The 57,671-nt window shown below is 63.8% G+C and carries 48 protein-coding genes, 2 tRNA genes and 1 pseudogene (1 of these 51 running past the window's edge); 25 read left to right on the top strand and 26 right to left on the bottom strand.

Annotated features, from left to right (window positions below):
- A protein-coding gene (gene ybaL / locus A8G00_RS04695; protein ID WP_025551612.1) for a YbaL family putative K(+) efflux transporter crosses the window boundary here: on the top strand, window positions 1–33 show its 3' portion. Its footprint begins 1,614 nt before the window's first position; the window shows 33 of its 1,647 coding nt (coding positions 1,615–1,647); its start codon lies off the left edge, out of view; it ends in the stop codon at window positions 31–33.
- Between the two features lie 145 nt (window positions 34–178).
- Here the strand turns inward: ybaL and A8G00_RS04690 are convergent, their stop codons facing one another.
- The 14 genes from A8G00_RS04690 to A8G00_RS04630 form a co-directional block, all read right to left on the bottom strand.
- Window positions 179–1,720: a cryptochrome/photolyase family protein gene (locus A8G00_RS04690; RefSeq protein ID WP_103000186.1), complete on the bottom strand. Its 1,542-nt coding sequence runs from the start codon at window positions 1,718–1,720 to the stop codon at window positions 179–181.
- Window positions 1,721–1,760: 40 nt separating this feature from the next.
- Window positions 1,761–3,509: a DEAD/DEAH box helicase gene (locus tag A8G00_RS04685; protein ID WP_025550852.1), complete on the bottom strand. Its 1,749-nt coding sequence runs from the start codon at window positions 3,507–3,509 to the stop codon at window positions 1,761–1,763.
- A 361-nt stretch (window positions 3,510–3,870) separates the two neighbouring features.
- Window positions 3,871–4,569: a 50S ribosomal protein L1 gene (rplA, locus tag A8G00_RS04680; protein WP_044661677.1), complete on the bottom strand. Its 699-nt coding sequence runs from the start codon at window positions 4,567–4,569 to the stop codon at window positions 3,871–3,873.
- A gap of 4 nt (window positions 4,570–4,573) precedes the next feature.
- Window positions 4,574–5,005, bottom strand: coding sequence for a 50S ribosomal protein L11 (rplK, locus tag A8G00_RS04675; protein WP_044661678.1), 432 nt, complete (start codon window positions 5,003–5,005; stop codon window positions 4,574–4,576).
- A gap of 187 nt (window positions 5,006–5,192) precedes the next feature.
- Window positions 5,193–5,729: a transcription termination/antitermination protein NusG gene (gene nusG, locus A8G00_RS04670; protein ID WP_007683610.1), complete on the bottom strand. Its 537-nt coding sequence runs from the start codon at window positions 5,727–5,729 to the stop codon at window positions 5,193–5,195.
- A 29-nt stretch (window positions 5,730–5,758) separates the two neighbouring features.
- A complete protein-coding gene (secE, locus tag A8G00_RS04665) occupies window positions 5,759–5,965 on the bottom strand; it encodes a preprotein translocase subunit SecE (protein ID WP_025550848.1) in 207 nt (68 codons plus the stop codon).
- 170 nt (window positions 5,966–6,135) lie between these two features.
- Window positions 6,136–6,211 (bottom strand) — tRNA-Trp (locus tag A8G00_RS04660).
- A gap of 170 nt (window positions 6,212–6,381) precedes the next feature.
- On the bottom strand, window positions 6,382–7,605 hold the full coding sequence (locus A8G00_RS04655; protein WP_103000185.1) for a dihydroorotase family protein: 1,224 nt from the start codon (window positions 7,603–7,605) through the stop codon (window positions 6,382–6,384).
- Complete coding sequence (locus A8G00_RS25020; RefSeq protein WP_172451774.1) at window positions 7,602–7,778, bottom strand: hypothetical protein; 177 nt, start codon at window positions 7,776–7,778, stop codon at window positions 7,602–7,604. Before A8G00_RS25020 ends, A8G00_RS04655 begins: the two co-directional genes overlap by 4 nt.
- Window positions 7,775–8,785 carry an aspartate carbamoyltransferase catalytic subunit gene (locus A8G00_RS04650; protein ID WP_025550847.1) on the bottom strand — a complete coding sequence of 337 codons (1,011 nt, stop codon included), beginning with the start codon at window positions 8,783–8,785 and terminating at the stop codon, window positions 7,775–7,777. Before A8G00_RS04650 ends, A8G00_RS25020 begins: the two co-directional genes overlap by 4 nt.
- 64 nt (window positions 8,786–8,849) lie before the next feature.
- Entirely contained in the window at window positions 8,850–10,460 is a 1,611-nt protein-coding gene (locus A8G00_RS04645) for an NAD(P)/FAD-dependent oxidoreductase (RefSeq protein ID WP_103000212.1), read from the bottom strand.
- Window positions 10,457–11,614 (bottom strand): aromatic ring-hydroxylating dioxygenase subunit alpha, encoded by a 1,158-nt coding sequence (locus tag A8G00_RS04640; RefSeq protein ID WP_103000184.1) that lies wholly within the window; start codon window positions 11,612–11,614, stop codon window positions 10,457–10,459. Before A8G00_RS04640 ends, A8G00_RS04645 begins: the two co-directional genes overlap by 4 nt.
- Window positions 11,615–11,698: 84 nt before the next feature.
- Complete coding sequence (locus A8G00_RS04635) at window positions 11,699–12,214, bottom strand: phosphoribosyltransferase (protein WP_048577145.1); 516 nt, start codon at window positions 12,212–12,214, stop codon at window positions 11,699–11,701.
- A gap of 4 nt (window positions 12,215–12,218) precedes the next feature.
- A complete protein-coding gene (locus tag A8G00_RS04630) occupies window positions 12,219–13,208 on the bottom strand; it encodes a bile acid:sodium symporter family protein (RefSeq protein ID WP_061936797.1) in 990 nt (329 codons plus the stop codon).
- Window positions 13,209–13,346: 138 nt separating this feature from the next.
- Between A8G00_RS04630 and A8G00_RS04625 the strand changes: the two genes are divergently transcribed.
- On the top strand, window positions 13,347–14,102 hold the full coding sequence (locus A8G00_RS04625) for an enoyl-CoA hydratase-related protein (RefSeq protein WP_025550838.1): 756 nt from the start codon (window positions 13,347–13,349) through the stop codon (window positions 14,100–14,102).
- Window positions 14,103–14,256: 154 nt separating this feature from the next.
- On the opposite strand, the gene A8G00_RS04620 is transcribed toward A8G00_RS04625, so the two are convergent.
- The 3 genes from A8G00_RS04620 to A8G00_RS04610 all read right to left on the bottom strand — a co-directional run bounded on the left by A8G00_RS04620 (window position 14,257) and on the right by A8G00_RS04610 (window position 16,159).
- Window positions 14,257–15,141 carry a DMT family transporter gene (locus tag A8G00_RS04620; protein ID WP_103000183.1) on the bottom strand — a complete coding sequence of 295 codons (885 nt, stop codon included), beginning with the start codon at window positions 15,139–15,141 and terminating at the stop codon, window positions 14,257–14,259.
- Window positions 15,142–15,248: 107 nt separating this feature from the next.
- Complete coding sequence (locus tag A8G00_RS04615; protein ID WP_103000182.1) at window positions 15,249–15,563, bottom strand: hypothetical protein; 315 nt, start codon at window positions 15,561–15,563, stop codon at window positions 15,249–15,251.
- A 74-nt stretch (window positions 15,564–15,637) separates the two neighbouring features.
- On the bottom strand, window positions 15,638–16,159 hold the full coding sequence (locus tag A8G00_RS04610; protein ID WP_025550834.1) for a MarR family winged helix-turn-helix transcriptional regulator: 522 nt from the start codon (window positions 16,157–16,159) through the stop codon (window positions 15,638–15,640).
- Window positions 16,160–16,287: 128 nt separating this feature from the next.
- Between A8G00_RS04610 and A8G00_RS04605 the strand changes: the two genes are divergently transcribed.
- From A8G00_RS04605 to A8G00_RS25545, 3 genes and pseudogenes are all read left to right on the top strand, one after another.
- Window positions 16,288–16,362 (top strand) — tRNA-Gln (locus A8G00_RS04605).
- Between the two features lie 210 nt (window positions 16,363–16,572).
- Window positions 16,573–16,770 (top strand): annotated as a pseudogene (locus tag A8G00_RS25835) (integrase arm-type DNA-binding domain-containing protein); the annotation flags it as partial.
- A 59-nt stretch (window positions 16,771–16,829) separates the two neighbouring features.
- Entirely contained in the window at window positions 16,830–17,141 is a 312-nt protein-coding gene (locus A8G00_RS25545) for a hypothetical protein (RefSeq protein ID WP_253257920.1), read from the top strand.
- Window positions 17,142–17,820: 679 nt separating this feature from the next.
- On the opposite strand, the gene A8G00_RS04595 is transcribed toward A8G00_RS25545, so the two are convergent.
- From A8G00_RS04595 to cofH, 7 genes are all read right to left on the bottom strand, one after another.
- Window positions 17,821–18,453: a VOC family protein gene (locus tag A8G00_RS04595; protein ID WP_103000180.1), complete on the bottom strand. Its 633-nt coding sequence runs from the start codon at window positions 18,451–18,453 to the stop codon at window positions 17,821–17,823.
- Window positions 18,454–18,527: 74 nt separating this feature from the next.
- Window positions 18,528–19,112: a hypothetical protein gene (locus A8G00_RS04590; protein ID WP_103000179.1), complete on the bottom strand. Its 585-nt coding sequence runs from the start codon at window positions 19,110–19,112 to the stop codon at window positions 18,528–18,530.
- 110 nt (window positions 19,113–19,222) lie between these two features.
- Window positions 19,223–20,014: a hypothetical protein gene (locus A8G00_RS04585; protein WP_103000178.1), complete on the bottom strand. Its 792-nt coding sequence runs from the start codon at window positions 20,012–20,014 to the stop codon at window positions 19,223–19,225.
- A gap of 56 nt (window positions 20,015–20,070) precedes the next feature.
- Window positions 20,071–21,492, bottom strand: coding sequence for a hypothetical protein (locus A8G00_RS04580; protein ID WP_103000177.1), 1,422 nt, complete (start codon window positions 21,490–21,492; stop codon window positions 20,071–20,073).
- 106 nt (window positions 21,493–21,598) lie between these two features.
- Window positions 21,599–23,227 carry an MFS transporter gene (locus A8G00_RS04575; RefSeq protein WP_103000176.1) on the bottom strand — a complete coding sequence of 543 codons (1,629 nt, stop codon included), beginning with the start codon at window positions 23,225–23,227 and terminating at the stop codon, window positions 21,599–21,601.
- Between the two features lie 86 nt (window positions 23,228–23,313).
- On the bottom strand, window positions 23,314–23,991 hold the full coding sequence (gene npdG / locus A8G00_RS04570; protein ID WP_103000175.1) for an NADPH-dependent F420 reductase: 678 nt from the start codon (window positions 23,989–23,991) through the stop codon (window positions 23,314–23,316).
- Entirely contained in the window at window positions 23,988–26,429 is a 2,442-nt protein-coding gene (gene cofH / locus A8G00_RS04565) for a 5-amino-6-(D-ribitylamino)uracil--L-tyrosine 4-hydroxyphenyl transferase CofH (RefSeq protein ID WP_103000174.1), read from the bottom strand. Before cofH ends, npdG begins: the two co-directional genes overlap by 4 nt.
- A gap of 242 nt (window positions 26,430–26,671) precedes the next feature.
- Between cofH and A8G00_RS04560 the strand changes: the two genes are divergently transcribed.
- Entirely contained in the window at window positions 26,672–27,439 is a 768-nt protein-coding gene (locus A8G00_RS04560; RefSeq protein ID WP_103000173.1) for an SDR family NAD(P)-dependent oxidoreductase, read from the top strand.
- 62 nt (window positions 27,440–27,501) lie between these two features.
- Here A8G00_RS04560 and A8G00_RS04555 read toward each other — a convergent pair whose 3' ends face one another.
- Window positions 27,502–28,587 carry a LacI family DNA-binding transcriptional regulator gene (locus A8G00_RS04555; protein ID WP_216365597.1) on the bottom strand — a complete coding sequence of 362 codons (1,086 nt, stop codon included), beginning with the start codon at window positions 28,585–28,587 and terminating at the stop codon, window positions 27,502–27,504.
- Window positions 28,588–29,018: 431 nt separating this feature from the next.
- On the opposite strand from A8G00_RS04555, the gene A8G00_RS04550 reads away from it, so the two are divergent.
- The 4 genes from A8G00_RS04550 to A8G00_RS04535 all read left to right on the top strand — a co-directional run bounded on the left by A8G00_RS04550 (window position 29,019) and on the right by A8G00_RS04535 (window position 34,479).
- Window positions 29,019–31,049 carry a TonB-dependent receptor gene (locus A8G00_RS04550; protein WP_172451782.1) on the top strand — a complete coding sequence of 677 codons (2,031 nt, stop codon included), beginning with the start codon at window positions 29,019–29,021 and terminating at the stop codon, window positions 31,047–31,049.
- 105 nt (window positions 31,050–31,154) lie between these two features.
- Entirely contained in the window at window positions 31,155–31,658 is a 504-nt protein-coding gene (locus A8G00_RS04545) for a hypothetical protein (RefSeq protein WP_103000170.1), read from the top strand.
- Window positions 31,659–31,897: 239 nt separating this feature from the next.
- A complete protein-coding gene (locus A8G00_RS04540) occupies window positions 31,898–34,024 on the top strand; it encodes a PQQ-dependent dehydrogenase, methanol/ethanol family (protein WP_172451780.1) in 2,127 nt (708 codons plus the stop codon).
- 44 nt (window positions 34,025–34,068) lie between these two features.
- Window positions 34,069–34,479 (top strand): nuclear transport factor 2 family protein, encoded by a 411-nt coding sequence (locus A8G00_RS04535; protein WP_025547189.1) that lies wholly within the window; start codon window positions 34,069–34,071, stop codon window positions 34,477–34,479.
- 59 nt (window positions 34,480–34,538) lie between these two features.
- Here the strand turns inward: A8G00_RS04535 and A8G00_RS04530 are convergent, their stop codons facing one another.
- Complete coding sequence (locus A8G00_RS04530) at window positions 34,539–35,291, bottom strand: SDR family NAD(P)-dependent oxidoreductase (protein ID WP_025547191.1); 753 nt, start codon at window positions 35,289–35,291, stop codon at window positions 34,539–34,541.
- Between the two features lie 505 nt (window positions 35,292–35,796).
- Between A8G00_RS04530 and A8G00_RS04525 the strand changes: the two genes are divergently transcribed.
- From A8G00_RS04525 to A8G00_RS04450, 15 genes are all read left to right on the top strand, one after another.
- Window positions 35,797–37,842: a hydantoinase/oxoprolinase family protein gene (locus A8G00_RS04525; protein ID WP_103000168.1), complete on the top strand. Its 2,046-nt coding sequence runs from the start codon at window positions 35,797–35,799 to the stop codon at window positions 37,840–37,842.
- A gap of 5 nt (window positions 37,843–37,847) precedes the next feature.
- Entirely contained in the window at window positions 37,848–39,581 is a 1,734-nt protein-coding gene (locus A8G00_RS04520; protein WP_103000167.1) for a hydantoinase B/oxoprolinase family protein, read from the top strand.
- 14 nt (window positions 39,582–39,595) lie between these two features.
- A complete protein-coding gene (locus A8G00_RS04515; protein ID WP_172451779.1) occupies window positions 39,596–40,747 on the top strand; it encodes a CaiB/BaiF CoA-transferase family protein in 1,152 nt (383 codons plus the stop codon).
- Window positions 40,737–41,546, top strand: coding sequence for an enoyl-CoA hydratase/isomerase family protein (locus A8G00_RS04510; RefSeq protein WP_025547197.1), 810 nt, complete (start codon window positions 40,737–40,739; stop codon window positions 41,544–41,546). The genes A8G00_RS04515 and A8G00_RS04510 overlap by 11 nt, the downstream gene beginning before the upstream one ends.
- 5 nt (window positions 41,547–41,551) lie before the next feature.
- The gene (locus tag A8G00_RS04505; protein WP_025547199.1) at window positions 41,552–42,490 is read left to right on the top strand and encodes a hydroxymethylglutaryl-CoA lyase; all 939 of its coding nucleotides are present in this window, start codon (window positions 41,552–41,554) and stop codon (window positions 42,488–42,490) included.
- 85 nt (window positions 42,491–42,575) lie between these two features.
- Window positions 42,576–43,028 carry a nuclear transport factor 2 family protein gene (locus A8G00_RS04500; protein ID WP_025547200.1) on the top strand — a complete coding sequence of 151 codons (453 nt, stop codon included), beginning with the start codon at window positions 42,576–42,578 and terminating at the stop codon, window positions 43,026–43,028.
- A 50-nt stretch (window positions 43,029–43,078) separates the two neighbouring features.
- Window positions 43,079–43,756, top strand: a complete 678-nt coding sequence (locus A8G00_RS04495) for a nitroreductase (protein ID WP_099186187.1) — start codon at window positions 43,079–43,081, stop codon at window positions 43,754–43,756.
- Between the two features lie 412 nt (window positions 43,757–44,168).
- On the top strand, window positions 44,169–46,529 hold the full coding sequence (locus A8G00_RS04490; RefSeq protein ID WP_103000165.1) for a TonB-dependent receptor: 2,361 nt from the start codon (window positions 44,169–44,171) through the stop codon (window positions 46,527–46,529).
- 125 nt (window positions 46,530–46,654) lie between these two features.
- Window positions 46,655–48,274: an MFS transporter gene (locus A8G00_RS04485; protein WP_146032563.1), complete on the top strand. Its 1,620-nt coding sequence runs from the start codon at window positions 46,655–46,657 to the stop codon at window positions 48,272–48,274.
- Window positions 48,271–49,797 (top strand): class I adenylate-forming enzyme family protein, encoded by a 1,527-nt coding sequence (locus A8G00_RS04480; RefSeq protein ID WP_172451776.1) that lies wholly within the window; start codon window positions 48,271–48,273, stop codon window positions 49,795–49,797. Before A8G00_RS04485 ends, A8G00_RS04480 begins: the two co-directional genes overlap by 4 nt.
- A gap of 30 nt (window positions 49,798–49,827) precedes the next feature.
- A complete protein-coding gene (locus A8G00_RS04470; protein WP_103000162.1) occupies window positions 49,828–50,616 on the top strand; it encodes an SDR family NAD(P)-dependent oxidoreductase in 789 nt (262 codons plus the stop codon).
- A 155-nt stretch (window positions 50,617–50,771) separates the two neighbouring features.
- Window positions 50,772–51,680 (top strand): TIGR03620 family F420-dependent LLM class oxidoreductase, encoded by a 909-nt coding sequence (locus A8G00_RS04465; protein ID WP_025547208.1) that lies wholly within the window; start codon window positions 50,772–50,774, stop codon window positions 51,678–51,680.
- 133 nt (window positions 51,681–51,813) lie between these two features.
- Entirely contained in the window at window positions 51,814–53,421 is a 1,608-nt protein-coding gene (locus A8G00_RS04460) for a long-chain fatty acid--CoA ligase (RefSeq protein ID WP_025547209.1), read from the top strand.
- Window positions 53,422–54,687: 1,266 nt separating this feature from the next.
- Window positions 54,688–56,127, top strand: a complete 1,440-nt coding sequence (locus tag A8G00_RS04455; protein ID WP_146032561.1) for a transferrin-binding protein-like solute binding protein — start codon at window positions 54,688–54,690, stop codon at window positions 56,125–56,127.
- Complete coding sequence (locus A8G00_RS04450) at window positions 56,124–57,437, top strand: surface lipoprotein assembly modifier (RefSeq protein ID WP_103000160.1); 1,314 nt, start codon at window positions 56,124–56,126, stop codon at window positions 57,435–57,437. The genes A8G00_RS04455 and A8G00_RS04450 overlap by 4 nt, the downstream gene beginning before the upstream one ends.
- The last annotated feature ends 234 nt before the right edge of the window (window positions 57,438–57,671 follow it).

The following is a 57,671-nucleotide window of genomic DNA, read 5'->3' as shown; positions in this document are numbered from 1 at the left end:
GCGCGGATGCTGTCGCTCTGCGGAGCGGGTTAGGGTGTTGTCAAACGGAGCTTGGTCGATCGATGCGAAGGCATTCTAGAGCATCGTGCGCAAAAGTGGGAACCGGTTTTGCGCTTAAAAGGATGCGACAACAAAAGCTTGGAGCGCGCGGCCTGCGTAGGATTTAACGCAGCGCGCTCTAACCGTTGCCCAATCCGTCGAGGAACCGTGCCGCCTGTTTCCTGAGGGCGGCGCGGTCCTCCACGCTCATCCGGTTCCAGTTGCGATAGGGCATGGCGAGGCGCGGATTGCGCGCCAGCTTCCGCTCGTTGCGGGCCAGAAAGTCCCAGTAGAGCGCGTTGAAGGGGCAGGCGTCCTCGCCAAGGCGCTGCTTCACGTCATAGCGGCACCGGCCGCAATAATCCGACATGCGGTTGATATAGGCGCCGCCCGCCGCATAGGGTTTCGACCCCAGCAGGCCGCCGTCCGCGAACAGCGCCATGCCGATGGTGTTGGGCATTTCCACCCATTCATAGGCGTCGGCATAGACCTCCAGATACCAGACATGCACCTGCACGGGGTCGATCCCGGCGAGCAGGGCGAAATTGCCGGTGATCATCAGTCGCTGGATATGATGGGCGTAGGCGTGGTCGATGGTCTGGCCGACCGCCCGGGCCATGCAGTGCATGTCGGTCTTGCCCGTCCAGTAGAAGCCGGGCAGGTCGCGCGTCGCATCCAGCGCGTTGCGGCGGCCATAGCCGGGGCCTTCGTGCCAATAGACCCCGCGCACATATTCGCGCCAGCCGATGACCTGACGGATGAAGCCCTCCGCCGCGTTGAGCGGGACCCTGCCGGCGCGGTATCGCCCCTCCACCGCCCGGCAGAGCGACAGCGGGTCGAGCAGTCCGGCGTTGATATAGGGCGACAGGACCGAGTGCCAGAGGAATGGCTCATCGGTCAGCATCGCGTCCTGATAGTCCCCGAAGCGGGGCAGGGCGTGATCGAGGAAATGGTCCTGCTGGCGTTGCGCATCCTCATGCGTGACGGCGAAGTGGAAATGGTCGAGCGAGCCGATATGATCTGAAAAACGCGCCGCGACCAGCGCCAGCACGTCCCGCGTGATCGGGTCGGGGCGGAAGCGGAGCGGCTGCGGCATCAACAGGTCGCGCCGGGGCGGCGGTTTCCGGTTTTCCGCGTCGAAATTCCACTGGCCGCCTTCGGGTTCGCCCTCTTCCGTCAGCAACAGCCCGGTCCTGCGGCGCATGTCGCGGTAGAAAAATTCCATCCTGAGCTGCTGGCGCGCCGCCGCCCAGGCATCGAATTCGGCATGGGAGCAGAGGAAGCGGTCATCCTCATGGATGGTGACGGGGATGCCGAAGCGGCCTTCCCATTCCTCCAGCATCGCGCGGACGCGCCATTCGCCGCCTTCCGTGACGTGGATGGCGGAGGGACGGTGGCGTTCGATGGCGCGGGCGACCTCCCCGGTGAAGCTGCCGCTGTTTTCCGGCTGGTCGAGCTTCACATAGTCGACCGTCCATCCGAGCGCCCTCAACCGATCGGCATGATGACGCATGGCGGAGAGGATGAAGGCGATCTTGGCCTTGTGATGGCGGACATAGGTGGTTTCGTCCGCCACCTCCATCATCAGCAGGATGCTGTTTGCCGGGTCGGCGTTCCGGAGCGACGCGATGCCGGGCGTCAGCTGGTCGCCGAGGATCGGGATGAGGAGGGGGGCAGCCATGGCTTTTCAATGCATGAAGGGCTGCCCGGCTCCCGCCCGGTCAACCGCGGGGCTTGCGGGGGCCAGCCTTGCGCGGGCCGCCCTTGAACGGCCGCGCGCCATAGGCGGGCCTGGGGCCGTGCCCTTCATTGGGGCGACCCTTGCCGCGCGGGCCGCCGTCGCGCCGGTTTTCGCGCGCCATTTCGCGGGGCTTGCCCTCGATCTGCTCGATCGCGACTTCGGCGCCCTCGTCGCTGGCCTGGCCGGTGCGCTTTACCGCGCCGACGAACTTCGCCGCGATGGCGGAGGGGATTTCGAACATCGTTTCATTGGCGGCGATGCGGATCGCGCCGATCTCCTGCCGCGACACATGGCCGCGGCGGCAGATGAGCGGCAATATCCAGCGCGGATCGGCATTCTGGTTGCGGCCGATGTCCATGCGGAACCAGACCGTATCCTCAAACCCCGGACGCGGTCCGTCGCGGCGGGCGGGCGCTTCGCTGGCGTCCAGCAGCTCCTCCGGCGCGGGAAGGGCGGCGCGGGCGCTCTTCACCAGCATGGCGGCGATTTCCTTGGGCGATTTTTCGGCCAGCAGTTCGGCGCCCAGCGCCCAGTCCTGCTCGTCCAGCTCGGCGCGTTCCATCAGCTTCTCGCGCAGGCGGGCATTGTCCTGTTCCTGGATCGCTTCCCGGCTGGGCGGGGTGCCCCATTCGACGGGAATCTTCGCGCCGCGCAGCATGGATTCGACCCGGCGGCGGCGCGGATAGGGGACGATCAGCACGGCCGTCCCCTTCTTGCCGGCGCGGCCGGTGCGGCCGGAGCGGTGCTGCATCGTTTCCGCGTCGCGCGGGATTTCGACATGGACGACGAGGCTGAGATTGGGGAGGTCGATGCCGCGCGCCGCGACGTCGGTCGCGACGCAGACGCGGGCGCGGCGGTCGCGCAGGGCCTGCAGCGCGTGGTTGCGCTCATTCTGGCTGTGCTCGCCCGACAGCGCCACCGCCGCGAAGCCGCGCTCCGTCAGGCTGGCGTGGAGGTGGCGGACATTGTCGCGGGTGGCGCAGAAGAGGATCGCCGTTTCCGCCTCATGATAGCGGAGCAGGTTGACCACCGCATTTTCGATGTCGGCGGGGGCGACGGTGACGGCCTGATAGCTGATGTCGCCATGGCCGCGCTCGTCGCTGACGGTGGAGATGCGCAGCGCGTCCTTCTGGTAGCGCCTGGCCAGCGCCACGATCGGCTTGGGCATGGTGGCGGAGAAAAGGAGCGTCCGGCGGCCCTCGGGCGCGCCGTCGAGGATTTCTTCCAGATCCTCGCGGAAGCCCATGTCGAGCATTTCGTCGGCTTCATCGAGCACCACCGTCCTGATCGCCGACAGGTCGAGCGCGCCGCGTTCGAGATGGTCGCGCAGGCGGCCCGGCGTGCCGACGACGATGTGCGCGCCGTGGGAAAGCGCGCGGCGTTCCTTGGCGGCGTCCATGCCGCCGACGCAGGTGGTGATGCGGGCGCGCGCCTCGCCATAGAGCCATTCCAGTTCGCGCGCGACCTGAAGCGCCAGTTCGCGGGTCGGCGCGATGGCGAGGGCCAGCGGCTGGGCGGCGACGGGCAGGCGGTTCTGTTCGCCCAGCAGTTCGGCGGCCATGGCGAGGCCGAAGGCGACCGTCTTGCCCGATCCGGTCTGCGCCGAGACGATGAGGTCGCGGCCTTCGGCTTGCGCCTGGGTGACTTCGGCCTGGACCGGGGTCAGGCTTTCATAGCCCTTTCGCGTCAGCGCGTCGGACAGGAGGGTGGGGAGATGTTCGAAAGACATTATATTTTCCATCGGTAAAGCGACCCGCCATTCCCGACGGATACGAAGGTGACCTCAATGCGCTCCGGGGGGTTTTTGGAGCCGGGGTGCAAGGTCATGCACCCCGAAGTTCACACCGTTGCCGGGCGAGTCCGCCTAAGGTCACGGTGTCTGGTGATCGCGTTATAACATGCATGCCTGTCCTCCGTTCGCCCTGAGCTTGTCGAAGGGGCTTTTTTCTTTCCTTCAGGAAAAGAAGAGGGCTTCGACAGGCTCAGCCCGAACGGGTGAGAGGGCGTTTTATGGTGCCAAGTCTCTAAAAAGCGAAAGCCTCCTTCCCCGCATGGAGGAAGGAGGCTCCCCTATCTGTTTGTGCGTCGGATCAGGCCGAAGCGACTTCCGCCACGTCGACCTTCACGCCCGGGCCCATCGAGGACGACAGGGCGATCTTGCGGACGTACTTGCCCTTCGAACCCGACGGCTTCGCCTTGACGATGGCGTCGACGAAGGCGTCGAAATTCCTGCGCAGGTCTTCGGCCGAGAAGCTCGCCTTGCCGAGGCCGGCATGGATGATGCCCGCCTTTTCGACGCGGAATTCGATCTGGCCGCCCTTGGCGGCCTTGACCGCTTCGGCGACGTTCGGGGTGACGGTGCCCAGCTTCGGGTTCGGCATCAGGCCCTTGGGGCCCAGAACCTTGCCCAGGCGACCGACCAGACCCATCATGTCGGGGGTGGCGATCACGCGCTGGAAGTCGATATTGCCCGCCTGGATCGATTCCAGCAGGTCTTCGGCGCCCACCACGTCGGCGCCGGCGGCGGTCGCGGCTTCAGCCTTGTCGCCACGGGCGAACACGGCGACGCGGACGTCCTTGCCGGTGCCGGCGGGCAGGGTGACGACGCCACGGACCATCTGGTCGGCGTGACGCGGATCGACGCCCAGGTTGATCGCGATTTCGACGCTTTCGTCGAACTTGGCGGTCGCATGGGTCTTGATCAGGCCCAGCGCCTCATCGACGCCGTGCAGCTTTTCGCGGTCAACGGCAGCGGCCAGGGCCTTCGCCTTCTTCGTCAGCTTTGCCATGGTCTTAGCCCTCCACCACTTCGAGGCCCATCGCGCGGGCGGAGCCTTCGATGATCTTCGTCGCTGCGTCGATGTCGTTCGCGTTCAGGTCGGCCATCTTGGCCTGCGCGATTTCGGCGAGCTGCGAGCGCTTGATCTGTCCGGCGGAAACCTTGCCCGGCTCCTTCGAGCCCGACTTCAGGTTGACGGCCTTCTTGATCAGGTAGGTGGCGGGCGGCTGCTTCGTGACGAAGCTGAACGAACGGTCCGCATAGACGGTGATGATGGTCGGCAGCGGGGTGCCCTTTTCCATCTTTTCCGTCGAGGCGTTGAACGCCTTGCAGAATTCCATGATGTTCACACCGCGCTGACCCAGCGCCGGACCGATCGGCGGCGAGGGGTTGGCGGCTCCAGCGGGCACCTGGAGCTTGATATAGCCCGTAATCTTCTTGGCCATTGTCACTCACTCTGTTGCTGGGCGTGCCCGAAGGCGCGCCCGGTTCAAGTTTAGCGGTATTGACGGATCACCGGAGCGATCCTCCCGCACTTTCCCTTGTCGTCATGCCAGCGGAAGCTGGCATCTCAGGCCGCAAGGGAACGGCCTGGGGCACGAGATCCCAGCTTTCGCTGGGATGACGTGAAAATCACTTCGACAGTTCGACCTGTTCGAAGTCCAGTTCGACCGGGGTGGCGCGGCCGAAGATCGACACCGACACCTTGACCCGGTTCTTTTCGAAATCCAGTTCCTCGACCGTGCCGTTGAAGCTGGCGAAGGGGCCGTCCAGCACCTTGACGCTGTCGCCGATCTCGTAATCGACGTTGATCTTGTGCTTGGGCGCGGCTTCGGCGGCCTTCTGCGCGCCGAAATAGCGGGCGGCCTCCGCCTCGCTGATGGCCTGCGGCTTGCCGCTGGACCCCAGGAAACCCGTCACCTTCGGCGTGTTCTTGACGAGATGGTAGATGTCGTCGTTCATCGCCAGCTTGGCGAGGACATAGCCGGGCATGAACTTGCGCTCGACCTGCACCTTCTTGCCGCGCTTCACCTCCGTCACGGTCTCGGTGGGGACTTCCACCTGTTCGACCAGCTGGGAGAGGCCCATGCGCTCGGCTTCGGACAGGATCGATTCCTTGACCTTGTTCTCGAAGCCCGAATAGGCGTGGATGATGTACCAGCGCGCCATGTTATCCTGTCAAACTCCCAGTTTCGTCGTCAGGCCTGTCCGGCGGCGAACGCCAGCAGCCACTGGACGATCGCGCCGAAGAAGGTGTCGATGCCGAAGAAGAACAGGCCCAGCAGCGAGGTCATGATGACCACCATCACGCCGGTCATGATCGTTTCGCGGCCCGTGGGCCACACGATCTTCGACGCTTCGGTCTTCACCTGATTGACGAATTCGCCCGGAGAAACCTTCGCCATCGCCCGCACCAAATCCTTCCAACAAACACCAAAGCGCGAAGCAACAGTCCGCCCTCCCGATCCCGCCCTGTTCGGCGTCCGGGGGTGCGGCCGCGCTCCGCGACCCATGCTTCGTCAAGCACAGCTAGCCGCGAACCCCCGATATTTCAAGGTTTCGCGGCCAGTTCGCTTGGCAGGAGTGGAGGGACTCGAACCCCCGGCATTCGGTTTTGGAGACCGACGCTCTACCAACTGAGCTACACTCCTGCACTGGCCGGGGCCAGCGAAGGAGGGCGCTTTAGCGTGGCCCGCCGGGGAGAGCAAGCGGGAAAACCGAGGGCATGTTCCGAATGGATGGAATCGGAACATGCCCTCGGTTTTCCCCTGCCTGCCGTGATTTCCGAGCCTTGGAATGGGCCATTTCACTGGAGATCGCCCTAGAGGAAATTCCCGCCCTTCATGATCCTGCGCACGCGGCCCTGCACGGGCATGCGGTCGAACGGCGTGTTTCCGGCCTGGGCGGCCATCTTCCCCGAATCCACGATCCACGGCGCGTCCGGGTCGATGAAGATCAGGTCGGCGGCGCTGCCCGCCGCGAAGCTGCCGCCGTTGACGCCCAAGATCCTTGCCGGATTGGCGCTGAGCAGGGTCATCAGCCGGTTGAGCGTCACATGCCCGTCCCGCACCAGGTTGAGCGACAGGGCGAGCAGCGTTTCCGCGCCGGCCATGCCGGGGGCGGCGTCCGCGAAGGGCAGGCGCTTGTCCTCCGGCCCGCGGGGATCGTGGCTGGACGTGATGACGTCGACGGTGCCGTCCGCGACCGCTTCGATCGCGGCCTTCCGGTCGTCCTCCGACCGCAGCGGCGGGGAGAGGCGCGCGAAGGTGCGGAAATCCGTCACCGCATTGTCGGAGAGGAAGAGATAGGCCGGGCTGATGCCGCAGGTGATCCTGAGGCCATCCGCCCTGGCCGCGCGGATCAGGTCGAAACCCGCCCGGGTCGTCACCAGCCGGAAATGGATCGCGCCGCCGGTCACCCGCGCCAGCATGATGTCGCGGGCGATGGCCATCGCTTCGGCGCAGGCGGGCGCGTGGGGCAGGCCGAGCCGCGTCGCCGTTTCGCCGCTGGTCGCCACGGCCTTGCCCGCAAGGCCGCTATCCTCCGCATGGGTGATGACGGTGAGGCCAAGGCCCGAGGCATAGGACAGCACGCGCATCATCACGCCGGAATCGGCGATCCACTGGCGTCCGGTGCCGACCGCCTTCGCCCCTGCGGCCTGCATCATGCCGATCTCCGCCAGCTCGGCCCCCTTCAGGCCGCGGGTGGCCGCCGCGATGGGGTGGACCCAGAAGTCGGGCTTGCCCGCCCGCGTCGCCTGGCGGATGAGGCCGGCATCGTCCAGCGGGGAGGATTGATCGGGCATCAGCGCGGCGCGGGTGATGCCGCCGAAGTGGAAGGCCGGCTTGTCGGTGGCGAAAACGCCGAGGTCGACGAGGCCGGGCGCGACGACGAGGCCCGCCGCGTCGATGGTTTCGGCGCCGGCCGGTATCGCGACGTCGCCTGCCGCCGTGATGCGGTCATCCTCGATCAGGATGACGCCGGTGGCGAGGTCATTGCCTGCGGGGTCGGCCAGCTTTCCGTTGATGATGGCGAGTGTGGTCATTTCGGATCTGCCTTGGCGCCGATGCCTTCATTCCCTCTGCCCAGCGTGTCGGGACGGGGTGGGAGATGGGTTCCCGCCTTCGCGGGAATGACGGGGAAGGGGGCGGGGATGACTGAGGAGCGGGCGGACGTGGCGAAGGAACGGGCGGGGATGACGAGAGAGGGGCTCGTCATGCCCAACCCTCCACGCCGCGCGCGCCTCTGGTCAGCACGTCCAGGCAGGCCATGCGGATGGCGACGCCCATTTCCACCTGTTCCGTGATGGCGGAGCGTTGCGGGTGATCGGCGACGACGCTGGCGATCTCCACGCCCCGGTTCATCGGGCCGGGGTGCATCACCAGCGCGTCGGGTCTGGCGATGGCCAGCCGTTCCGGCGTCAGTCCGTAGAGCATGTGATATTCGCGCGGGGAGGGGATGAAGGCGCCGTCCATCCGTTCATTCTGGAGCCGCAGCATCATGACGACGTCCGCGCCCTCCAGCCCTTCGTCCATGCGGGTGTAGGGCGTCGCGCCCAGCATCTCGACCTCCGGCGGCATCAGCGTCGGCGGGGCGACGGCGCGGACCTGCGCGCCGAGGGCCGCGAGGCAGAGCATGTTCGAGCGCGCCACCCGGCTGTGCAGCACGTCGCCGCAGATCGCGACGATCAGCCCTTCGAACCCGCCCTTGCGCCGGCGGATGGTGAGGGCGTCGAGCAGGGCCTGGGTCGGATGCTGGTGCCAGCCGTCGCCCGCGTTCAGCACCGGGCAGTCGACCTTGTCCGCGATCAGCGCGACCGCGCCGGAGCTGGCGTGGCGGATGACGATCACATCGGCGGCCATGGCGTTGAGCGTCATGGCGGTGTCGATCAGCGTTTCGCCCTTCTTCACGCTGGACTGGCCGGCATGCATGTTGACGACGTCGGCGCCCAGGCGCTTGCCCGCGATCTCGAAGGACAGCAGCGTGCGCGTGCTGTTTTCGAAAAAGGCGTTGATCTGGGTCATGCCGGCCAGCCGGTCGTCATGCTTGCGCGCGCCGCCCCGGTTGCTCCTGGCCCAATGTTCCGCCTCATCGAGGAGGAAGCGGATTTCCCATGGCTTGAGGTCCGCGATGGAGAGCAGATGCCGATGCGGGAACAGCGCCCGGCCGGTCAGGTCGCCCCCTTCAAGATCGGACTGGGTGGAGGAAACGGGGATGTCGGGCATGAGCCGACGCTTTAGGCGAGGGTGGGGAAGAGGGCAAGTATGCTCCCCTTCCTGCGAGGCAGGTTCAGCCCCGTCCGAGCCAGCGGCCCAGCAGCGTGCCGTCCTTCATCACCTCCCGCGCGGCATTGTGGCCGGGCGCGCCGGTCACGCCGCCGCCCGGATGGGTGCCCGCGCCGCACATGTAGAGGCCCTTCAGGGGTCCGCGATAGGCGCCGTGGCCCAGGACCGGGCGCGCCGCCCAGAGCTGGTCCAGGGTCATGTTGCCATGCATGATGTCGCCGCCGACCAGCCCGAATTTCCGTTCGAGGTCGAGCGGGGAGAGAATGTCCCGCGCGATCACCGATCGGGCGAAGCCGGGCGCATGGGCGTCGACCGTGGCGACGATGCGATCCGCCGCCGCCTCCCGCTCATCGTCCCAACGGCGTCCGTCGGGCAGGACCGGCGCGAATTGCTGGCAGAAGAGGCTGGCCACATGGCAGCCGGCCGGGGCGAGGCTTTCGTCCACGGTCGAGGGGATCAGCATCTCCACGATCGGCTCGCGCGACCAGCCTTCGCGCTTCGCGTCCATATAGGCGCGGTCCATATAGTCGAGCGTGGGCGCGATGATGATGCCCGACTGGTGATGTTCGCCCATGCCGGGCAGGCAGGTGAAGTCGGGCAGGGACGACAGCGCGACATTCATGCGGAAGGTGCCCGACGCCGTTTTGAACCCGCGGATGCGCCTCAGGAAATCCGGCGGCAGGTCGGCGGGGTCCATCAGCCGCTCGTAGAGCAGTTTCGGTCCGACATTGGCGATGACGGCCCTGCCCATCACCTCCTCGCCGCTTTCCAGCCGGACGCCCACGGCGCGCCTGCCGTCGACCAGCACGGATGCGACCGGCGCCTCCAGGCTGATTTCCACGCCCAGGCCACGCACCACCTGCGCCATGATCCGGGTGATCGTGCCCATGCCGCCGACGCTGTGGCCCCAGGCGCCCTTCTTCCCGTTCACCTCCCCGAAGACATGGTGCAGCAGCACATAGGCGCTGCCCGGCGCGTCGGGGGAGGCATAGTTGCCCACGATCGCGTCGAAGCCGAAGGCGGCCTTCACCGCCTCGCTCTCGAACCAGCCGTCGAGGAAGCCGCGTGCCGAGCGGGTGAACAGTTCCAGCACGTCGCGCTGCTGTTCCAGCGTCAGGCTGCCCATCCGCCGTCCCTGCCGGAGCGCGGCGGCGATCATCGCCAGCCCGTCGCCCGCATTGGGCGGCGCCTTCAGCGTCATGTCGCGCAGCAGGTCCGCCACCACCTCCAGCGCGTCATAATAAGCGGGGAGGGTGGCGGCGTCTTTCTGGCTGAACTTCGCGAATTCCGCCTGCGTCCGCTCCAGCCCGCCGCCCAGCTTCAGATAGCGGCCGTCCGGCTGGGGGAAGAAATTGCTGATCGGCCGTTCGAGCACGCGATAGCCATGTTCGGCCAGCCGCATGTCGCTTATCACCTTGGGGTGGAGCAGGCTGACCGTGTAGCTTGCCACCGAATTGCGGAAGCCGGGGTGGAACTCCTCCGTCACGGCGGCGCCGCCCACGATGGCGCGCCGTTCCAGTATCCGCACCCGGTAGCCGGCCCGCGCCAGATAGAAGGCGCAGACCAGCCCGTTATGCCCGCCGCCGATGATGACCGCGTCATAGGCCCCGGTCATGCCGCCCGGCTCCATCCCGGGGCCGGGGCGCGATGCAGCCGCGCCTGCGGAATGATCCGCCGCATCCGCGCGCAGAAATGGCGGAGCGCCACCTCCTGCGTCGACAGGGGGCCGACGGTGAAGCTGTCCGAGGAAAGGCCCGCCTGCACCCGGTCCAGCAGGGCGCTGTCCTCCGCATTCACCCGCCGGTTGATCCGCCAGTTGAGGTAGCGGGCGGCCTTCATTTCCCGCCGCTCGTCAGGAATCGCATAGGGAACCTCCCGGATCAGCGATCGGGTGGGGGACAGCGGCAGCCACTGCATGAAGTCCACCTGGTCGGGATATATGTCGAAGGCGATATTGGGCCACAGCCTGAAATAGGTCCAAAGCCGCTGCCGCTCATCCCCCAGATGCGGTATGCGCGGCAGGAAATGCTGATAGGCCCGCTCGGACGGGTTGGAGGAGGGCTGGCGGAGGATCGGCCCGCACATCCGGTCGGCATGGGCGCCGGCTTCCACCCGATAGCCATCCCCCATCAGGCGCCGCAGTCCGGGATGCGCGACCGAAATATGCAGCCCGTCCGAATAATTGTCCCCGATGATCTTCCAGTTCACCGCGCGGGGCCGCAGCGTCATGCGCCCCATGGCCCTCAAGTCCGCGAAGCGATAGGCCGCGATCTCCTGACCATGGGGCGCCATCATCTCCGCGACGCGGGGGCCGCCGTCATCCTCCAGCCTGACGAAGAGAAAGCCGTGGAAATCCTCGACCTCCACGGCGTGGAGCCCATGGCGGGCGGGGTCGAAGTCGTAGCCGGCCTTCAGCGGCACCCCGGTCAGGCGGCCCAGGTCGTCATAGGTCCAGCCATGATAGGGGCAGGTGAGCTTCCTGGCGCAGCCCGCGGCGGCGTCCACGATCCGCGCGCCGCGATGGCGGCAGACATTGGCGAAGGCGCGGATGACGCCGTCCCCGCCCCGGATCAGGATGACGCTTTCCCCGATATAGTCCAGCGTGCGGAAATCGCCGGGAGCGGGAATGTCGCTTTCATGCGCCACGATCTGCCAGGAGGGGCGGAATATCCGGCGCAGCTCCAGCTCGAAAAATTCGGGATCGCGATAGGTCCATGCCGGCAGGTTCCATGCCGCGTCCGGGTCCGCCAGTTGCCCGCCTTCCTCCACTATCCCGCGCCCCACCCCAGCCGATAGATTTTACGTATGTATAACAACCTCGTTTTTCCGGCAATGGCGGCGGTCGGACCTGTCCTAAGCCGTTCTTTCCGGCACCTCGCCCCAGTCGGCCAATATGCTGTCCCGGCTGGCCACCGCCTCCCACGGAAAGACGAACCAGTCCTTCGTCGCGTCCCGGTCGATCGTTTCCGCGCGATAGTCCACCGTGGCGGCGGACCGGATATTGTCGATCAGGACCGCGAAGCGCACCCCTGCGGCGGGAGCGGCCGCCAGGGCATTGCGGACGGCATTGATCGTCCGTCCGCTGTCGTTGATGTCGTCGACGAACAGCAGCGTTTCGCCTGTCGCCACGCGCTGCGCCAGGCCGGCCAGCAGCGCCTCTCCGAAATCGGGCAGCTTCGCCGACAGGTCGACCGACAGCATGGCGAGGCCGGTCGCATGGCTGAGATAGGTGGCGGGCACCAGGCCGCCGCGTCCGATGCCCACCAGATAATCGGGCCGCCATTGCGACGCCGCCAGGGCGCGGGCCAGCGCATCGATCTGGGCCAGGAACGCATCCATGGTGACGGGGGTCAGGATCGGCTGGCCCATCGCGTCAGCCCGCCGCCGCCAGACGGGTTTCGGCATCCGCCGCCGCGCCGTAGCGGCGGGCGAGGAAGGCGCAGGCCATCAACTGTATCTGGTGGAACAGCATGACCGGCAGCAGGATCGGCCCCACCGCACTGGCGGGGAACAGCACCCCGGCGATGGGCACGCCCGACGCCAGGCTTTTCTTCGATCCGCAGAATTGCAGCACGATCGCGTCCTCCCGCGACAGGCCGAGCAGCCGTCCCAGCAGGAAGGTGAAGACCAGCACGACGACCAGCATGGCGATGCAGATCGCCGCCAGCAGCAGCAATTCGCCGCGCGACACCTTCTGCCACAATCCTTCCACCACCGCCGCGCTGAAGGCGGAATAGACCACCAGCAGGATCGATCCGCGATCCACCCGCCCCAGCATCGCCCTGTGTCGGCTGACGAAGCCGCCGATCCATGGCCGGGACAGGTGGCCGATGACGAAGGGCAGCAGCAGTTGCAGCACGATGTCCTCGACCGAAGAGAGCGAGATCAGGCCGCCCGTCCCGTTTTTTTCCATCGTCAGCGCGACCAGCAGCGGCGTCAGGACGATGCCCAGCAGGTTGGAGAAGGATGCGCTGACCACCGCCGCCGCGACATTGCCCCGCGCAATGGCGGTGAAGGCGATCGAGGATTGTACCGTGGAGGGCAGCAGCGTCAGGAACAGCAGCCCCGCCCGCATCGAAGGCGGGATCGCCGCCGCCTGCTGAGTCGCCAGGCCGATCAGGGGAAAGACCGCGAAGGTCGTTCCCAGGGTCGCCAGATGCAGTTTCCAGGCCCGGGCGCCATTCCAGATCGCCTCCCGCGACAGCTTGGCGCCGTGCAGGAAGAAAAGCAGGACGATGCCCGCATCGGCCGCCGCCCCGGCCAGGCCGGCGGCTTCTCCGCGGGCGGGCAGCAGGGAGGCGAGCGCCACCGTGCCGATCAGCAGCAGCAGGAAGGGGTCCAGTATCTCGCGCAGGCGTTGCATGGGTCGCCTTTAGGCAGGATGGACGGAAAAGGATAGACGCGCTCGTGCCGATGCGCCAACAGTCGCGACGAACCAAGAGGCCCGCGACACCGGTGACATCCGTGACAAGGGCGGAAGAACAGCAAGGAGACTCCGGTCGTGAGCGAAGGGATAGCCATTGTCGAAAATCAGGGCGTCGTCGAAATCCACATCGACCGGCCGGAAAAGAAGAATGCGCTGACCGCCGACATGTACCGCACCATGACCGCCGCGCTGGCCGACGCATCCGCGCGGGACGGGATCGGCGCCGTGCTGTTCGCGGGCAAGGGCGACGCCTTCTGCGCGGGGAACGACCTTAAGGATTTCATGTCCGGTCCGCAGGGCGGGGAGGCGGCCTTCGCCTTCATCCGCGCCATCGCCGCCTTCGACAAGCCGGTGGTCGCCGCCGTGCAGGGTCTGGCCGTGGGGGTGGGGACGACCATGCTGTTCCATTGCGACCTGGTCTATGCGAGCCCCGACGTGCGGTTCATCATGCCCTTCGTCAATCTGGGGATCGTGCCGGAGGCGGGCTCGAGCCTGCTGGCGCCGGCCATATTGGGCTATGCCAAGGCGGCGTCGATGCTGCTTCTGGGCGAGCCGATGGATGCGCAGACCGCCGACCATGCGGGTTTCGTCACGGCGATCGTCCCGGCAGACGCGCTGCTGGACCATGCCCGGCAGAAGGCGGCGTTGCTGATGACCAAGCCGCCCCAGGCGCTTGCCGCGACGCGCCGGCTGATGAAGGGCGATCCGGCGGCGCTGAACCAGCGGATCGAGGAGGAGGCGCGCCTGTTCCAGCAGACGATGCAATCCGCCGAGGCGCAGGAGGCGTTCGCCGCCTTCTTCGAGAAGCGCGCGCCGGTGTTCCGCCGCTAGAGCGCGCTGCGTTAAATCCTGCGCTGGCCGCGCGCGCATCGTGCGCAAAACCGGTTCCCGCTTTTGCGCACGATGCTCTTAGCGTCCCGCCGCTGCGGAGGATTCCGCTATGGCTGCATCGGATCGGCTGCGGGTCGGCTGCTCCCGGCGCGCTCTAAGGCGTGCCGAAGCGGATTTCGCTGACGATGACGGCGGCGACCACCAGCGCGCCGCCCAGCAGGGCGCTGGCGGGCAGGCGGTCGCCCGCGATCCAGCCGATCAGGCCCGCCCAGACGGGCTCTCCGGCATAGATCAGCGTTGCACGGGTGGCCGACACGCTGCGCTGCGCCCAGTTCATCACGAGCTGGATCAGCGCCGTCATCAGGCCCAGCCCGCAGGCCGACAGCATGACGATCCAGTTGATGGGCGGGGCGGCCTCTCCGGCCGGAACCATGCAGGCGAAGGCGAGCAGGGACGTCACCGCCAACTGGATGAACGTCACCCGCGCCACATCGACGCGGCCCGCCCAGAGGCTGATGAAGATGATCTCCAGCGCGATGGCGAGCGTGCTGATGAGCGTCAGCGCCTCCCCCCGGCCGAGCGACAGCCCGTCCCGCGGCGCGGCGATCAGCAGCAGGCCGGCGAAGGCCAGCGCCACGCCGATCCAGCTTGCGAGGCGCGGCCGCCTGCGCAGGACGATCCATTGCAGGATGGGGACCAGCGGCACATAGGCCGCCGTGATGAAGGCGGAGGTGCTGCTGGGGATCGTCCGCAGGCCCCAGGTCTGGAGCGTATAGCCGGTGAAGATGCCGCAGCCGATCATCGTCCCCGCCAGCCATTCCCGCCGCGTGACGCCGCGCAAGACCGGCAGGGCGAGGGGGAGGGCGATCAGCGCGGCGGTGCCGAAGCGCAGTCCGACGAAGAACAGCGGTCCGCTGTGCCGCATCGCCTGATGCACGATCAGGAAGGTGCCGCCCCACAGCAGGGTGATGCCGATCAGCGCCAGTTCCGGGCGCCCGATCATCAGCCGGGAGGGGGTTTCGGGTGCGGCGCCGTGCATGCCGTCGCTGGTGCTGCGGATGGCCGCTCAGGTCAAGCGCCGCTCCCGTCCGGTCGGCAGGGCGCGGCGTTTTTTCCGATCCCTTTCCCCAGTTCTTTTCCGTGCCGTCAGTCGTTGCGGATGTCGTTGCCCGCGCGTTCCATCGCCGCGCCGACATCCCGCTTCGCTTCGCGCGCCTCCCGCTCCGCATCGCGGGAGGCATTGTCCATGGCCGCGCCGAGGCGGCCGGAACCTTCGTCTATCGCATTGCCCGCCTCGTCCAGGCCGCGGTCGATCCTGTCACCCGCCCGGTCGACCGTATTGCCGACGTCGCTGCCGATCGCGGAGCCGGCATTTTCCAGATTGTCGGCTGCCTTTTCCGAACAGGCCGATGCGCCGAGGACGGTCAGCGCCGACATGGCGGTCAGGAATGATGTGCGCATGGGTTCACCCTTATCTTGCCTTCAACAAAGAGCAGATAAGCGCCCCTGCGGCGATAAGGTTGCGCAACGATCCTTCACCGGCCGCGCAGGCCGAACACCATGGACCGGTCCTGATCGGGAATCAGCCCCTCCAGCACGCGCCAGAAGCCGGTGACGGAGCCCTGCCCCGCCTGGGCGTAGGCGGCGGCCATCTTTTCCCGCAGGGCGCGGAACAGCTCCGCTTCCAGCGCGACGCCGGCCGGGCTCAGCCGCAGCAATTTCTGCCGCCGGTCGCTGGCGCCCTGCCGGGTTTCGATATAACCCTGCTCGATCAGGTCGTTGAGCACGCGGCCCAGCGACTGCTTGGTGATGGCGAGCAGGCGCAGCAGGTCCTTGACGGTCAGGTCGGGCTGGCGCGAGATGAAATAGAGGGCGCGGTGATGCGCCCGGCCCAGCCCCTGCGCGGCGAGCCCTTCGTCGATCGAGCGGGTCAGCGCGGAATAGCCGAAATAGAGCATCTCTATGCCGCGCCGGATCTCATCCTCGCGCAGGAAAAGCGGTGAAGCGGGCGCGATCTGGGATGTCGGGACGGGGGATGGGGAATGGGGCGCGGACATGCCGGTCGGTTCCAGGCTGAGAGGAAAGGGCGCGCGCATATTGGCGGTTCCGGAAAATAATGACTAGGCTTTCCTTTCGCGCAACAGGCGCTATATGGCGGTCCGCGCCGGCGATGTCCGGGCGATGCTGGGGCGTAGCCAAGCGGTAAGGCAGCGGTTTTTGGTACCGCCATGCGCAGGTTCGAATCCTGCCGCCCCAGCCAGCTGAATCCTCTAGATTTGGCCCGTTTCCCATGACTTGTGTCAGAATCATCGTAGAAGAGAGTTGGCCCGGTTCGCCTCATTTGGGCCGGATTTGACTCCTCTTTTATCGCGCTTTCATCGAGGGAGGGGCCGACCAGGATATCGGGCTATGACTCGCATGCCTACGCTTACCCCCTCGCTGATCGATGGATTGGTGAAGGGTTCCCTCAATGCCCCCCCTGACGCCCGGGCTTTCGGTCCAACTACTGCTGAGCGGCAGGAAGACATGGAATATATGCGCTGGATACCCCCGAAGCGCCTTTCTGAGGCGAACGCTCGATTCTTATCCGGCGTTTGCCATCGCGGCTGCACGGAAGTGGGCAGGGGAACTCAATGTCGCGATTGAAAGTGGTATTGATCCGCGCGATGCTTGGCGGGAGGCGGAGCGGCTTGCCACGATGGCGGTCAAGCTGGCCCATGATCTCGCATGGAAGCCGTCCAGAAGGGTCGAATTTCACGGTCCAAACGAAAGAACAAGCCGCGGACCATATCGGGCAGGATCACCATATTCGCCCGTTATGTCGAACCCAAGTTGGCCAAGGCCATTCATGATGTGACGAAGGACGATCTGATTGCCCTGGGGGAAGCGAAGGGGAAGACAGCGCAGGCTCGTGCGAACCGACCCGGCCGAACTGAAGGGGTTTTTGGATGGGCGGCATCTTTGCGCGACAAGGAAGTCGGTTTGGCGGTCGATCATGCTAGGGGCCTCAGCGACCTGCGCTTTCCTGAGACGCCATGAGTCCGCAAGCTCAGCCTGGAGGAACTCGAATGCGCAAAGTCGGCCACTGTGATCATGCGGTCATTTTGCTAGGGCGCTCTCCTCTCCAGCCGATCTCAATCGCTTGCCCAGCGTCGTCCTGAGGCCGGCGTCGCGCGATTATCATTGGCATCTCGAACATGCCGGGGGTGAAACGGCAAGCGTCACGCATGCGCCCCGGCTCGTGAACGACGACATGGCGACGCTGCGTTACGCGGTTCTGGCAGGGGGGTGGTGCAATTGCCGACCATTCCCGAAGGCGGTCAGTCATCCAGGCTTGAGCAGCCGGCCTGACAGCGGAATAGCTGCCGGTCGGCCGCCGACCAAAACGCGGTTATCCATGCCGCGCCGTCTGAGCGAGTCAGTCGCCTACTTTCTGTGGATCGCCAATAACGGCGGTGCCCATGCCGAAAGAGCTGGAAGCGGAGTTGATTTTCCTTATCATGCCGTGACTATAGAGGCTCAGCTCTTCGAGCGGCTTCCGTACCTTGGGAAGAAAGCCGAGAGCCCAATGTCCGTAATGCGGGCAGTCGATGCGGCACATTCGGTAACGCAATGGCCGCCGGCCTCCAGTTCTGGTTCGGAGACATTCATCAACACTCCCTGAGACTTGCGCGTAGTCCTGGCACTCGACTTCGCCACCGGATCGTGCAAAGACGAGCTAAGGTTCTAATCCCAGAACCTTACCCATTTCCGCCATGTCCATGATCTCGATCACGGCCGGAGTCGTGCCGTCCCATTCCTCGTTCAATTGCTGAATGCGGTCGAAGGCGGGCACCATCGATGGATGGCGGACCTCGCTGATCTCATATTGTGGAAATCCGCCGCCGGGCAGGGAGAAATAAGCGATTCGGAACGGCGTGTCCTTCATCCGCCCCTCATGAACTACCTCCAGCCCGTTGCCGCAGAGATGCGCATAAGCCGCGTCATATTCCTCCGGTGAGGCGAATTGCGGCGAGACATGCTGCATGCCTTCCTGCCCGGCTGCGATATAGTCCAGAAAACCGCTGGGGGCATCGTTGAGCTGTTGGATGAGCTCGAACTGGATGGCTCCCGAATAGCCGAGCGCGAGGTCCACGACGGGGGGCTTCGACAAGCGGCCGCGATAGCGATAGTCATCGTCCAGGGCGAGGTTCCGGAAAACCACGAACGGGCCGACGCCGGTCAATTCGCTCCAATAGCGCATGGCGGAGTCGATGTCGCGGACGATGACGCCGATCTGCCGGATCGGGGCGGACAGCTTGTTGAGCGCCCTGACCCCGTTCGGCCATTCGGGCGCGGTGCTTCCAGTCATTATTGCATACTCCTATCGCGGTTTTCGACGTCGGGCAGCCATTGGCGGCCGCTCGGCCCGTCGGTTGCGCCGGTTCAACCCGGCTCGGGAACCTTGTCGATCAGCGGCATGAGAATCCGATTGCACTCTTCGATGGTGATCACCTCGTCCGGCGGGCAGATGCGGTAGCTGGCGCCGCCGACCCAGATATTCTCGCCCGTCAGCTTGCAATCCTCATTATAGTCCCAGACCATGATCCGGTCGGTCGTCTGGATGACCATCTCGTCAAGCTGATGGGCTTCGATCGGAGCGCCGAAATGGATCGCGATCGCGGCCGGCATGAAGATATGGAAGGTGACCCTGGTGGAGAAACCCGTATCGTCGACGCGAAGCAGTTCATTTTCGAACATCATGACGCAGATATTGGTCTTGACCATCGAACCGTAGAGAGCTTCGACCCGGTCCCGGCCGCTATAGGGAATGGGCGCGCCGCCGACATACATCAGATAATCGGGGTTCTCGACCGTCAGGTCTTCCGCAAGTATCTCCTCATACCGCCCGCAGACCTCCAAAATGGCGTGGCGGCGGTAATTGATCAATATCTTGCGATGCCGGGGATTGGTGACTTTCCTCAGCAGATCGTCGGCCGCCTTGGTCAACAAGCGAATGTCATATTTCATGTCCGTCTCCTGAAATGCGATTTAAACCGTGAATCGTTTCATCATATCCGCTTCGCGGGCCGATGTCAGCTTGCCATTGGGGGATGCGGGGCTGGCGGGGACTGCCGATGTCATCCTTTCGGCACGATGTCGTGGAGGCGCCAATCCGGGCGTTCGAGCGTGACGATGCTGATCAGGTCCCGATAGGGCTCGACCCCATGCGCGAGCCTGCGTTTGTCCGGGTTCCATTCCAGCAGCGAAAGCGCGGCGGCGCGGAAAATGCTCAACCGCGTGACATCGATCTCGAAGAAGCGTTCCCATATGAATTGCTGCGGCTCCCGGCTCGAAAGGTTCCGGAGAATATCCTCCGGCACATGCAATGTCCGGCTCGACCGGATGCGGAGCACGCCCTCGGTACGCGCTAGGCCCTCCAGGACATGATCGGTGAACCATCGGTCCGCCGCTTCTCCCCCCGTGGGGAAGCGGATCAGCCCGATCCAGCGGAACGCCGCCGGTTCCTCGGTCGCGGAAGGATGATTGTCGATCCTGATCTGGGGAATGGCGGGTACCCAGGATTGGGCGATCGGATGGGGACCATCCATGCTCCCCGACCAGCCGCCATGATAGGGGTCTTCAAGAGGGGTGTCGCTTTCCACGTCCTGCCCATTCCACCAGGTCAGCACGAGCGGGCGGTCCATGATCTCGAAGTCATTGAACCAGAGTTCGGTCCAGCGATAATTATAATGACCGAGCGGGCTGAAGTCCTCCCGCTCCGGGATCGCCCGCCAACTCTGATAGCGGCGGAGCCATGGCCCCATAGCTTCCACGGCTTCAGGCGCATGATGACGCCAATACCATCGTTCCCAGCGCGGCAAGGCGTCGAGGGAATTGAGGTTCATCATATAGACGTTCCGGATCATCATGGCCTCTTTCGATTTTCTCTTCGACGTTGCGACGCAGGCAAGGGCGCTTCAGCCGGTCATGACAGGGTCGAGGTGAACGCGCCCAGTTTCGCAAACGCCTCCAGCATCGGCGCGCTGCTGATCTTGTCATTCCCGCCCTGATCCGCTTCGAGGCGGGCGATCGTCGCAAGGGTGTAAGGGCCTTCCCGCCCGCAAGCGCATCCGCCATCGAAGTCGATCGTGACAAGATCTCCGGAGAGCGTGGCCGGCCAGAAACTTGTTGCCAGCAGGTCGTAGACGAGCAGCCTGCCCGTCTGTCTGCCCTTGCGCGGCCTGGCCTCTCCGGTTCGGGGGTCGAGCACCATGTTGATCCCCCAGGGCAGGGGATGAAAATGGCCCTGGGAGCAACCTATCCCGCCCGATGTGGTCTCGCTCATCCCATAATTGTCCCTGATGGGATAAGGGAATATTTCGCGAAGCGTTTCCTGCCATCCATCGGGGAAGTCGAAGCCTTTGGTGCCGCCGGCGGTTATGATGACGCTGTCGGGCGACCATTCCGCCTTAATGCCGCGTTCCTTGCAGATCGCCGCCAGCTCGTGGAGCTTCTGGAGGAAGCTGAAGATGAGGACGCGCTTTCCCCTCTGTCCGACGATCGCTTCGTCGATGAAGGCGTTGGTCATGGCGTCCATGTTCCGCAGCCGTTCGTTGACCTGATGAGCGATCTGCTTTTCCGCGTCGGAGAGGATGATCTCCTCCCCCATGGCTTCGGCGCGGCGAAGCCGGCTGGCGAGACTCAATTCGTCGGCGGTCACGCGGCCCTTGGCAAAAGTCTTCACCAGATGCTCTTGGCCAGCATAGACGGTGCGTCGTAGCAACTCTATGAAATAGCTGTAGGATTGCCGACCGCTGTCCGCAGGCCATGGCATCAGGAGCGTGACGTCGCCATCGCGAATGTCCATACCGGGTTCGTCGCGATAGGGTTCGAACGACCGGACGAGCAAAGCGAGCTGGGCCGCGTCTTCCGGCAGGCCTCTTGGCAGGATCGATATTTTGCCGGTCGTTCCGGACGAGGATATGGGGCGCATCGGCGTCGCCTCCTCGATGCGGCGAAGCCAGGATTCCAGGGACGCGCATTCGGAAACGTCGATATGCGAAAGGGCGAAAGCGGTCAGCGCGTCGAGCCAGGCGGTCAGGCGGTCATAGCGCCCTTCTTCGACATCTTGCGCGGAATAGGATTTATAGACCGTGTGAGGCAGGCCAAGCCTGGCCAGGTCGGAAAGATCGTTGATCTGCGTGATCCCGGCTTCGGAAGCGAGCCGATCGAGCAGGGCGATCCTGGGCCGCAATTCCTGAAAGCGGCGTTGCAGGAGCGAGAGTTGAATCGCCTCCAATTCTTCCCCGCCGATGGCGAAGAGGTCGGCGGTCGGCATTTCCAGGAAATATTCCGGTGCTTCGGACAATAATTTCGCCTGTTCTGCGAGGCGCTCTCCATGCTGCATGATTATTGCCTTTTCGTTTTTTGGACTGCCAAGCATCCCCGCCAGCGTTACCTTGCGCTGTTGAATCGACAATAGCAGCAGCTCTCCAGCGGTGCAATGAAACGATTCATATTTGAGGGCGGGATTTCACGCGCGCGCCGGCATCTTCCGCATGCCCCGCTCTGGCGGCCTTCGAGCTTTCGGCTGCGGGAACCTGGCGACGGGCGATCCAGAGCAGTGCTAAGGCCGCGAGCGAAGCGGGCAGGCTAGCGAGGATGCCGATGGACAAGCTGCCTTGGGCGGCCGACACCTTGCCGACGAGATAGGGGCCGAACGCCGATCCGATGAAGGTGCTCATCAGGGACAGGATGGCCGCCGCCGTGCCGCGCATGCGGGGCATGACAAGCTCCTGGATGGTGGCGGCGCCCGCGGGCAGCCACATGATGCCGAAGAACACGACCGGGACGTTCAACAGGAAGAAGACCGTTGGATTCCGGGTGATGCACATGCCGATCACGAAGGGGATCGGGATGATGACGGAGGCCAGGCCGACATGAATCCGGCCTGCCGGGCTTCGGCGCAGCATCAGGTCCGCCAGTCGCCCGCCCGATATGACGCCCAGCATGCCGAATATGGTCGTGGTGAGGCCCAGCACGGTGCCGACGGTCGCTTTATCCAGGGCCATGGAGCGAAGGGCGAGCGGCGCGGTCCAGAAGCCGAGATTGATGGTCAGCATGGAAGCGAGGCTGAAGCCCAATGTCGCGCACATGAAGGCGGGCGTGCGCCAGGTCAGGGCATGGGCCGCCGGATCGCGGGTCCGCAAGATCTGCGCGGAGGAAAAGATGGCGTAGGACACCAGGCCGAGCGCAAGCCATTGCAGCACGTCGCCCGTCGCATGAATGAGCGTCCAGCTCAGCAAGATGGCAAAAGCCGCGAAGAGGATGTTATGGCCGAATATGCGCGGCCCGCAGCGCGCCGTCTGATACAGGGTGAAGGGCGGGATCACGCTCGCGACATCGTCGAAGAAGCTTGACCAGAGGCCCGGCGCACTTGGCCTTTCGATCCCGTCGGCCAGCCCCCGCAAGGGTTCGCGCAGCGTCGCGACGACCACCGCCAGCGCCATGCCCGGAATCGCCAATATCAGGAAGGCCGCCTGCCAGCCCTCTAGGCCGAATGGTCCCACTTTGCCGAAGGTCTCCGTCCAGCGGACCACCACGAAGGCGCCGGCGGTGAAGGCCAGGCCCTGACCGAGATAAAGGCCCGCGCCATATATGCCCAAGGCCATCCCGCGACGCGTGCGGGAGAACCAGTCGGACAGCAGCGAGTAGGAGATCGGCGCCGCTGCGGCCTCTCCGATGCCCACGCCGATCCGCGCCACGACAAGCTGCCCGACATTCGCCGCCAGCCCGGAAAAGGCGGTCATGGCCGACCACAGGACCAGGCATACGGACATCAGGCGAATGCGCCTGCACTGATCGGCCAGGCGGCCCAGCGGATAACCGAACAGGGCGTAGAACACGCCGAACGCCGTGCCGTGCAGGAAACCGAGCTGGGCGTCGGTGAGCTGAAAATGCCGCTTAACGTCTTCGGCCAGGATCGAGAGGATCGTGCGATCCATCCAGGCGACGGAATATACGCCCAGAAGGACGAAAAGAACGAAATGGGCATAACGGCCATCCGCCAGATAGGGGGAAGCGGCCGGCCCGGAATGGCCTTTGCCGGAGATATGGCGCGGGCCGCTGACGGTCTCTCCCATTTTATTCGTCCTTTATCCGAACGGCGTCAGCCTGTTCACTTTGACACGGAGGCCGTCCGGTCGGGGACCGGCACGGTGGAGAGCCTTCAATCCACCAGTTGCGCGATCGAGCCGGTGATGCAAATCCCCGCGCCATCGGCGGCGTAATTTTTGTTGATGAAGATCATCACGGAGGTGAGCGCTTCGGCGGCCGCCGAATTTGCGAGCGGCCCCGCATGAAGACCGCGCAGCCCGGCCGCTTCTGCAAGCGCCACGACGCGCGCCCGCGCCGCCTTCTGATCCCCGAATATGAGTACGTCGCAATCGACGTTTTCGTCGGTGGCGAGCTTGTGGGCCGCGACATTGTGAAAGGCCGACACCAACTGCGCGTCGTCGCCCAGCATGCGTTGCGCGACTAGAGCGGCGCAGCCTTCGGGCGGGAGCTGCACCCGGGCGACCTTCGGCGGCATGAGGGGAACGGTCGTGTCCACGACCAGCTTGCCCGCGACCATCGGCCGTATGTCCTCCAATATCGCGGCCTGGAAGGCGAAAGGCACGGTGACGACGATGATGTCGGCCTGCCTTGCCGCCTCCCCATTGCTGGCTCCCCGCATCGCCGGAGAAGCCAGTTCCCCGTTCAGTCGGGAGGCTTCGGCTTCGGCTTTCGCCGCGTCGCGCGATCCGATGATTACCGGATAGCCGGCCTTGGCCCACTGCCGCGCGAGCGCCCAGCCCAGATTGCCCGTGCCGCCTACGACCGCAATGGTCGGCTTGTCTGTCGTCATAGTGAATTCCCGCAGGTCATGAGTTGGGAGGAGAGAGGGCTTTTCCGGTTGCGCGCCGCGCCATGGGGCGGTGTCAGCACCACCGGAGCGAGGGGGGCGGCGGCGAAGGCCTTTGCGCGCCGTTCCTCGCTTGCATCGGCATAGAGGGTGGTGCGAAGCCGGGGTCGGCGTCCGATCGAGCCGATCGCCGCTTCCATCTCGGGCGGCGAGAATTCCTGTCCATGCTGCGCGCCCGCGGCCCTTGAGATGCTCTCATTCATCAAGGTGCCGCCAAAGTCGTTGGCGCCCGCCCGGAGGCAGTGCAGCGCGCCTTCCAGTCCCATCTTCACCCACGACACCTGAATATTGGGCACCAGCGGATGAAGGACGAGCCGGCCGATCGCATGCATCAACACCGCCTCCCGGAACGTGGGGCCTTGGCGGGAGCGGCCCCGCAGGGCCATGGGCGCTTCCTTCGATACGAAGGGCAGAGGCACGAACTCCGTCAGTCCGCCGGTGCGCTGCTGAAGACGGCGCAGGGCAAGGATATGGCGCGCCCAATGCTCGTACCGGTCGACATGGCCGAACATGATGGTGGAGGTGGTGCGCAAACCCACCCGATGCGCGGTTTCGACGATGTCCAGCCATGAAGCGGTGGACAATTTGTCGGGACAGATCTGAGCGCGCACCTCATCGTCCAGGATCTCGGCGGCGGTGCCCGGCAGGCTCGACAGGCCGGCATCCTGCAATCTTTCGAGAAATACCGCGGGGGAAATGCCAAGCGTTCCGGCGCCGTGATGGATTTCGAGCGGGGAGAAGGCGTGGATGTGGATGCCCGGCGCCGCGTCGCGGGCGGCGCGGCAAATGTCGAGATAGGTCTGTCCCGTATAATGCGGATGGATGCCGCCCTGCATGCAGACCTCGGTCGCGCCCCGGTTCCATGCTTCGGCGGTGCGCCGGGCGATCTCGTCCAGGTCGAGATTATAGGCGGGTCCGCCTAGCGCATCGTGGCGGCTGCCTTTCGAAAAGGCGCAGAAATGACAATGATAGCCGCAGATATTGGTATAGTTGATGTTGCGCGTCACGACGTAGGAGATCGCGTCGCCGGTGGTCTTTGCGCGCAGCCTGTCCGCCGCGTCGCAGATGCTCGCCAGATCATCGTCGCGGGCGGTGAACAGCCGGGCGACGTCATCCTCAGCCAGTTCGTCGCCCGCCATGGCTCGCTCGGTCAGAGAGAGGATCGAGGGGTGGGCGGACCGATGGCGCAAGGATGGCGCGGGAGGCGCAGGATGTCCGGCATCACCGACCGTCCAGCGGTCTTCCCGGGCAAAGCCGCCGCCATCGCTCCTGGCCAAGATGGCGGGCGTCAATGCCGGGTCGATCCACCGGTTCAGGTCGCGCAGGAAGTCGGGATAGAGAGGCAGGCGCGGAACCAGCGTCGCGCCTGCAGCGGCCGTATGATCGCGCAGTTTGGCGATATGGGGCCAGGGCGCCTCGGGATTGACATGGTCGATCGTGACGGGAGAGATGCCGCCCCAATCGTCGATCCCGGCGTCGAGCAGAAGCGGGTAATCGGACGCCGACAGGTTCGGCGGCGCCTGGATGTGCATTTGCGGCCCGAACATGATGCGGGCGGCGGCCAGCGTCCACAGCAGATCTTCCAGGTCCGGCTCTTGGGCCGTCGCCATCCTGGTCCCCGGCTTGGCGCGGAAGCTCTGGACGATGATCTCCTGGATATGGCCATGCCGCCGGTGCAATTCGCGGATCGCGCCCAGCGTTTCCAGCCGTTCGGCACGCGTCTCTCCGATGCCGATCAGTATGCCTGTGGTGAAGGGAATCCGCAGCTCGCCGGCAAGGGCGATGGTCGTCAGCCGGTTCGCAGGCGCCTTGTCCGGCGATCCATGATGCGGGCCGCCGGGCTGGCACAGTCGTTCCGATGTGCTTTCCAGCATCAGGCCCTGGGAAACGGACGTGGTTCTGAGCAACGCCATCTCGTCGCGGGAGAGGGTTCCGGGATTGGCATGCGGCAGCAGTCCTGTCTCTTCGAGGACGAGTCGCATGGCTTCGGCAAGATAGGATATGGTCGTTTCGTGGCCCAGTTCCGACAAGGCGTGGCGTGCCGCCGCATATCGCAGTTCCGGCTTTTCGCCCAGAGTGAACAGGGCTTCGGTGCAGCCGGCGTCGCGACCGGCGCGGGCGATCCGCAAAATCGCCTCGCGGTCCAGGAAGGCGGGCTCGCCGCGCCGGGGCGGCCTGGCAAAAGTGCAATAATGGCAGACGTCCCGGCAGAGATGCGTGAGCGGGATGAACACTTTCGGGGAGAAGGTGCGTATCCGGCCGTGACCCCCGTCGCGAATCCGGCGCGCCTGCGCCATCAAGGCGGGAAGCTCGCTGGAGAGCAGCCGATCGCCGGGATAAGAAGCCGCGCTATCCGGGGCCGGATCGGGTTCAACTGACATGTGCATCTTCCTGTCGCATCCCATCTGAAGAGGGCATCGATTCCCGATTGTCGGGCGCAAGGGCTGGCGCCCCGTTCTTCAGCAGCGGGAGACCGTCATCTAGTAGATGAAACGATTCATTGCAAGATGGCGCGTGCGATGCTAGCCATGATGCGCGGGAATTTGAACGCCGCCTTTGTTTGAGCGCGTTTATCCCAGATCATTCAGGCACGCCCCGATGCGCGCAAGAAAAGGAGATCGGAATGTATCTTGAAAGGTTTCGCCTGGACGGGCGCCGGGCTTTGGTGACGGGTGGAGGGCGCGGGATCGGCGCGGAGATTGCGCGGGCGCTGGCGGAGGCGGGCGCGGAAGTCGTGATCGTCGACATCGATGGCGAAACCGCCGAGCAAACGGCGTCGGCCCTGGTCGCGGCCGGGCGGCTCGCGCATCATCGGCAGGCCGATCTGACTCAGGCCGATCGGGTGGAGGCATTGGCCGAGGATGTCGGCCCGATCGATATTCTGGTCAACAATGCGGGCATCGTGCTTGTCATGGACCCGCTCGAAACCACGGCGGTGGCATGGAAGCGCACGATGGAGGTGAATGTCGATGCCGTCTTCTACTGTTCGCAGGCTTTTGGGCGCCGCATGGTTGAAAGGGGGGCGGGATCGATCGTCAATATCGGCTCGCTGGCCGGTTTCGGTGGCCTGCGCCCGCAAAATCCGCTGCCCTATTGCACCAGCAAGGGGGCGGTGCACACCCTCACCAAATCGCTGGCGATCGCCTTTGCACCCCATAATGTGCGGGTGAATGCGGTCGCTCCAAGCTATATCGCCGCGCCGATGACCGATCCGGCGGAAATCGGCGGAGAGGTTCGCGCCTGGGCCGAGGTCTGGATGGACATGACGCCGATGGGGCGGTTCGGAAAGCAGGAGGAAGTGGCTGCGGCGGTCCTGTTCCTGGCGAGCGACGCGGCAAGCTATTGCACCGGCGCCATAGTGCCGGTCGACGGCGGATATGGGTCCGTGTGACGGTCTGCGGGCAGGCGGCGACCGTTTAGGCCGCCGCCGGACGCGGTTTGTCCTCTCACGTTTTAAACCGCCGCCGCCGCGTCTTTTTTCGGCTTTGCGGCTTTGCGTTTGGACTTGGCGGGTTCCGCCGCTCGCGGCGCGCCGATCGAAGGGCGGGCGATATAATGTGTCGGCACGATCACATGCCGGGCCTCGCTTTCGGCGGTGCCGTTGATCCTGTCGAGCAAAAGGGTGGCCGCCAATCGGCCGACCTTGGCATAATCCCAATCGATCATGGCGATCGGGGGTGAATGCAGCTCCGCCAGGTCCGAATTGGCGGCGCCGATCACCGAAATATCCTCGGGAATGCGCAGGCCCCGGTCGTGCACGGCCCGGAGCACGCCCGAAAGCATGTCCATGCCGCCCGCCAATATGGCGGTGGGGGGCTCGGGCCGTTGCAGCATGTCGGTGGCGACGTCGTAGGCCGCGCTGGCGAGGAAGCTTTTCGAGGAGAGCAGGCTGGGATCGGGCGACAGGCCCATTTCCGCGAACGCCTCCTGATAGCCCTGCAGACGCTCGCGCGCCAGATAGAGGTGCTGATCGCCCGTGATGAGCGCGATGCGCCTGTGGCCCAGCTCCAGCAGGCTCTTGGTCGCCTGAAAAACGCCTGCACGATGGTCGACGATGACGGCGTCGAAAGATGCTTCGTTGCGATCGAACAGCACGATCGGCACGTTCAGTTCCAGTAGAAAATCCCGGAATTCCCCGACGATTGGCGTGTAGTTGCCGAATATGATCCCGTCGATCCGGCGCCGGGACAGGCTGGAAAGAAGGGTGCGCTCGCGTTCCTCGCGGCCTTCGGTGTTGGAGATGAGGAGCGAGAAGCCCGCCGCGTCCAACGTGTCGTGCGCGGCGCTGATGAACGCCATCAGCGGCGGGATGGTGAGATCGCGCAAGATGCAGCCGATCGTGCGAGTCGATCCCACGCGCATGCTCTGGGCGATCGCGTCGGGTTTGAAGCCGAGCTGGTCGATGGCCTCCAGCACTTTCTTGCGGATCGCCGGCTTGACGGAATTATGGTTGTTGAGGACGCGGGAAACGGTTCCAAGCGATACCTCCGCCAATGCGGCGACATGCCTGATCGTGGGTCTTGTATCCTGTTTCGCCACCTTATTCTTACCCGCATCTTCCCGGCATGTCGGCCCGATGGATAAGGGGCCCGCCGTTTATCGATCATGTGCCTGTCCCCTACGACATAGGGCGAAACCGGGATCGATGCAAACATCAGAAGCATCCCTTCCCGATTCCCCTGGCGGCGGAGCAATCGATATTCGCTCTTATATGAAACGTTTCATTGACAAGTTCGATTCGAACGGTATAGGTGCGCGAAACGGCTTCGCCATGCCTGAGCCATGCTCGGCTGCGGAAAATCGACAATGAAGAGGGGGAGGACGCGAATATGCGGTCACAGGCACTATATTCCGGTCGGACGGGCTCGCGCTCAAGCAGCGTGCGGTCCCGGCTGTTGCATGGCTCCTTGCTGGCGCTCTCCGCCGCATCGGCGCCTGCTGCCGCAAATGCCCAGTCAGCGACGTCGAGCGTGCGCGAGGCCAACCAATCGACGGCGCAGTTGGAAGAGATTGTGGTCACCGCCCAGCATCGCAGCGAGCGTCTTCAGGACGTGCCGATCGCCGTGACATCCCTATCGGCGGCAGCTCTTTCGCAGCAAGGCGTGTCTAGCACTTCCGATCTCGCCCAGGCGACGCCAAGCCTGATCTTCAACAGTCAGGTCGGTGCCGCCAGCCCCTATATCCGGGGCGTCGGATCGGACCTCTTCGATCCCACATCGGAAGCCGCGGTCGCGATCTATGTCGACGATGTCTATATGGCGGCGCCGCTCGCCAATCTCTTTTCCCTGAAGGGCGTCAAGCAGATCGACGTGCTCAACGGGCCTCAGGGCACACTGTTCGGCCGCAATGCGACGGGCGGCGTCATCCAGGTCCAGACGCTGGAGCCGACGCAAGAGCCCCATCTGGATTTCGCCGTGACATATGGCAATTACGACTATGTCAGCGCTTCGGTCTACGCCTCGACCGGTCTGAGCGATGCGGTATCGACCAGCATTTCGGCCTTGTATGAGGATCAGGGCCAAGGATATGGCCGCAATTTCTTCGACGGGTCGGAGATTAACAAGCAGGCGATCGGCAATATATCGGTCCGCAACAAATGGAAATTCGATCTGTCCGACGCGACGATCGTCCATGTCTCGGCCGACTATTCCGACATCGCCAATACGATCAGTTATCAGCGAATATCTGGGTCTTCTTCCTCCCTTCCGGGTGCTTCCGAACCGATCGGTTATCCGGGAAAGTTCAATGCGAACATCAATCAACCCGATTCTCTCTCCGTCAAGTCAGGCGGCGTCTCGCTGAAAGTCGATCATGATTTCGGCTGGGGCAATCTCACCAGCATTTCCGCCTATCGGAAATTGCGTAGCGTTTACGGGCTGGATCAGGATCAAACGGACTTGCCCGTCATCGACATCCTCTGGAATACGCGCTTCCGCAATTTTTCGCAGGAACTGAGGATCGCCGGCCAGGGCGATGCGGCCCTGAGCTGGATGGTTGGCGCATTCTATTATAATGCGCGGGGCTCCTATGACGATTTCGCGGTCAACGGCACGGTCTATGTGCCTTTCGACCAGCAGCGGACGGAATCCCTGGCCGGTTTCGCTCAGGCGACCGTTGAAGTCCTGCCCGGCCTGAAACTGACGGGTGGAGCGCGCTATACCTGGGAAAAGCAGAGATTCTTCTTTCCGGCGGGTGGATTGACCGATAGCCAAAGCGTGAAGAAGCCGACTTTCAGGGTCGCGCTTGATTATAAATTCACGCCGGACATTCTGGGCTATGTCTCCTTCAATACGGGCTTCAAGAGTGGCGGATATAATCTGCTTCAGCCCGGCGGAAAATTCGATCCGGAGAAACTGACATCCTATGAATCTGGCCTGAAAACTGAATTGTTCAATCGCAAGCTTCGCTTGAACATTAACGGCTTCTATTATGACTATACGAATCAGCAGGTGAACGTTTCCGAATTTGGCGGGAATGTCGTCGATAACGCTGCCGGGTCGAGGATAAAGGGCTTTGAGGCGAATTTCGACTATGTTCCCGCTGCAAGACTGAAGCTCAGCGGGGCCCTGTCGATCATGGACGGTCATTATACGGATTATTTCAACTATCAGCCGAGGGACGCCAACGGCAACAATATTGGCGGCCCCATCAACGCAAAGGGCGAGACGACGGCTCGCACGCCGAAGTTCGTCGGCAATATGTCGGCTAGATACAGTCTGCCCACCCAAATCGGGGAGGTCGTTACCAGTCTGGGCGTTCAGTATAATGACGGCTATTATTGGGTGGCGGACAAGCGGCTGCGCCAACATTCCTACACGTTGGTCAACGGCAGCATTTCCTGGACGCCCGGCGATGGCCCGCTGGACATCAGGCTGTGGGGCAAGAATCTGCTCGACAAATATTATTTCGTCATTGCGGGGCCTTCCGCCACGCCCGTTGGCGACAATCAGGTCCCGGCCGCGCCCAGAACGTTCGGCGCCACGCTGTCCTACCGTTATTGATCATATGAAACGTTTCATTGACGCGATGCCGGACGAAGGGTAAATATGGTCCAAGGTCGGCGGAATGCCGATGGCTTGCACCCCAATGGAGAGAGGCGAGAGAGGATGGACGAAGGCAATATAGTGTCCACGGAGAATATGGACATCGAAGAGAAGCTGCGGATCGAGAAGAACACGCGCAAATGGGTCAAGCATTTCATCGATAATGTCGAAGGGCAGACTTACGAGGAAGTCCTGGATAAGATGACGCCCGACAGCTATTTCGTGCTGCTAGGAAACACGCCCGTTTCGGGCAAGTTCAGCAAGGAAGAATGTTTCACCAAGATGGCCCCGCAATATGAGCGCTATCTTGTTCGGCCTACCATCAAATTCTCGCACATCATGGTCGATGGCGACATGGCGCTGTTGCGCGCGGTGGGGCAGGGCGGCAAGGCCCGCTACGGCAGCTATTCGCAGCCTTACTACGGCTATTGGTTCCGCGCCGTGGAAGAAGGCTATGCCGAGATCATCGAATGGAACGATCCGATCGAAATGGCGACCAAAATGTATGGCGCCGCGGTGGTGCCGCCGGAGGATGATCGGGACGTCTGGACCATGGCGGGCGCCTGAACGCGGCCTACCGTCCGGGGTAGAGGCGTTTGCCCGGCCGGCAATGCCCATTCCGCCCGCATCCGCCGGCGCCTTGCCGCCGGAGTTCTTGCTCAGGCGTCGGTGACGGCGAAGGCGCTGCAATCCATCGAACGGGCCGGCGTGCCGCTGAAGGCATGCCGGCGCGCCACATGCTTCGCCGCGTCGGTTCGGCTTGCGCATGCGGCCTATGCTTCAGTCATTGGGGAAGGGGGATATTGATGCCGTGCCCGGCCGTTCGTCGAAAGAGCCGATGGGGCGGCTTTCTGCTCCTTGCCCCCCTGCTGGCCTTGTCGGCCTGCAACCGCTCGTCTGGCGCGCCGACCCAGGGGCGCGATGCCGACTGGGTCGGCTATGGCAATGGGCATGACGAGCAGCGTTTCGTGCCTGTCGCGCAGATCGACGACAAGAATGTCGGCCAGCTTGGACTCGTCTGGTCGCTTGATCTGGATGAGCAATCGGCGCTGGCGGCGACCCCGATCGAGGTGGGCGGGACGCTCTATTTCAGCGGCGCCTTCGGCCATATATATGCCGTCGATGCGCGGACAGGACGACTGCTGTGGACCTATGATCCGCAGGCCAATGAGGCGGCGCCGCGCGATATTCGGCGCGCATGGGCGACCAATCGCGGCGTGGCCTATGCGGACGGCAGGATTTTCGTAGCGACCCGCGATTGCAGGATGGTGGCGGTCGATGCGCGGACCGGCAAGCTCGTCTGGCAGAGCAGCTTCCTGGTTCCCGGCAGCAATTCGACCAGCACCGGCGCGCCGCGGGCCTTCAAGGGCAAGGTGATCATCGGCAACAGCGGATCGGAATTCGGAAGCCGGGGCTATGTGACCGCATTCGATGCGAAGACGGGCAAGCTCGCATGGCGCTTCTTCACCGTGCCCGGAGACCCCGCGAAGGGGTTTGAAAATGATGCGATGGCCATGGCCGCGAAAAGCTGGTCGGGGGAATGGTGGAAATATGGGGGCGGCGGCACGCCGTGGAACGCCATCACCTTTGACGAAAGCTTCAATCAGATACTGATCGGCACCGGCAATGGCGGCCCCTGGAACAACAAGTTCCGATCGAATGATCCCAAGGGCCAGGACAATCTGTTCCTGGCGTCGGTCGTCGCCGTCGATGCGGATAGCGGGGCATATAAATGGCACTATCAATATAATCCCAACGAGGTTTGGGATTATAAGGCGACCGCCGACATCATCCTGGCCGACATCGCCGTGCAGGGCAAGACGCGCAAGGTGATGATGCAGGCGCCGACCAACGGTTTCTTCTATGTCATAGATCGCGCCGACGGAAAGCTGATTTCGGCCGGGAAGATCGGAAAGGTGACTTGGGCCGACCATATCGATCTGGCCACCGGCCGGCCGGTCGAGCGGCCCGGCATTCGCGGCGAAAAGGGGGCCGCGATCATCTATCCGGACAATTACGGCGCGCATAATTGGCAGGCCATGTCCTATAATCCCCGGACCGGCCTGGCCTATATTCCCTATATGCAGTCGGGCATGAAATATGGCCCTGCGCTGACCAGGGCGGAGGCCGTGGACGTCGATCCGAACGAAAAGCGGATCAGCTTCCGCATTGGCGCCGCCATTGAGCCCATGAAAGATCCCGGCGATCGGCTGGATGGTAAAGGGTCGCTGCTGGCCTGGGATCCGGTCGCGCAAAAGGTGCGATGGCGCGTGGATTATCCGACTTCGCTCAACGCCGGTACGTTGACGACTGCAGGCAATCTCGTTTTCCAGGGCACGAATACGGGAAAATTATACGCCTATTCCGCGACGACTGGGGAAAGACTGTGGAGCTTTGATACCAAGCTGGGCATTATCGCTCCGCCCATCAGCTATTCGGTGGACGGTCGCCAATATCTGTCTATCCTCGTGGGCTATGGCGCCATGGGCGGCATGGGTGGTCCGGGCCATGATCAGGGCTGGAAATATGGGCTTCAGCCGAGGCGGCTGCTGAGCTTCGCCCTGGGCGGAAAGGCGAACCTGCCTGCGACGCCGCCCCCGGATTTCGTGGTGCATAAGCTGGACGATCCGCGCCTTGCGCTCGACCCGAAACGGGTTCGGACCGGGGCGAAAGTCTACGCCATGCTGACATGCGGCATGTGTCACGGCGCCGCCGCGATCGCTTCGGGCAACGCGCCGGATTTGCGGGAGTCGGGCGTGGCGCTGGACCGGTCAGCATTCAAGGAGATTCTGAAAGGCGGAGCGCTCGTCTCGCGGGGAATGCCTCTGTTCGACGACCTTTCGGACCGGGAGATAGAGGATCTCTACCAATATATCCGCGCCCGCGCGCGTGCGCGGGACACGGAGCAAGCCGAGGTGAGAGGGGGGCTCTGAGATTGCACGGCAACGGCTTTCGGGGCGAACAAGGAGATGGCGATATGTGTGAAGCGACGCGTGAACTGGTCCGCCAATTCGCGGATCATCTTGAGTCCGGACGGCCTGAGCAGGCCTTCCGCATGCTCAATGCGGACGGGCGCTACATCCTGACGGGCACGACGCCCGCGTCGGGCGTTTATGAGGGGGTGGACGATCTTTTCACCCGCCTGGCGCCGCACCTTTCGCGCTTCACGGGCGCGCCGGACATCAAGGTCTCGGACGTGCTGGTGGATGGCGACAAGGCGTTTCTGCGCGCGTCCGGGCGCGCGGCGGCCGCCTATGGAACATATGATCAGCCCTATTACGGCTTTTTCCTGCACGCCAAGGGCGATGGCTTTGCGGAAATAGTCGAGTTTCTCGACACGGTGCAGATCGAGGTCGCGCTTTTCGGCAAGAAGCTGGTGTCGGCATAGAGGATGGAGCAGGCGCAGGCGGATATGCCGCCTGCGCGCTTTGCCAAGGGCCGCCCCGGCTAAATCTGGGCGCGCCCGCCATCGACGAAAAGCTCCGAGCCGGTGACGTAGCTCGAATCGTCGGAGGCGAGGAAGAGGGCCACTTTCGCCACTTCCTCCGGCTCCCCGACGCGGCCAAGCGGCACCAGGCTGGCCATGCGGTCCAGCAGGGCCTGTTGCTGATCGGCGTCGGGGCCTGCCAGTCCGACCAGGGCAGGGGTGCGAATGGGACCGGGGCTGAGCGTATTGACCCGGATATGCCGGTCCTTCAGGTCCAATATCCAGTTGCGGGCGAAATTTCTGACGGCCGCCTTGCTGGCGCTGTAGACGCTGAACGACTCATTGCCCATGCTCCCCGCCGTCGATCCCACCAGGATGACGGACGCGCCCTCCACCAGCAGGGGCAAGGCGGCCTGGACGGTGAAGAACACGCCTTTGACATTGCGGTCGAAAACATCGTCGAAATGCCCTTCGGTCACGTCCGCGAGGGGGATGATTGCGCCGCCGCCGGCATTGGCGAACAGCACGTCGATCCGCCGCTTGTCCGCCGCGATCGTCCTGAACAATCTTTCCAGATCGTCCTTCCGGGCCGAGTCGGCCTGGATGCCGGCAACATTCCCGCCGATTTGCGCCACCGCGGCATCCAGTTCGGCCTTGCGGCGGCCGGTAATATAGACATAGGCGCCCGCCTCGACGAAGGCTTGCGCGGTGGCAAGGCCAATGCCGCTGCTTCCTCCCGTGACGACCGCAACCTTTCCGGCCAATTTGCTCATGCCTTCTTCTCCGTTCGCGGCGGTCAAAGCCGCCATTAATGGGCTGCGCGACAAGAAAGGTCCGGCGCCGATCTCCGCAGATGGGTGACGGAACGTCTCCGCGATTGGATCGTCTGCAAGTGAGGGAGAAATATCCGGTCCCGCGCCGGGCGCATTCCCTGGACCACGGGATATAGGCATGCATGGCATAGTGTCAATGAAACGATTCATATTAAAATGCTCCGCATCCGCTTCCCGTCGGCTTCGGCGCGAGCGATAGGGTGCTTCTCCCAGAATAACGGCGGCCGAAGGGCATGCGGGAGCCGGGCTTCATGCAAACGCCACAATAAATATGAAACGTTTCATTGACAGTCGCCATGGGGTGCGGTAGGGGCAGGAGCAGCGCGGATAGCGGGAAGATTCCAATGGGCTTCTTGCCGCGGGGCGGCGGAGACAGCGGTTAGGTGTAAGATGGTCTCGTCCGATCGGCGCAAAAAGAAATTCGAATTCAACTGAGGATGTTGGCATGAGGCGAGTGGGTATCGATGTTGGCGGAACCTTCACGGACGTCGTTCTCATCGACGATGAGTTGGACCGTCACTGGTCGGTGAAGGTCCCAACCACGCCCGCCGACCGCGTCATAGGGGCGATCGAGGGTTTTAAGGCGATCCTGGAGATCAGCGCCTATAAGAGCGAGGACATCGATTTCGTCGGTCATGGCACGACCATGGCGACCAACATGGTGGTCGAGCATAAGGGGGCCAGGACCGCCCTGGTGACGACCAAGGGGTTCCGCGACATATTGGAGATCCGCCGGGTGTCGCGGCATGATCGCGCCGATCTGTACGATCTTCAGTTCGAGGCGCCCCGCGAACTGGTCAAACGGCGCTGGCGGCTGGAGGTCGACGAACGCATCGACGCCAAAGGCAATATCGCCAAGCCGTTGGACGAGGAGGAGGTGAAGGCGCTGGCCGACCAGCTCGCCGGATCGGACATCGAGGCTGTCGCCGTGTGCCTGCTTCACTCCTACACCAATCCCGCGCATGAACTGCGCGTGGCGGAGATATTGCGAGAGAGGCTGCCGGATCGCTTCATCACCACCTCCCACGAGGTCAATCCGGAACTGATGGAATATGAGCGCACCAGCACCGTCGTTATGAACGCGATGCTGGGTCCGGTGTGCAGCCGCTATATCCGCACCTTCAAGGGCGCGCTACGCGAACTCGGCTTCGGCGGCGAGCTGCTGTTCATGCAGTCGAACGGCGGCCTGGCCCATCCCGACTTCGTGGAGGCGCGGCCGGTCGTGCTGCTCGAATCCGGGCCTGCGGGCGGCGTGAGCGCGACCACCCGCGTGACGGAGCGGCTTGGCCTTTCGAACTCGATCCTGGGCGACATGGGGGGCACGACCTTCGACGTGTCGCTGATCCGCGACAGCAAGCCGGAGCTTCGCACTTCGGGCCTGCTTCATTCCTATACCGTTCGGTCTCCGACGATCGATATCGACTCGGTCGGCGCCGGCGGCGGGTCCATCGCCTGGATCGATGTGGGCGGCGGCGTGCGCATCGGCCCCGAAAGCGCGGCGGCGGACCCAGGCCCGGCCTGCTATGGGCGCGGCGGCACGCGGCCGACCGTGACCGACTGCAACCTCGTGCTTGGCTATATCGATCCGGACAGCTTCCTGAACGGCACTTTCCCGCTGGATGTCGAGGCGGCGCGGCGGGCGATCGAAAAGCATCTTGCCGAACCTCTCGGCACCTCCGTCCTGGAGGCGGCGCGGACCGTCCGGGCGGTGGCCAACGCCTTGATGGCGCAGGCGATGCGGCTGATGACGGTCGAGCGGGGCTATGATCCGCGGGACTTCGTCTATGTCTGCTATGGCGGCGCCGGCCCTGTCCACGCCATCGACCTCGCCAGCGAGCTGGAGATCAGGAAGGTCGTCGTGCCTGCGTTGCCGGGTCTGTTCAGCGCCTTCGGCATGACCGTCGCGGATCAGTCGATCGATAGGCAGACCTCAATCGAGAGCGAACTGGCCGCGCTTGATCCCGAAGCACTGGCGGCGATGTTCGCCTCGCTCGAGGATGAGGTGCGGGCCGACCTGTCATCCTATGTCAGCGGCGGCGCCGACATCCGGGTGACGCGGCGGGTCGATTGCCGATATGCGGGTCAGCCGGAGGCGATGACGGTCGACATCGGGGAAGGCGCGGTGGACGTGGCGGGCATCCGCGCCGCTTTCGAGGCCGCGCATATGCGGCAGTGGAATTTCATCAAGCCGGATCAGCCGATCATCTGCGTCAACATCCGGGCGCGCGCCGAAGCGGAGACGGGTTGGCGCGGAACCATAAGGTCGAACGACGGGACATCCGATCTCGAACCGCTGCAGACTTCGCGCGTGCGCCGCCTCTATCTGGGCGGGGAGATGATCGACGTTCCCGTCTTCAAGCGCGGCAGGCTTCGCGACGGCGACCGGGTGCACGGCCCGGCCGTGATCGAGGAAGCGAGCAGTTGCCTCGTCGTCGACACCGGGCACGTGGCTTACCTCGATGCCTTCAGCAACCTCATTGTAGAGCTCTGACAGCGATGGATACCATAACCTACGAAATCATCCGCAGCAGCCTGTATGCGATCGCGCGCGAGATGAAGATCGCCATGACCCGCACGGCGGGAAGCCCCATCATCCATTCCGGCGGGGACGCATCGGCCGCGATCTTCGACGATGAGATGCAACTGGTCGCGCAGGGCAATGACATACCCACGATGCTCGGCGCGGCGGTCATCTCGACCAAGGCCACCGTCCAGGCGATCGGCGCGGACAATCTGCGGCCCGGCGACGTCATCATCAGCAACGACGTCTATCTGGGGGGCGGCAATCATCACCCGGACGTGCAGTTCACCAGACCCGTCTTCGCGGGCGACAGGATCGTCGCCTATGTGATGACCAAGGGGCATTGGAGCGACATAGGCGGCCAGTCCCCCGGCAGCTTCGCGGCGGAGACCTGGGACATTTTTGGCGAGGGCGTTCGCATTCCTCCCGTCCGGCTCTATCGCGACGACAGGGTGGTCGAGGATGTGAAGACCCTGATCCTGCAAAATACGCGCGATCCCGAGACGCGGCTGCTGGACATGCAGGCGCAATATGCCGGCTGCTTCGTCGGCGGCCAGCGCATATTGACTCTGGTCGAGCGCTATGGCGCCGACGCCCTGAAGTCCGCCATGTCGCGATCGCTGGACCATTCCGAGGCGCTGATGCGCCAGGCGCTCGAAGCGATGCCCGATGGCGTGTATCTGGGCGAGGATGAGATCGACGCCGTCTACGAGGTCGACGGCGAGCGGCCCCTGATCCCCATTCAGGTCAAGATCACCAAGCAGGGCGACACGATCGAATTCGACTATAGCGGCAGCGGAGCGCAGGTGCGCGGCGGCATCAACTGCCCCTTGTCGGTCACCTACAACAGCACCTGGTTCACGGTGAAGGCGATCACCGACAACATGATCCCCATCAACCAGGGCTGCTATCGGCCGGTGAAGGTGATCGCGCCGGAAGGAAGCGTCCTCAACTGCAGCTTTCCCGCCTCCGTCGTGTCCGGCGTGACGGAGACGTCGCCGCGGGTGATCGACATGCTGCTGAAAGCCCTCGCGCCTGCGGTGCCCCAGCGCGTCACGGCGCAGAGCAACTGCGCGGCGTGCGCGGGAATCTTCGCCGGTTCCGATCCGGATGAGGATCGGGTGGCGCGGACCGGCCGGCGCTTCGCCAGCCTGTTCGACGTGCATGCGGGCGGCATGGGCGCGCGCAGTGACAAGGACGGCGTGAGCGCGATCCGCGTCTATGTCGGCAATGCGGGCGCGCAATCGGTGGAGGCCATAGAGCAGGCCTATCCGTTGCGCATAGACGAATGGAGCCTGGTGGCGGACAGCGGCGGCGCGGGCCGCCATCGCGGCGGCCTGGCCGCGCGGCGGGTCTATCGCGTCGATTATGACGAAGCGACCTTCACCGTCGCCGGAGAGCGCGAGCGTCAGGTGCCCGACGGTCTGGAGGGCGGCCTGCCCGGCAGTTGCTTCAAATGCGAGATCGAACGGTCCGACGGCACGGTCGAGACGGTTCCCGCGCGCGGCAGCCATGTCATCGTGCGGAAGGGCGACCGGGTTCTGGTGCAACCGGCCGGCAGCGGCGGTTTCGGGAAGCCGGAGGCCCGCGATCAGGCGGCGATCGCCGCCGATCTGGCCGACGGTTACGTGACGGCGGCCGCTGCGCGCCGGGACTATCGCCAGGCGGCGCCGGATAGCGGTTCCCCGACCGGGAAGGCAGCCGTTTGATGCGGGACCAGCCCTTGACGCGTCCCCTTCCGCTGGCGGGCGTGAAGGTGGTCGAGATCGGCCACAGCCTGTCGGCGCCCTATGCCGGCCATATTCTGGGCCAGCTTGGCGCGACCGTCACCAAGATCGAGAATGCGGGGGTGGGCGATCACGCCCGCGCATGGGGTTCGGTGCGCCATGGCGACGCGGCGATCATGTTCCACGCCGTCAATCTGGGCAAGGAGAGCGTCACCGCCGATCTTCGCGACAGCCGGTCGGTCGGGCAGATCGCGAATCTGATCCTGAGCGAAGCCGACATCGTCGTTCAGAATCTCAAGCGGGGCATCGTCGAGCGCGTCGGCCTGGACGCGGCGACGCTGCGCGCGGCCAAGCCCGCGCTCATCTATTGCAACATCACCGCTTTCGGCTCGACCGGGCCGTTGCGCGATCATCCCGGCTATGATCCGCTGATCCAGGCGGTGAGCGGCATGATGAGCCTGCTGGGCCGCGCCGGCGATCCCAGCATCCGCATTCCGATCTCGGTGAATGACATGGGCACGGGAATGTGGGCGTGCATGGGCATATTGTCCGCCTATATCGAGCGCTCGAAGACGGGCGTCGGCGCGACGATCGACACGTCCCTCTATGAAACCGCGCTCGCCTGGCAGACGGTCCAGATTTCGGACTATCTGAATTCCGGCGAAGCGCCCGAAAGGCATGGTTCGGGCAATGCCAACATCGTGCCCTATCAGACCTTCTTCTGCCGCAATGGCGAGGAGCTGATGATTTCGGCGGGCAACGACAAATTGTTTCGTTCGCTTTGCTCCGTGCTTGGCGCGCCCGAGCTGGGCGGCGACCCGCGTTTCGCCACCAACGACATGCGCGTCCGCAACCGAAGCGCGCTTCTTCCCATGCTGCAGGCCATGATCTGCGAACGCAACCGGCCGAATTTGGAGAAGGAGCTGGAGGCCGCCGGCGTTCCCTGCGGCCGGGTGAACAGCATCGATCAGGTGATGGGCAGCGCGCAGGTCAGCGCGCTGGGCATCATCGGCGCCACCTCCGGCAATGAGTTGAAGACGGTCGGCCTTCCGCTCGCCTTTGACAGTTGCCGCCCGCCGCTCGGCCGGCCCGGCCCCCGGCTGGGCGCGCACGATCCCCTGGAAACGCGGAGCCATCATGGCGCATGAACTCAGCTTCGACGGTCTGGAAACCGTCCGCCTCGATCATCCCGGCGATCATATGCTGCGCATCACGCTTGCAAGGGCGGGCCGCGGCAATTCGCTGAACACCAGGATGGGTGAGGAGCTTGTCCGGATCTTCGGCGCTCTGGAGGCGAAACCGTCCCTCTATCGGTGCATAATCCTGACGGCTGAAGGCGATCGAATCTTCTGCGCCGGCGCCGACCTCAAGGAACGCAACGGCATGGACGATGCGGCGTTTCAGGAACAGCATTATCTGTTCGAGCGGATGGTGCGCGCGATCAGCGACTGCCCGATCCCGACGATCGCGGTCGTCAATGGGGCGGCGCTTGCGGGCGGGCTGGAACTGATGCTCGGATGCGATTTCGCCTATGCCGCGGACCATGCCCGCTTCGGCTTTCCCGAAGTGATGCGGGGTATCATGCCCGGCGGCGGCGGCACGCAGCATCTGGCCCGGATCGTCGGCGCCCCCCGCGCCAAGGAACTCATCCTGAGCGGCGCCATTTTCGGGGCGGCCGAGGCGCTGGAATGGGGGCTGGTGAACAAGATCATGCCCGGCGCGGCCATCATGGCGGCCGCGCTGGAGACAGCGGCGACGATCTGCGCCAACGCGCCGATCGCGATCGCGCAAGCGAAGAAGTCGATTGGCTTTGGCCTGCAGATGGATTTGCGGACGGGGCTGTTCTTCGAGGTTGAGGCCTATAGCCGCCTGATCGGGACGGAAGACCGGCGCGAGGGGATCGCGGCCTTCAACGAGAAGCGCCCGCCGGTGTTTCAGGGGCGGTGAGCGCGATGGACCCTGTCGTCATTCGGCCTGTCGTCATTCGGGAAGTCGGGCTTAGGGACGGTCTTCAGATGCTGGCCGCCGGTCCGACGACCGGGCAGAAACAAGCCTGGATCGACGCCGAACGCGCGGCTGGACTGCGGGAGATGGAGGTCTGCTCCTTCGTGCCCGCGACGCTCATGCCGCAATTTGCCGACGCGGCCGACATCGTCCGCTACGCCCGGGGGGTTGAGGGATTGACGGTGACAGCGCTCGCGCCCAATCTCAGGGGCGCGCAGCTCGCCGCCGAAGCGGGCGTCGACAAGATCAACTTCGTCATCTCGGTGAGCGAAAGCCATAATCTGGCCAATGTCCGCCGCACGCCCCATGAATCGATTGGCCAATTGCGCGAGATCGTGGCGATGCTGGCAAGCCTTCCGCCGGATGGTCGCCCCGGGATCGATGTCGGATTGTCGACCGCGTTCGGCTGTTCGATCGAAGGCAGGGTCGATCCCGAGGCGACCCTCCGGCTGGCTGAAGAGGTCGCCGCCGCCGGCGTCGACGGCATCACCATAGCCGACACGGTGGGCTATGCCGATCCGATCGCGGTCGCCGGGTTGAGCGCGGCGATGCTGGAACGCTTTGCCGATTTGCCCATCGCCATCCACCTGCACGATACGCGTGGGCTGGCGCTTGCCAACGCCTTTTCAGCCTATCGGGCGGGCATCCGTATCTTCGATGGGTCGCTCGGCGGACTGGGCGGCTGTCCGCATGCGCCGGGGGCGACGGGCAATGTCGCGATCGAGGACCTCATATTCATGTTCGAGCTGATGGGGGTGGATACCGGGATCGATCTCGCCCGGCTGCTGGCTGCGCGATCGGCCGTCGCCGCGATGTTGCCGCCCGGCGCGCTTGGCGGCCAGCTCGCCCGCGCGGGCCTGCCCAAGACGATGCGCGTCGCGTCTTGATGTATGGCTGGAAAGTGAGATATGAAACGTTTCATAATTTGGTGAGGCGCGGTATCCCCGCCATGGGCCGTTTGGGAGAGATGACATGCTTGATTATAGTCTGAGCCTCGAAGAGCGGGCGGTCGCGGAGAAGAAGACCCGCGCACTGGTCGATCGCTTCATAGAGCGTGATGTGGCCGGGGATTTCGAAGCTTGCTACCGCATGCTCAATGCGGATGCGGTGTATACGCTTATAGGCGAATCCCCGGTATCGGGCACCTATTATGGCCCGGACGACACGATGGAGCGGCTGGCGCCCCTGCTCGTGCATTTCACGGTGCGTCCGCAGATGACGTTCTCGGAAATCATGATCGACGGCTATCGCGCCTTTTTGCGGGCGTCCAGCACCGGCGGCGCGGGCAAATATGGTCCCTATGCCCAGCCCTTCTACGGTTTCTACCTGCGTGTCGAGGGCGAGGGTTTTGCCGAGCTTGTCGAATTTCTGGACCCGCTTCAACTGGACGTCGCCTTGTTCGGAAAACGACTGGTAGACGCTTGACGAACGGCGCCTGGCGGTATCCGCTTCTGTCTCAATAAGGTGAACTTGCGATGGATGAGAGCAAATTGTTTCACGATGTCGTTCGCGAAAGGCGGTCCGTTCGCGCCTTTCTTCCGACGCCCGTGCCGGACGCGTTGATGCAGGCGGTGGTCGATGATGCGCGCCATGCCCCATCGAACGCCAATATCCAGCCCTGGTCGGTGCATATCGTCTCCGGCGCGAAGCGCGACGAGCTGAGCAAGGCGATGCTGGAGGCGGAGGCGGCGGGACGGCTGACGCCTGATTTTCCGTTTGGATATGATGAACTGTACGGCGTCTACAGCGACCGCCAGAAGGCCCAGGCCGCTGCATATTACGAAGCGCTGGGCGTCGCGCGCGAGGCGTTCGACGAGCGTCGCATGACGATGCTGCGGAATCTCGAATTCTTTGGTGCGCCGCATGCCTGCCTGCTGTTCATGCCGTCATTCTACGACAGCGTCCGGATCGCCGGCGATGTGGGCATGTATGCTCAGACATTCTTGCTTTCGCTTGCGGCCCACGGCCTGGGGGGCGTGCCCCAGACCTTGCTCGGCTTTTTCGCGGAAACGGCCCGCGAGGTGCTGGGCATCGATCCGTCGCTCAAGATGCTTTTCGGCATATCCTTCGGCTATCCCGACCTGGATTCGGCGGCCAGCCGTTACTGGATCGGCAAGACGGCCATTCAGGATCATGTCACTTTCCATAAATGAAACGTTTCATTGACACGCGCCGGCCTGTGTCCTAAGATACGAATCGATAATGAAGAGGTCGATTGCGCATAAAGCCCGAAAGATGTCGGGAAGTTCAGATCGGCCTCCAGGACCAGGATGGGAGAGATGGACGATAGCTGCGGAAAATCCATGCCATGGATATTTGTGAAGCAGAGAAATCTCTCTTCGTCGAAGATCGTTGAATAGCGCGACCTCAAAATATCCTGAAATCGCGGTGCGCGATGACGGAAGGGGCGTGTTCTGTACCTATATAAATTTTTCTGCCCGTGGCCGGGAGGACGTTTGTCCGGATCGGCCTGAATGGCGATCCGTTTCGAAACGGACCCGAGCCACAGCATCGAAAAGCGCGCGACGGCGACGAGACCGGCGCATCATAAGGAGGGGAAAGAGGATGATCGCAATGGTAAAATGGCATATCGCGGCGGCCAAGGCACTGGCGGGGGTTTCCGCCGTGGCGTTGGCGGCCGGGGCGGCGCAGGCGCAGGAAGCTCCCCAGGCGGCGGGCGCGGACCAGGTCGCGGGCGGCGGCTCATCGGTTGGCGACATTGTCGTGACGGCGCGCAAGCGTTCCGAAAGCCTTCGCGACGTTCCCGTGGCGATCACCGCCTTGAGCGGCGAGACTTTGCAGCGGCAGAATATCACGCAGATGATCGACATCGGCAAGATCACGCCCAGCTTCAACTACACCTATGGCGCCGCGAACAGCGTGGCGGTCATCCGCGGGTTCGGGTCGGGCGGCAATGCGGGTTTCGAACAGGCCGTCGGTAAATTCGTCGACAACGTCTCCTATGGCCGCGACCAGGAAGCCCGCATTCCGATCTTCGATGTCGAGCGGGTGGAAGTGCTGAAGGGGCCGCAGGTGCTGACGTTCGGCAACAGCGCCACGGCCGGCGCGCTCAATATCTCGACCAAGAAGCCCGGCGACGAATTCGAGGCTGACGGTTCGATCGGCTACGAATTTTATGGCCGCGAATTTCAGGCGCAGACCGGCGTCACCGTTCCGCTCAGCGAGGGCATGAGCTTGCGCGTGGCGGGGCTTTTCCAGAATCTGGACCGGGGACGATATGACAATCCGGTCAAGGGCGAACGCGAACCCGAAACGCGCAACTATGCGATACGTCCGTCGCTGCGGCTGCAGCCGGTCGACGGGCTGGACATCGTGCTGCGCGCCGAGCTTGACCGGATCAAGGACCGCGGCAACACGCTGGTGCCGACCAACCAGCCGCTGGTGGGCAATACCTCGCTCTATCCCGTGGTGGGCGACAAGGACACGCGCTACGTCAACACCAATGTCGCGCCGTTCTTCACCGACGAATTGGCGGAGCTGGAAGCGCAACTTTATCAGGCCGACATCAATTACGACATTGCGGGCGGGACGCTGACCTCGACCACGGCATGGCGGAAGAGCGACGGTGTCGTGATATACGGCACCGACGGCATCAACCACAGTCCCGCATTCGTGAACGGGCAATGGACCCACTATAAGCAGTTCAGCCAGGAACTGCGCTTTGGCGGCACTTTCGGCAAGCTGGACGCCACCGTCGGCGGCTATTATCAGCGCGACACCCTGGCGATCGACGCGAACCAGGAACTGAATCTGGGCGCCCTGGGGCTTACCGGAACCGCGGCGACGCCTTTCTCGCGGAACTTCACCTTCGATCAGAAGAACCGGGTCTTTTCGGCTTTCGTGGATCTCACCTACCATCTGACCGATCAGTTGAGCCTGTCCGGCGGCGTCCGCTATTCCGACACGCGGAAGAAGGCCGGGCAGAGCATGTTCGCGGCGCGCATCATTCCGAACATCGATCTTGACACCTCGCGCGCCGCGCTGCTGGCCGCGCGCGACCCCTCGCTGGACGGAGTCCTTGCGGCGGTGCTCGGCGGAATCCAGCACGCCTTCCCCATGGGCACCTTCCATCTGGTCGACCGCCAGTGGCAGCCGCAGGCGATCGTGCAGTATAAATTCTCCCCCAATAACATGGCCTATGTGAAATATGTGAAGGGGGCCAAGGTCGGCGGTTTCGACTATACCTATACCACCAGCCCGGCCAATGACGGGTTCGGGTCCGAAAAGGCATGGATGGTCGAGGCCGGGATAAAGGGACTTCTGCTCGACAACCGCCTCGATTATTCGATCGCGGTGTTCCGCGAGGAATTTAACGGCCTGCAGCAATCGGTGCGGCAGGGCTTCAACCTGGTCGTGTCGAACATCGGCAAGGCGCGGTCGCAGGGCGTCGAGCTGGACCTCAATTATCGGGTTACCGACAATTTGCGGCTGGGCTTCAACGGCGCCTATCTGGACGCCAAATATATTTCCTTCGTGGGGGCAGCCTGCAACACGCTGCAAAATGCGCGGCTGGCGCCCGGCTGTGTCGGCGGCGCGCAGGATCTTTCCGGGACGCCGACGCCCTATTCGTCCAAATGGACGGGCTCCTTCAATGTCGAATATGTGCAGCCGGTCGGGAACGGCAATCAGATCGCGGCCGGCGCGTCCGTCTTTGCGCGCACCAAATATAATGCGGGATCGTTCAACGATCCGCGCATGGTGCAGAACGGTTATGCCCAACTGGACGCGCATATCGATTTCGGGCCGGAGGATGGCCGCTGGGCGATGTCGCTGTTCGGCCGGAATCTGACTGACAAGCGGCTGCTGGAAGTCGACTATACGGGCGTGGGGTCTTCGACGTCGACGTTCGGCTCCTATTCGCGCGGCCGGCAGATCGGCCTGAAGCTGCGATATAATATCCAGTGACGTTCAAGGGTAGCCGGCTTGCCGTCGTGCAGCCTGTCGCCCTTCAGTGACGTTATGAGCGGGCAGGTGAAGGAGGAACGGGTTTGGAAGCCAGCAGCGCATCGCTTGCACCGGACAACAGGGTCATGGGCGGAGCCGCGGCGGAACGGAATGCGGTCGACGGTCCCTATGCCCGTTATGTCCTGATGGTGCTTGTCGGAGTCTATACCCTGACCTGGATGGACCGCACCATCCTCTCGATCCTGGCCGAAGACATCAAGGCGCATTTCGGGCTCAGCGACGCGGAGCTTGGTTTCCTGCACGGAACCGCTTTCGGCGTCTTCTATGCCCTGTTCGGTTTTCCGTTCGGCCGTCTGGCGGACCGATGGAAGCGGGTGCGCTTATTGTCCATCTGCATCTCGATCTGGTCGATGATGACGGTGTTTTGCGGATTGGCCGGCAGCATCGGCCAGTTGGTCGCCGCCCGCATCGGCGTCGGCATTGGGGAGGCGTCCGCCGTTCCTTCCGCCTATTCGCTTTTATCCGACTGGTTCTCTCGCGGGCGGCGCGGGACGGCGCTGGGCATCTTCAGCACCGGCTTCTATCTCGGTCAGGGCCTGGCGTTCGCGATCGGGGGGCTGGTCGTGGCTTCGTGGCTCTCGTCCTTCGGGGAGGCCGGACCCTTCGGCCTGCGGGGATGGCAGACGGCCTTCATGGTCGTCGGTCTTCCGGGCCTGCTGATCGCGATCCTCGTCTCGACCCTGCGCGAACCGAGGAGGGGGTTGTCCGACGGCACTTATCCTCCGGCGGAAAAGGACATCTGGCTGCGCCTGTTCGACGATATTGCCAGCGTCATTCCTCCTTTCACCTTTTACCAGGCTGCCCGCACCGGTCCGAAAGTCCTTGCGGTCAACATCGCGGCGGCCCTGATCGTGGCGTCGGCGGCATGGGGGCTGATCGCCGCTTCGGGCGACAGGATGCAATGGATCGCGATCGCCATCGGATGGTATGCCGCCTTCACCGCCGCCCAGATGCTGCGGGCGCGCGATCCCGCGACCTTTGCGCTGACGTGGAAGGCGCCGGCCTTTCTCTACACGACGATCGGCTTCGGCTTCTCCTCCATGCTGGTGCTGAACATGGGCTTCTGGACGGCTCCTCTGGCTTTGCGTTCGCTGCCGGTCGACAAGGCGACGGTGGGCATGGTTCTGGGCGCTTCGGCGGCCATTTGCGGCATGGCGGGCGTCTTCGTCGGCGGCCGCCTGTCGGACATCATGTTGCGTCGGCACGCGGCGGGGCGAATCCATGTCGGCATCGCGTCCACGGTGATCCCGGTTCCCTTCGTGATCGGCATGTGCCTGACGCACAATCCCTGGATCTTCTTCCTTCTGAACCTTCCCGTCATATTCGTCGGCATCATGTGGATGGCGGCCGGCGCCGCCACCATTCAGGAAATCGTCTTGCCGCGCATGCGCGGAACGGCGTCGGTCACCTATATCCTTGTCAGCACGCTCGTGGGTTCGGCCTTGGGCCCCTATCTGGTCGGCAAGGTTTCCGCCGCGCAGGGCAGTTTGGCCACCGGGCTGATGGCGGGCCTGCTGGCGGTGCCGATCGCGGTGGCCGCCCTGTGGATGGCGGCCCGGCACGTCCAGTCGGCGGAGGCGACGAAGGTCGAGCGGGCGCGGGCAGCGGGCGAAGCGGTCGAGCAGGAGCCCGTCGGCGTTGCGGCTCATGCAGAGCATCGGCAATTCGAAAGGCAGCTATCGTGATCAATCTGGCAAGCGACCATCTTCGCAGGGCGGCCCAATCCTTTCCGCAGGGGGTGGCGATCGTCGACGGCGATCGCAAAATCCTCTGGTCGGATTTCGATCGGGCCGTGGAGCGTCTGGCGCGGCGGCTCACCACCGCCGGACTCGCGCCGGGGCAGAGCGTGCTCATCATGAGCGGCAATTGCGCGGAGTTCCTGATACTCAGCTTCGCCGTGTGGCGCGCGGGCGGCGTGATGGCGGTCGTCCACGCTTCTACGGGGCCCAATGAGCTCGACTATGCGCTGACCAATGCCGAGCCGCATTTCCTGTTTGCGGAAGGGGAGAGCCAGACCGCTGCGGCGGCCGCCGTCAGCAGGACAGGCTCGCGCACGGAAATCTTCGATCTTGTCTGCAACGCGGAACTCATCCCCCACATCGCGCCGTTCGCCGGGGATTTGCCGCAGGTCGATTGCGACGCGGTCGGCGTCATCGGCTATACCTCCGGGACGACGGGCGTGCCCAAGCCGGTTGCGCATTCGCACCGCTCGATCGCGGAGGGAACGGATGGTGTGGCGGACATCTGGCGGATCGACGCTGCCGACACGATCCTGGTCGCCGTGCCGCTTTCCTGGATGATGGGGCTTGTCATCCTCTCGCTGACCGCCACCACCCGCGCCGCCAGAATCCATCTGATGCGCGAATTTTCCCCGGATGGCGTGCTGGACGCGATGCTGGGACATGGCATCACCTTCTTCGCGGGGTCGACCAGCATGTATGTGAAGATCGCCAATGCCTGGCACCGGCGCGACGCGGTGGCGGACTTCCATCTGCGCTGCTGCATTTCCGGCGGAGAGGCGCGCAACGAAGCCGTTTTCGAGGATTGGTGCCGCATCACCGGAACGCCCGTGCTGGATGCCTATGCGGCGTTCGAATGCTGGCCCCTTGTCATGAACGACCCGGCGGGCGTTCCCCCGCCGACCGGATCGGCCGGGAAGATCGCGCCGGGCGCGCGGATGCGCTTCCTCGGGCCGGACGGGCGGGAAGTCGCGCCGGGCGAAGTGGGCGAGGCGCAGGGGCGCGGGCCGGCGATGATGATGGGCTATTGGAAGGAGCCCGATCTCACCGGAAAGGCGATCACGCCGGACGGCTGGTATCGCACGGGCGATTATGCCCGCATCGACGAGCATGGCTATGTCTATGTCCTGGGCCGCGCCAGCGACCTCATCAACCGGGACGGAAGGCCGATCTACGCGGCCGAGGTCGAGCAGGTCTTGAGTGAACTGGATTATGTGGCGCAGGCGGCCGTGGTCGGCCTTCCCGACGCGGATCACGGCCAGATGGTGGCGGCGGCCATCGTGCCGATGCCGGGCGCCGCGCCCAGCGAAGCGGCGATCCTGGAGCATTGCGCGGCCCGGCTGGCGGCGGTCAAGGTGCCCGGCATGATCCGGATAGTCGAGGCGCTGCCGCATAACATGTCGGGCAAGGTTTTGCGGCGGGAGGTGATTCCGATGCTGTTGCGCATGCGCGAAGCCGAGGACGCATGAAGACGATCAACGTCCAAATGGGATGGAAATATGAGCTCTGATCTTTCGACCAAATCCATCATCGTCACCGGTTCTGGGCGCGGCATCGGCCGGGCGATGGCGCGGGCGCTGGCCGCCGACGGCGCGCAATTGACGATTGCGGACATCGATCATGTCGCCGCGTCCGCCGTCGCCGCCGAGATTGAGGCAGCAGGCGGCCGGGCGATCGCCGTGAAGGTGGACGTGACCGACCGGGCGAGCGTGCGCGCCATGATTGCGCGGGCCGTCGCTCAATTCGGCAGGCTCGACGTCATGTTCAACAATGCCGGCACCGCTCAGGGAAAGCCTTTCCTCTCGATTACCGAGGAGGATTGGCACAGGATGATGACGGTGAACGGCCTGAGCGTGCTGATATGCATGCAGGAGGCCGCGGCCCGGATGATCGAGCAGGGGCAGGGCGGAAAGATCGTCAACACGGGGTCGATCGCCTCGAAACAATGTCATGAGCCGCTGGTCCATTATGGCGCCAGCAAATTCGCCGTGGCCGCCTTGACCCAGGGCGGGGCGCGCGCGTTCGGACAGCATGGGATCACCGTCAACGCCATCGGCCCCGGTGTCGTGAAGACGGACCTTTGGGATAGCATAGAGGGGGATTTCCGCGCCGAGGGGCTAACCCGGGAGCGTGACGAGGCGATGGACAATCTCATTCCCCAGATCACGCTGGGCCGCGCGTCGGTTCCCGAAGATCTGGCCGGAGTGGCGCGGTTCCTCGCCTCTTCCGGCTCCGACTATATGACCGGGCAATGCCTGATGGTCGACGGCGGTTTCGTCTTTCTGTGAGGCAGGCTGGCCTGTTGCGCGGCCGCACAGGGACGAACAAGCCGCATTTCGGGAGGCGACCCGCACGCTGTCGCGCTGGGCTTTGCCAGGCCGACCGTCGGGGGAAAGCGCTTTCCGGGCGCGATGAGATACAGCTTTAGCAAGGAGAACTGATTATGGCGGAATCCACCTTTGCCTCCCGCATGGGGCCGCTCGGTGTCTTTGCCTTCACGGATTTGATGCCCGCCGCCGAAGCGGCGAAATTCGCGCAGCGCGTTGAAAATTGGGGCTATCGAACACTCTGGGTGCCGGACGTGTCCGCCGGGCGCGACAGCCTGGTCCATTCCTCCTGGATGCTGGCGAACACGCGGGAACTGAACATGGTGACCGGCATCGTCAACATCTACGGCCGCGATCATGTCTCGATGAGGGGCGCCCAGATCGCCCTGGCCGAACAATCCGGCAACCGCTTCCTCCTTGGCCTTGGCGTCTCGCATCCCGAACTGGTGGAGGAATTGCGCGGCGAGACCTACAGCAGGAAGCCGGTCGCCACGATGAAGGCCTATCTGGAAGCCATGGAACGCTTCAGAATGGATTCGACCGTCTTGCCCAGCGAACGGCCGCTGACCGTCCTGGCGGCGCTTGGCCCCAAGATGATCGAGCTTTCGGCGTCCCATGCCGACGGCGCCTACACCAATAATTCGCCGCCCGCCCATACCGCCATGGCCCGCGCCATATTGGGACCGGACAAGCTGCTGTGCGTCAACCTTCTGGTTTCGCTGGAAAGCGATCCCGATGAAGCGCGCGCCACCGGGCGCCGGGCTTTGGCCTGGAACCTAACCTTTCCCAATTATCGCAACAATTGGAAGCGGCTGGGCTTTGACGATGATGATTTCACGGACGGCGGATCGGACCGGCTGATCGACGCGATCGTCGCCTGGGGCGATGAACGGACCATCCGCGCCCGGATTCAGGAACATTGGGACGCTGGCGCGGACCATGTCTGCATCTTCGGCCTGAACCCGGCGGGCGCCTATGAAAATCCGGAAGAGGCGCCTTTGGCGCTGCTCGCGCCGGCAAGATAGGCGGAGGACCGCAGGCGACCTTACGCCCGCGGCAAAAGCGCGCGCCAACCATGGAGAATAACGTGCCGCCATTGCGTGAACGCCGGCAGGAGCAGCATCGCCGGTCCAAAAACAAGCCAGGGGAGGGGAAGGCATGATCGAAGGCCTCATGCAGCGGACTCCCCTGATGATCGGGGACATATTACGCCATTGCGCCACCGCGCACGGCGACCGGGAGATCGTCTCGCGTCTCGTCGGGGAACCGGCCTGGCGCTATGACAATCGCGGACTGCGCCGCCGCGCGGGCCAGGCTGTGCTGGCGCTGGCGCGGCGCGGCATCCAGCCCGGCGACCGGGTCGCCTCGCTGGCTTGGAACACCCATCGGCATCTTGAGCTGTTCTACGCGGTTCCCGGCATGGGCGCCGTTCTGCACACGGTAAACCCGCGCTTCTCCGACGATCAGATCGTCTACACGATCAACCATGCGGGCAGCCGCCTTCTTTTCGTCGACAGGAGCTTCCTGCCGCTGATCCACAGGCTGCGCGACCGGATTCCGGCGGTGGAGGCGGTCATATTGCTCGCCAGCGCCCCGGATGAGGGGTTTGAGAGCTATGAGGAACTGATCGCGGGCGAAGCGGACGGCTATGATTGGCCGAGCTTCGACGAGAACAGCGCCGCCGTCCTATGCTATACGTCAGGGACCACCGGGGATCCGAAGGGCGTTCTCTACAGCCATCGGTCAATCGTGCTCCATGCGCTCGCCAACGGCCTTCCGGGCGCGCTTGGCCTTTCGGCCTTCGACTGCATCATGCCATGCGTGCCGATGTACCATGCGACGGCATGGGGCATGCCCTATATGGCGGCGATCAACGGCTGCAAGCTTGCCTTGCCCTGCGACCGCATGGATGGGGAGAGCCTCCATTCCCTCATCAGGGACGAAGGCGTGACCTTCTCCGGCGGGGTGCCGACGGTCTGGACCATGTATCTGGACCATCTGGCGCGCACCGGCGAGGATAGCGGCACCCTGGACCGCATCATGATCGGCGGCTCCGCGGTTCCGCGCGCCATGGCGGAGACGTTCGAGCGTCGCCATGGCGTCAAGGTCCGCCAGGTATGGGGCATGACCGAACTGAGCCCGCTGGGCGTCATATCGACTCCGACTCCGCAGATCACGCATCTGGGTCAGGAAGCGGAAGAAGAGATACTCTGGACCCGCCAGGGCCGCGTGCAGTTCGGCGTCGAACTGCGCATCGTCGGAGAGGATGGGGCGGCGCTGCCGCATGACGGCGCCACGCCTGGTGGGTTGCAGGCTAGAGGGCCGTGGACCGTGCAGCGCTATTTCCGAAGCGAGAAGGACGCCACATCCGACGACCGCTGGTTCGACACCGGGGACATCGCCACGATCGATGAGCATGGCTTCCTGCGGATCACCGACCGCAGCAAGGATGTGATCAAATCGGGCGGCGAGTGGATCAGTTCGATCGACATAGAGAATGTCGCGGCCGCCTGTGCCGGGGTGAAGGTCGCCGCGGTCATCGGCGTCCGTCATCCCCAATGGGAGGAGCGTCCGATCCTCATCATAGAGGGACATGACGGCGCGCAACTTCAGCAGCAGGTCATCCTGGATCATCTGGCGTCGCAAATCGCCAAATGGTGGATGCCCGACAAGGTCATATTCGCTCCCGTCCCCCTGACGGCAACGGGAAAGATCGACAAGAAACGGCTGAGGGAAAGATTTGCCGACGAGCTGTCGCGGATATGAGCGATGTTTCGCGTGATAAGGATGGGTCAGTAGGGGCCGTGCGCGCCCGGCAGGTGAAGGTGGCAACCCCCGCCTGCTACGATGGATCAGCGCCCGGATCTCGGATTGCGGTAGCGCCAAGATGGTGCGCTGATCAGTAAGAAGGCCGGAGCTTGCATCTAGGACGGCTTGTTCGAGCTCTGGCGCCGGGAGCCGAAGCGCAGGAATTTTGGCCACTGCATCCTCTGCGGGCAGTGTCATGCTAGACACATGATAGCGGCAGCGCCGCTGCTGCTTGACCGCGTGGCTGGGCGATATCGGCCGGTCAGCATGATCCTGAATCATGCTGGTTAGGAGGCTGCTATGCGGACTATTGCCAAGATCACGCTTCGTTCCGATGCCAGCCTGCCGCTTCGCCTGCACCGCATCTCATAGATCTGCCGATATAGATGGGGTTGGAGAGGACATGGTAGAGCGGTCCCCGGACAAAGGGCTATCAGCGGCAGCTGAATGCCGGCGCCGAGAAACCACATAACTTGCCGGCCGCATGGAAAAGCGCCGCGCAAAATCATCCATCGTTATTTCGGTGCCCCCGCCTTCCTCGCTCATCTTCTGGATGATTGTCCAGTCATCTGGTGGGCGCCAGAGGGGTTTGTCGTTTTCTGGCGTAAAACCGGGGAAAGACGCATTGGTCTCAGATAATGTTCGACATAATGTTCCTGCTTTGCGAATCCGCGAAAACGAACATGAACGGCCATCTTTTCGACGGCCCTACGGCATCGTCCATTCTTATCCCATAAACTGCTGTTTGCACCGGGGTTGTCTGTAAACTATTGACCGGTCGGATAGCTGGAGCATGATTTGGCTAGTCCCGAGATGCACAACTGTGAGCTCCGCGTCCCTCAAGCATCACCCGACTATGCGCAGAAAAATCCAGTAATCGCCATTTGGGGCCTTTTCCTCCGCGAGTAGGCGTTAAACTATTGACGTTGTTATATGATTGTTTAACGCATGCCCGGAATAGGGGGCATCATGCGAAACAAAATCACGGCCGTAACGCTATTTTTGCTGCTCGGCGGGTGTGGAGGCGGCGGGGTTGGCAATATGCCTGCGCCCCCTCCGTCTACCAACAATATGATCACGGACCTGAAAGTCAGCCAGGCTTTCCAGAATGATGCTGCGGGTATGAAGCTTGGACTCGACCTCGCCACCAGTACGGAAATCAGCGGGCAAATCCGTCCAAACAGTCTCACAGTGAATTATGACGCTGGTACCAAAAGCTATAGCGTGAGTGCTGATGGGTGGAGCCAACGCTTCGCACCCGAAAACATCCAGTCCAATGCCAACGGTGAGACTATCTATCAGAAGACCGGCGGTACGGATCGCAGCTATCTGACGATAGCCACGACGCCTTATACCAACAGCAAGTCGAACCAATATGTCGGCTTGGCATTCTGGCAGGAAAATGCCGTGTCCGGGACGCGCCAGGACATGGATTTCTATATCTTCACCTATGGTTTGCCCACTTCTGCCGCGACCGTGCCGCGAAGCGGCGTGGCGGGTTTCAGGACCGATACATTCGGCGCGGTTTCGACGCCCGGACAGGAGCCACGCTCTTTTCAGGGCCAAGGCGACTTCAGCGTCGATTTTGCTGCGGGCGTGTTCGCAACCCACAGCTATCTCAACGAGACGACTCTCGTAACGGACCAGGGTGTGTCCGGCGGTGGAATCGAGTTCACCGGGGCGGGACATCTCTCGTCGAGCAGCGGAACCTTTTCGGGCAATGCGCTATATGAGGGCTGGTTTGGATCGGCCGCCGGTCCTCTCGCCGGGCGCTTCTATGGCCCCAATGGAGAGGAACTGGGTGGCGCCTTTTCGGGGGCGAACGGGAACGGTATGACCGTCGCGGGGGGCTTCACCGGCCAGCGCGACGCAACCGTCCAGGCTCAGAATTTGACGCTGATCAATCTTACCAGTTCGCAACATTTCTATGTCCAGTATCTCAACAACCTTGTTGGTGGGCTAAACCAGCAGAATGCCGAGACTCTCAGCTTTGGACCGCCCACCTCCGATCTGTATGGCGGGCAGTTCACCATCAATGACAAGGTGGCGGGCATCGATCCCAATTTCACGGAATATCGCAAGACGTTCAGCAGCAGCTATGATTCGCAGGACGTGACCCTGAAGCTCTACAAGCCAGGCGGCGGCAACAGCGAACTGGCACTCACCTATGCGAGCTTCGTTCATTATTCGACCACTGTGCCGTTTGGCACAGGACGGCAGCGCGTTGATCAATATGGCGCCTATGGGCTGGGGACGCCGTCGGGATTGCTCGCGGGCAAGACCGGCACGGGCAGCTATCGCGGCATCCTCTATGGGACCGGTCGACAATATCCGTCCAACATCTTCTACGACGTGAAGGGGACTTCCCAATTTGCCGTCGACTTTGGCGCACAGAGCTACACCGGCGCGCTCGCGATGAAGGGCACCCCCTCGGACGGGAGCGGGGTGATCGACTTCGGCAGCTATGACGTGGCAGGACGGCTGACCAACACAGGCGTCACGGGCGTGTTGACACGCGCGGGTGTCGAGACGGGCCAGTTCGCCCCTCGCTTTTATGGCCCCGATGGCGAGGAAATCGTTGCGCCCTTCTCGGTGACGGCGCCCACCGGCGCGGCAGGCGCCGGGATCACGATCCAGGGTGTTGCGGCTGCGAAGCGGCAGTGATCCGACATTTTGGGCTGGCGCTCGCGCTGGCGGTCGCTGCTCCGGCGGTGTCCGCGCGGGCGCAGACGCATATCGACCATCTTTCCGCCGTCGATCTATTCGGCTTGGCTGATCGTGCGCGAGCCGCAGGCCAGATCGACGACGCGGCAACCTTTTACGACGCGCTCGCCAGAGACCCGGATATGCAGGTTCGCGCGGAGGCGCGGTTTCGCAAGGGGATGATGTTCGCTGACGCCGAGCGTTGGCAGGACGCGGCCATTGCATTCCGCGCTCTGCTCGACGAGCAACCCAACGCGCCCCGCGTCCGGTTGGAGCTTGCACGCGCTCTGGCGGCAATCGGCGATGATGGGGGCGCCCGGAGACAGATACGCCAGGCCCAGGCCGCGGGGCTGCCGCCTGAAGTGGCCGTAACTGTCGGCCGATTCGATCGCGCGCTGCGTTCGCGCAAGCCATGGGGCGGCACATTTGAACTCGCGTTGGCTCCCGATTCCAATATCAATCGAGCAACTCAGGCGCGTGTACTCGATACGATCATCGCGCCCCTCACACTTTCCGAGGATGCGCGCGCGCAATCCGGGCTTGGCGTGCGTCTTGCTGGCCAAGCCTATACACGTATCGGCCTCGCCAAGGATCTCGCGCTCGTGCCAAGGCTCGCCGGACTTGTGAATTTGTACCGCAATCATGAATTCAACGATGTGTCCGGGTCGGCTCTGATCGGGATCGAATGGTTGCATGGGCGCGATCGGTTGAGTGTTTCGGCAGGTCCGACCCGGCGCTGGTATGGGGGACAGCGCTATGCAGATACTGACGCCGTGACCATCGACTGGCTGCATGGACTGGGCCGGACCTCGCAGCTTGTCGCCACGGCGAGCGTGAGTGACGTCACCTATGCACGCAATAATTTGCAGGACGGAACCATCTACGATCTGGGCCTGTCGTTCGAGCGAGCCCTGTCGGCACGTGCGGGAGCCAGCGTAACATTCTCTGGAACGCGCCAAACTGCGCGTGATCCGGGCTATGCCACTGCGGCGGGCGGGTTGACGTTGACCGGCTGGCGGGAGGCTGGACATACTACTCTGTTTGTTTCGACTGGCATCAGGCGAACTGAGGCCGATGCCGCGCTATTCCTGTTTGGGGCACGTCGGCAAGAATGGCTGATGAGCGCCCGTACCGGCGCGACGTTCCGTCGCCTGGCCTATCGTGGTTTCGCGCCGTACGTCCGGCTCGCCTATGAACGCAATATCTCCACGACAGCCCTCTATGAATATCGCCGCGCCGCCACTGAAATCGGGATCACCCGAGCGTTCTAGAGGTTCGGTAGCTTGCACCATAACTGATCGACAAAAGGTCCGCATTTAACCAGTTAAGGAGGTAGACTTTTGCGAAAGCAAAGGGTCGGCACCTGGGGAATGAAAATCGAAGACTGGGTCGCGTCCGTCAATGTGGTGTAGAATTGGGTGTGGCCAGCGGGCTGCATTTTCAGGCGGCCTTGGGTGTAATCTGTAGCGGCTGTGCCTCCTCGATCATTGGTGTAGCAAGGGCGG

Source organism: Sphingobium sp. SA916 (genome assembly GCF_002894065.1).
Classification (GTDB): domain Bacteria; phylum Pseudomonadota; class Alphaproteobacteria; order Sphingomonadales; family Sphingomonadaceae; genus Sphingobium; species Sphingobium fuliginis.
Note: the sequence above shows the minus strand (reverse complement) of the source record. Positions and strands in the feature narration are given on the sequence as shown.

Coding starts and splice junctions, on each gene's coding strand:
- A8G00_RS04560 (WP_103000173.1), top strand. CDS start 26,672: ATGTATCTTGAAAGGTTTCGCCTGGACGGGCGCCGGGCTTTGGTGACG.
- npdG (WP_103000175.1), bottom strand. CDS start 23,991: ATGACGACAGACAAGCCGACCATTGCGGTCGTAGGCGGCACGGGCAAT.
- A8G00_RS04645 (WP_103000212.1), bottom strand. CDS start 10,460: ATGACCGGGGCCTATGACGCGGTCATCATCGGCGGCGGGCATAACGGG.
- A8G00_RS04655 (WP_103000185.1), bottom strand. CDS start 7,605: ATGACCACACTCGCCATCATCAACGGAAAGCTGGCCGACCCCGCAGGC.
- A8G00_RS04540 (WP_172451780.1), top strand. CDS start 31,898: ATGCCGTGCCCGGCCGTTCGTCGAAAGAGCCGATGGGGCGGCTTTCTG.
- A8G00_RS04545 (WP_103000170.1), top strand. CDS start 31,155: ATGGACGAAGGCAATATAGTGTCCACGGAGAATATGGACATCGAAGAG.
- A8G00_RS04580 (WP_103000177.1), bottom strand. CDS start 21,492: ATGCAGCATGGAGAGCGCCTCGCAGAACAGGCGAAATTATTGTCCGAA.
- A8G00_RS04485 (WP_146032563.1), top strand. CDS start 46,655: ATGGGCGGAGCCGCGGCGGAACGGAATGCGGTCGACGGTCCCTATGCC.
- A8G00_RS04465 (WP_025547208.1), top strand. CDS start 50,772: ATGGCGGAATCCACCTTTGCCTCCCGCATGGGGCCGCTCGGTGTCTTT.
- cofH (WP_103000174.1), bottom strand. CDS start 26,429: ATGTCAGTTGAACCCGATCCGGCCCCGGATAGCGCGGCTTCTTATCCC.
- A8G00_RS04470 (WP_103000162.1), top strand. CDS start 49,828: ATGAGCTCTGATCTTTCGACCAAATCCATCATCGTCACCGGTTCTGGG.
- A8G00_RS04535 (WP_025547189.1), top strand. CDS start 34,069: ATGTGTGAAGCGACGCGTGAACTGGTCCGCCAATTCGCGGATCATCTT.
- A8G00_RS04650 (WP_025550847.1), bottom strand. CDS start 8,785: ATGCCCGACATCCCCGTTTCCTCCACCCAGTCCGATCTTGAAGGGGGC.
- A8G00_RS04495 (WP_099186187.1), top strand. CDS start 43,079: ATGGATGAGAGCAAATTGTTTCACGATGTCGTTCGCGAAAGGCGGTCC.
- A8G00_RS04615 (WP_103000182.1), bottom strand. CDS start 15,563: ATGCGCACATCATTCCTGACCGCCATGTCGGCGCTGACCGTCCTCGGC.
- A8G00_RS25545 (WP_253257920.1), top strand. CDS start 16,830: ATGGAAGCCGTCCAGAAGGGTCGAATTTCACGGTCCAAACGAAAGAAC.
- A8G00_RS04590 (WP_103000179.1), bottom strand. CDS start 19,112: ATGAAATATGACATTCGCTTGTTGACCAAGGCGGCCGACGATCTGCTG.
- A8G00_RS04525 (WP_103000168.1), top strand. CDS start 35,797: ATGAGGCGAGTGGGTATCGATGTTGGCGGAACCTTCACGGACGTCGTT.
- A8G00_RS04610 (WP_025550834.1), bottom strand. CDS start 16,159: ATGTCCGCGCCCCATTCCCCATCCCCCGTCCCGACATCCCAGATCGCG.
- A8G00_RS04520 (WP_103000167.1), top strand. CDS start 37,848: ATGGATACCATAACCTACGAAATCATCCGCAGCAGCCTGTATGCGATC.
- A8G00_RS04505 (WP_025547199.1), top strand. CDS start 41,552: ATGGACCCTGTCGTCATTCGGCCTGTCGTCATTCGGGAAGTCGGGCTT.
- nusG (WP_007683610.1), bottom strand. CDS start 5,729: ATGGCGCGCTGGTACATCATCCACGCCTATTCGGGCTTCGAGAACAAG.
- A8G00_RS04460 (WP_025547209.1), top strand. CDS start 51,814: ATGATCGAAGGCCTCATGCAGCGGACTCCCCTGATGATCGGGGACATA.
- A8G00_RS04595 (WP_103000180.1), bottom strand. CDS start 18,453: ATGACTGGAAGCACCGCGCCCGAATGGCCGAACGGGGTCAGGGCGCTC.
- A8G00_RS04575 (WP_103000176.1), bottom strand. CDS start 23,227: ATGGGAGAGACCGTCAGCGGCCCGCGCCATATCTCCGGCAAAGGCCAT.
- A8G00_RS04635 (WP_048577145.1), bottom strand. CDS start 12,214: ATGGGCCAGCCGATCCTGACCCCCGTCACCATGGATGCGTTCCTGGCC.
- A8G00_RS04585 (WP_103000178.1), bottom strand. CDS start 20,014: ATGATGATCCGGAACGTCTATATGATGAACCTCAATTCCCTCGACGCC.
- A8G00_RS04500 (WP_025547200.1), top strand. CDS start 42,576: ATGCTTGATTATAGTCTGAGCCTCGAAGAGCGGGCGGTCGCGGAGAAG.
- A8G00_RS04690 (WP_103000186.1), bottom strand. CDS start 1,720: ATGGCTGCCCCCCTCCTCATCCCGATCCTCGGCGACCAGCTGACGCCC.
- A8G00_RS04510 (WP_025547197.1), top strand. CDS start 40,737: ATGGCGCATGAACTCAGCTTCGACGGTCTGGAAACCGTCCGCCTCGAT.
- A8G00_RS04685 (WP_025550852.1), bottom strand. CDS start 3,509: ATGTCTTTCGAACATCTCCCCACCCTCCTGTCCGACGCGCTGACGCGA.
- A8G00_RS04620 (WP_103000183.1), bottom strand. CDS start 15,141: ATGCACGGCGCCGCACCCGAAACCCCCTCCCGGCTGATGATCGGGCGC.
- rplK (WP_044661678.1), bottom strand. CDS start 5,005: ATGGCCAAGAAGATTACGGGCTATATCAAGCTCCAGGTGCCCGCTGGA.
- secE (WP_025550848.1), bottom strand. CDS start 5,965: ATGGCGAAGGTTTCTCCGGGCGAATTCGTCAATCAGGTGAAGACCGAA.
- A8G00_RS04530 (WP_025547191.1), bottom strand. CDS start 35,291: ATGAGCAAATTGGCCGGAAAGGTTGCGGTCGTCACGGGAGGAAGCAGC.
- rplA (WP_044661677.1), bottom strand. CDS start 4,569: ATGGCAAAGCTGACGAAGAAGGCGAAGGCCCTGGCCGCTGCCGTTGAC.
- A8G00_RS25020 (WP_172451774.1), bottom strand. CDS start 7,778: ATGACGAGCCCCTCTCTCGTCATCCCCGCCCGTTCCTTCGCCACGTCC.
- A8G00_RS04490 (WP_103000165.1), top strand. CDS start 44,169: ATGATCGCAATGGTAAAATGGCATATCGCGGCGGCCAAGGCACTGGCG.
- A8G00_RS04630 (WP_061936797.1), bottom strand. CDS start 13,208: ATGCAACGCCTGCGCGAGATACTGGACCCCTTCCTGCTGCTGCTGATC.